The sequence below is a fragment of the Stenotrophomonas sp. YJH_SMC_91 genome, assembly GCF_059368495.1.
The window spans coordinates 112,629-169,645 of record NZ_JCAFRT010000008.1 but is presented as its reverse complement, the minus strand read 5'-3'; the positions used below and the strand labels follow the sequence as shown (position 1 = coordinate 169,645).

Below are 57,017 nucleotides of genomic sequence, written 5' to 3'. Positions count from 1 at the left end.
TCATCCGTGGCCCGGAAGCCGCCGGTGCGCTGATCCGTACCGCCATGCCGCTGCCGGCACCGGTACTGAAGTCGTTGGTGCACCGGGCGATCGACGCCGGCACCAGCGTGGCGATACGCGCCTGCGGCTCGGAACAGGAACTGCTGGACGCCCTGCGCGTGGCCGACCACAGCCGCGGCGAGGTGACGCTGCTGGACCCGGGTGCGTGTGCAAACAGCCTGCGTCTTCAGCGCCTGCTGCCCTACCTGCACAACGCCTACGTGGAAGTACATGACGACGGCGCGGTGGCCGAGCCGTGCCTGCCGGCCGGTGTCGGCCAGCGCCTGGGCATCGCCGCCGGGTACGGTGCGCAGAGCTATGTGCTGGCGCTGGACATCGCGCTGGATCACCTGGGGCTGGCCGAACAAGCCAACCGGGTACACGTGGGGACGTGATGGCCGGGCTGTGCCCGGCACCCGGTAGTGCCGGCCGCTGGCCGGCAACCTCAACAGCAACAGCAACAGCCAAAGCCGGTTTCCTGGGGGATGGCGGGGTGGGTCCGGTTGCGGAGACGCTGCAAGTACGTCCCTGTAAGCTTGGCCGCGGCATCCATGCCGCGGACACCCCCGCAACCGGACCCACCCCGCCTTCGACAGATCTCCGCGAACTGTCGGAACAGCATGGCCTGCTTTTGGTAGGTGTCGACCTTGGTCGATACATGGATCCACGCCATGCGTGGATGAGCGGCAAACTGCGGAATCTGTCGATGGTATCGATTCAACGAAAAACGGCGGGGTTTCCCCCGCCGTTATTTCTTTCGTACTCCAGGTCGCGCTTATTTCAGCCCGCGGAACTTCAGCAGCGGTTCCACCGACGGGTCCTTGCCGCGGAAATCGCGGTACAGGGTCGACAGCTCCACGCTGTTGCCGCGCGAGAGGATCTTGTCGCGGAATTCCTGGCCATTGGCGGCGGTCAGGCCACCGTGTTCGGTGAACCACTGGTAGGCGTCATGGTCCAGCACTTCGGCCCAGAAGTAGGCGTAGTAGCCGGCCGAGTAACCGCCACCCCAGATGTGGTCGAAGTAGGTGGTGCGGTAGCGCGGCGGCACCTGCGGCAGGTCGACCTTGAACTTCTTCAGCGCGCTGGCTTCAAAGGCGCCGACGTCCTGCAGCGGCGCGTCGGCCTTCTGCGTGTGCCAGGCCAGGTCCAGCAGTGCGGCCGACAGGTACTCGGTGGTCGCATAGCCCTGGTTGAAGCTGCGTGCCTTGAGGATCTTGTCGACCAGCTCCTGCGGCATCGCCTCGCCGGTCTTGTAGTGCTTGGCGTAGTTGGCGAACACCTTCGGGTCCAGCGCCCAGTGCTCGTTGAACTGCGACGGGAACTCGACGAAGTCGCGCGAGGTGGCGGTGCCGGCAATCGACGGATACTTCACGTTCGAGAACATGCCATGCAGTGCATGGCCGAACTCATGGAACATGGTGGTGACGTCGTCGAAGCTGATCAGCGCAGGCTGGCCGGCGGCCGGCTTGGTGAAGTTGCAGACGTTGTAGACCACCGGCTTGGCGCCGGTCAGGCCGTCCTGCTCGACGAACACGTCCATCCAGGCGCCGCCAGACTTGCTGTCACGCTTGAAGTAGTCGGTGTAGAACAGGGCCAGCGAGGTGCCGTCCTTGTCGAACACTTCGTACACCTTCATGTCCGGGTTGTAGGTCGGAATGTCGGTACGCGGCTTGAAGGTGATGCCGTACAGCTGGGTGGCGGCGTAGAAGACGCCGTTCTGCAGCACGTTGTCCAGTTCGAAGTACGGCTTGATCTGCGACTCGTCCAGATCGTACTTGGCCTTGCGCACCTGCTCGGCGTAGAAATCCCAGTCCGAGGCGGCGACCTGGAAGCCGCCCTTCTGCGCGTCGATCACCTTCTGGATCTCGCCGGCTTCGGCGCGCGCCTTGGCGGTAGCGGCCGGCACGGTGTCGGTCAGCAGCTTCAGCGCGGCAGCCGGGGTCTTGGCCATCTGGTCGCCCAGCTGGTAGTCGGCGAAGGTGTCGAAGCCAAGCAGCTTGGCCTTCTGCGCACGCAGCTGGGCCAGGCGCTGCACGGTCTGCCGGGTGTCGTTGGCATCGCCACGCTCGGCGCGGGTTTCCGAAGCCTTCAGCACGGCGGCACGCTGGTCGCGGTCACTCAGCGAGCCGAGCACCGGCTGCTGGGTGGTGTTCTGCAGCGGCAGCAGGAACTTGCCATCCAGCTTGCGCTCCTTCGCTGCGTTGGCGGCGTTGTTGATCGCATCCTCGTCCAGGCCGGCCAGCTTGGCCTTGTCGTCAACGACAACGGCCGCAGCGGCGGTAGCGGCCACCAGGCGGGTGTGGAACTGGGTGGAAAGGGTGGTTTCTTCCACGTTGAGCTTGCGCAGCGATGCCTTGTCGGCGTCGGACAGCTGTGCGCCGGCGCGCACCAGGCCATCGTAGTAGTGCTCGACCAGGCGCTTCTGCACCGGATCCAGTTCAAGCGTGTCGCGCTGGTCATAGATCGACTTCACGCGCGCGAACAGCTTCGGGTCGAGGTTGATCTCGTCCTGGTGCGCAGCCAGCTTCGGCGCCACTTCTTCCTGGATCTTCTGGCGCGCATCGTTGGTATCGGCCTGGACCAGGCCGAAGAAGATGCGCGACACGCGGGTCAGGGTCTCGCCGCTGCGCTCCATCGCCACGATGGTGTTGTCGAAGGTGGCCGGCTCGCTGCTGTCGGCGATCTTGCGAACGTCGGCCAGGTGCTGGCGCATGCCTTCTTCGAAGGCCGGCAGGTAGTCGCTGTCCTTGATCTTGTCGAACTGCGGCGCCTGGAACGGCAGCGTGCTGGCGCTCAGCAGCGGATTGGTGGAGGCTTCGGCCGGCTGCTGGGCCGGGGCTTTCTGGGCATCGGACACGGGGGTGGACTCCTTGCCGGAACAGGCCGCCAGCGCCAGGCTGATGGCGGCGGCCAGGACTACGGTACGCGACATGTAAAACGCTCCTTGGGCAGACGGTATGGAATACCAGCCCTCCACCCTACTCCTGTCGCGCTCGCCCGGCATGTGCCGGACGTGGCGTCTATGCGACGGCCTGCGGCCGGCTCAGACCGTGCCGCGGGTCTTGCCGATCCACGGCCGGTAGAACTCGCGGATGGCGGCCATGTCGGCAGCATCGTCGCCGGTCGGCTGGAACAGCGGGCCGATGCCGATGGTCTTTTCCGGGTAATGGAAATAGGCGGCCAGGATCGGCACGTCGGCCATCCGGGCGATCTTCAGGAAGCCGGCCTTCCACTCCTTCACCGCCTTGCGGGTGCCCTCGGGGGTGATGGCGAACCACATCTTCTCGTTGTTGCGCAGCAGGTCCACCGCCTGGCCCACCGTGCCCTGCGGCGAGCTGCGGTCCAGCGGGATCACGCCCAGCTTGTGCAGCAGCGGCCCCAGCGGCCACCAGAACAGCGAGGCCTTGCCCAGCACCTTCACCTTCATGCCCAGCGCGATCTTGGCCGCCATGCCCCACAGGCCGTCCCAGTTGGACGAATGCGGCGCGATGATGAACACCAGGCGCGGGATGTCAGGCAGGGTGCCGGTCACCTTCCAGCCGCCCATGCGCAGGGTGCAGCGCGCCAGCCAGCGCAGGAAGGCATTGGGTTTGACCTGTGGCATCTGCGGCGGCACGGCCGGCAGCAGCGGAGTCGGGTTGTTCAAGCAATCACTCCCAGTCACGTGATGAGCGCCCGCGCTTGATCTGCGCGCGCCCGCGTTTGGCGTCCAGACGACGCAGTTTCGACCCGAGGGTCGGCTTGGTGGCCTTGCGCGGTTTGGGCACGCTCAGCCCGGCCTGGATGAAGGCCGCCAGCCGCTCGCGCGCATCCTCGCGATTGCGATCCTGGGTACGGAAACGTTGCGCGTCGATGACCAGCACGCCTTCGCCGGTCATGCGCCGGTCACGCCGCGCCAGCAGGCGCGTGCGCAACGGTTCGGGCAACGAGGGCGAGTTGGCCACGTCGAAACGCAGTTCCACCGCAGTGGAGACCTTGTTGACGTTCTGGCCACCGGCACCGCTGGCACGCACGAACCGCTCGACGATCTCGCCGTCGGGGATTTCAAGCTGCGCGTTGATGGTGACCGGTCCACTGCCCATCCGCGCATTGTAGCGGCAGCCACGTGTCGGAGTGCGCATCGCGCGCCGTATGCCGCCGATCAGGTACCGAACACGCCGCCTTCGCCTTGGCTGCGGGTATGCTGGCCGTCCCATGTACCGCAGGAAGCTTCGCATGACCCGCTCCGCACCCGCCCTGCCCTCCCTGCTGCGCCGCGCCGCCCTGCTGCTGGCGCTGGCCGTGGCCAGTGTCCCCGCCCTGGCCGCGCCGCCGACCGATGGCGACATCAACCGTCTGCTGTCCGCGTCACGTGCGCAGAGCATGATCGACACCATGCTGCCGCAGATCGAGGCGATGCAGCAGCAGCAGTTCCAGCAGGTGGCCGCACAGCGCCAGCTCAATGCCCAGCAGCAGGAGCAGCTGAAGCGGATCCAGGCACGGACCAGCCAGACCCTGCGCCAGGCACTGTCCTGGCAGCAGCTGCGGCCGATGTACGTGGACCTGTACAAGAAGACTTTCAGCAAGGAAGACGTGCTGGCGATGGCCGAGTTCTACGAGAGCGCGGCCGGCCAGAGCCTGCTGGACAAGACCCCGGCCCTGATGCAGAACGTGATGGTGGCGATCCAGGCGCGCATGCAGCCGCTGTTCGCGGACCTGCAGAAGGACCTGGAAGCGATCGTCAACGAGCCGGAAAAGAAGTGAGGTCGTGCCGGCCGCTGGCCGGCAACCTCGTACGGTTGGGATCAGGCAGATGCCGGCCAGCGGCCGGCACGACCGTCTATAGGTCCACCTGCCAGCCGAACAGGTCCAGCGCCTTCTGGAACTCACGATCCAGCGGCGCACTGACATCCACGTTGCCGCCCTCAGGATGCGGGAACCGCAGGCGCTCGGCGTGCAGCAGCATGCGGTGCACGCCCTGCATGCGGAAGATGCGGTTGTGGCGGCCATCACCATGGCTGGTGTCGCCGATCATGTGATGCGACAGGTGCTTGAGGTGCCGGCGGATCTGCCGGAAGCGCCCGGTCTGTGGCTGGCAGCGCAGCAACGCATAACGCGAGCTGGTGAATTCACCGACCGGCACCGACAACTCTCCGGTGGCCAGGCGCTGGAAGTCGGTGACCGCCGGCTTTTTCACCGGTTTGCCCGGGCCGCCGTCCAGATCATGATCGACCTGCCAGGCGAGTTCGGCCGGCCAGCCCCGGCAGACGGTCAGGTAGTCCTTCAGCACCTCGCCACCCATCAGCGCCTTGCCCAGCGCACTGGCGGTCTCGCGGTCAAAGGCCAGCAGCAGGCAGCCACTGGTGGCCCGGTCCAGGCGATGCACGAGGAAGATCGGGCGGCCCAGCTGCTCGCGCAGGCGGTCGGCCAGGAAGTCGTCTTCGCCACGGGCCAGCTTGCTGTCGTGGACCATCAGCCCGGCAGGCTTGTTGACCACGGCCAGGCGCTCATCCAGGTGCAGCAGCTGCAGGGGCGCGGTTTCAGTCTCGACCGCGGCGAGGGTGTCAGGTTCGGTGCTCACGGCGGGATTATCGAGGCTGGGCACTGAATGCGGTAGAGCCGGCCGCTGGCCGGCTGCCTGCGGATCGTCTGGCTGCTGGGCTTGCCGGCCAGCGGCCGGCACTACCAGATCAGGCGCGGCCGGCACTACCGGATCAGGCGCGGGCAGCACGGCGGTCAGGCGTTGCGTACGGCCAGCAGCTCGCCGTTGCCCACCGGCACCAGGCTGGTGCTGAAGTCCGGATCAGCGTCCAGCAGCGTCCGCAGCGGTTCCATCTCTCCCGCATGCGAGGTGGCGTTGTCCACCACCAGCAGGCCACCCGGACGCAGCACGCGGCGCAGCTGCGGCCACCAGCCGGCGTATTGCCCGCGGTCCGAATCGAGGAACAGCAGGTCAATGCTGGCATCGGCGGCCTCTGCCAGCCACGGCCCGGCATCGCCGTGGACCAGCGTGATGCGATCGGCCAGGCCACTGCGCGCGAAGGTGTCACGCGCCATCGCCGCCTTGTCCTCGGCGTATTCCAGCGTGGTCACGTGGCCGTCGATGGCGGCGGCGGCCTCGGCCAGCCACAGCGTCGAATAGCCGTTGGAGGTGCCGATCTCCAGTACGCGGCGCGCAGTGCCGAAGCGCACCAGCACCGCGAGGAATTCGCCCGTATCTGGCGTGATGTTGAGCATGCGGCGGCCGCGTTCGACTTCACGGGCGTCGTTTTCGGCACCGAAGTGGGCCAGTTCGTTCTTCAGTTCCGACAGTTCCAGGGCCATTTTCCGCTGAGCTCGCCATGACGCAGCGTCCATTCTTACCCGAATCCCGGAATTTCGTATGAATCCTAGAGCTGCTGCATTTTCACGCTGAGATAGTTTCCGCCTCCTTCGCGCGGGGACAGCATGCCTGGCCGCCGCGCACCCGGCTTCCGCTAGGACACGGCCATGACATTGAACATTCTGGCAATCGGTGCCCATCCAGATGACATCGAACTCGGTTGCGGTGGCAGCCTGGCAAAGCTCGCTCGCGCCGGCTCACGCATCCATGCACTGGTACTCAGCCGCGGCGGCCGGGGCTGCCACGCCGGCATCGATCGCAGCGATGAATCGCATCGCGCCCTGCGCCGGCTCGGGGTGGCCGAGGTGATCCAGCAGGATTTCCCGGACACGCGATTCCCCGCCTGCCGCAACGACATCATTGCGTCGATCGAACAGGTCTGCACGCTGATCGAACCAGGCCGCATCTACACGATGTGTGGTGAGGATCATCACCAGGACCATCGCACCGTTCACGAAGCGTCGATCATCGCCTGCCGCCACATTCCGCAGATCCTCTGTTATGAGAGCCCCAGCACCCTGCCGCAGTTCGCGCCGCAGGTGTTCGAGGACATCAGCGCGCAGCTGGAGCTGAAGATCCACGCGCTGCGCGAGCATGCCAGCCAGGGCGATCGCCACTACATGCAGGAAAGCCACCTCCGCTGCCATGCGCAGTTCCGTGGCCAGCAGATCGGCATCGGTCCCAGCGAGGGCTTCCTGCCCTACCGTCTGGTGCTTTGATGAAGACGCTGTTGTTCCTGGCCATGTGCGCTTTCATCCTGGTACGAATCTGCGTGCAGGCCTCGCGCCGGCCCAGCACCCGCCTGTACAGCATCGACGCGATCGTGCCGGCCTACAACGAAGCCCCATGCCTGGAGCGCTCGCTGGCCAGCCTGCTGGAAAACCCGTACGTGGCGCGGGTGATCTGTGTCAACGATGGTTCCACCGACAACACGGCTCAGGTGCTTGATGCGCTGCAGGCGCGCTGGCCCGGGCGCCTGGTGGCCGTGCACCAGGCCAACACCGGCAAGGGCGGTGCGCTGATGCACGGGCTGCAGCACGCAACCGCCGAGCAGGTGTTCCTGACCGATGCAGATACCCATATCGATCCGCGCAGCCATGGCCTGGGTTATCTGCTGGCCGAGATCGAGCGCGGCGCCGATGCGGTTGGCGGGGTCCCCTCGTCCAGCCTGCAGGGCGCCGGCTTCCTCCCCCATGTGCGCGCCAGCCTGAAACTGCCGATGATCGTGATCAAGCGCAGCTTCCAGCAATGGCTGGGCGGCGCACCGTTCATCGTTTCCGGCTCGTGTGGCCTGTTCCGTACTTCGGTGCTGCGCAAGGTCGGATTTTCCGATCGCACCCGCGTGGAAGACCTCGACATGTCCTGGTCGCTGGTTGCGCAGGGCTATCGGGTTCGCCAGAGCATCCGCTGCGTGGTCTACCCGCAGGAATGCAACACGCTGGTGGAAGAATGGCGGCGCTGGCGACGCTGGATCGTCGGCTATGCGGTATGCATGCGCCTGCATCGCCACCTGCTGCTGACACGCTTCGGCATTTTCAGCATCCTGCCGATGATGCTGCTCGCCCTGGCCGGCATCATGCTGTCGCTGCAGGTATGGTTCGGCGCGGCCCGGCTGCACGGACCGGGTGGCCTTGCCCTGTCGGTGATGCCGCTGTTCTGGACCGGCATCGTCATGCTGCTGGCAGTGATCAGTGCCATCCACCACCGACGTGCGTGGCTGGTGCCGGCGGCGGCCTTCTCGATGCTGTATGTACTGCTCGCCTATGCGATCTGGCTGTTTCATGGCCTGGCGGGGCTGTTCACCGGCCGCGAACCCGTGCGCGACAAGCCGACGAGGTACCCGCATGTGGTGGAATGACCTCGCCGCGATGGCCGAGGCACTGTCGACACTTGCGCCCCACACTGATCCCGACGCAAGGGTCTCGCCACGGGCCACCCTGCAGGGCGCCGTACGGATCGGTGCCGGCAGTCGCATCTGCGACGGCGCCCATGTCCAGGGTCCGGTGTCGATCGGCCGCGACTGCCTGATCGGCAACAACGCACTGCTGCGCGGCCCGCTGTGCATCGGTGACGGCACGCGTATCTGCTTTGCCAGCGAACTGAAGAACGCACGGTTGGGCAACCAGGTCAGCATCGGCCCGCAGTGCTTCATCGCCGACAGCCGCATCGATGACCGGGTCTATCTCGGCGCCCTGGTGCGTACCAGCAACCATCGCCTGGATGGGGCAATGGTCACCGTCCACATCGGCGACACCGTCATCGACAGCCAGCGCGACAAGCTCGGCGCCTGGATCGGCGAAGGTGCCGCGCTGGGCGTCGCCGTGATCATCCTGCCCGGCCGCATCGTCGCGCCGGGAAGCCAGTTCGGGCCGCGCATCACCGTGGAACGAAACCTGCCGCCCGGCCGCTACCGGCTGCTGCAGTCATTGCATTCCCAACCCCTGGAGTAACCCCATGCGATTGATCATCCGTGGCGCACTGCCATGCGCCCTGCTGCTGGCTGTCTGCAGCGCCCACGCCGGCGTCGACCGTGTCACGGTGCAGCTGGACCATGCCGACTACAGCGATGGCTTCGGCAAGCGCGACGTACAGACCGTGGACGTGGCCGGCCGCAGTGGCGGCAGCCGCTGGCACCTGGGGTTGGCCCATGGCGAGCGTGACTACGGCAGCAGGCGATTCAGCGGCAACCGCATGCAGGGCTCGCTGCACCATCGCTGGAGCCCGCGCCTGTCCACCCGCACCGCTGTCACGGCATCCAACGATGATCCGGTGTTCGTCAACCGCCAGGTCAACCAGGACATCCAGTGGAAAGTGACACCGCAGACCGTACTGAGCGTGGGCGGCAAATACGCCCAGTACCATGCCGGCGCCCATGTGAGCGGCTGGTCGGTGGGTGCCTCGCATTACTTTCCGCGCGTGACTGCCTCACTGCGCCACGAGCGGCACCGCCAGTCCAATGGACCGGATGGGCATGGCACCACACTGTCGCTGCGGCTGAAGGATGGGCAAGGCCGTGGCTCGACCCAGCTGTGGCTGGGCAGCGGCACGTCCGGCTATACCGCCGAGTCCGATCCGCTGCTGCTGCGCGAGCACGATGCACGGCGTGCCTTCCTGCGCCGCAGCCAGCCATTGGGTGAGCATCTGGTGCTGGACGTGGGTATCGGCAAGACCTGGCACAGGACGCGCCTGGACAGCTTCCAGAGTGTGCAATCGCACCTGGGCCTGGGCTACCACTGGTGAGCCTGTAATTGATCGGCGGCGTACCGTGCCGCCGATCTTCAATCTGCCGGGGTCAGCGCCACCACGCGCGCGCCAGCGCCACCACGCCGACCGCACCGGACAGCCAGCTCCACGCCGGCACGTCGCCCCAGTACCAGCCCGGCGGCTGCAGCACATACATCAGTGCAGCGATGGCGAGCAGGCCCACACCGGTGATCGCGCCCACGGCGCGCTTCTGCAGGCGCTGCAGGCTGGCATCGAGCGCGACCAGATCGCGCGAACGCATCGCCAGTTCGTGGCGGCCTTCCACCTGCTGGGTCAGCCAGGCGTGCACCAGCCGCGGCATGTCCGGCGCATGGGTCATGATTTCCGGCAGGCGCTTGCCCAGCTCGCGCACCACCCGGCGCGGGCTGTAGCGCTCGCGCAGGATCTTCGCCAGCACCGGCTTGGCCACCGCCCAGATGTCGATCTGCGGGTCCAGCTGGCGGCCGACGCCCTCGATGTTCAGCAGGGTCTTCTGCAGCAGGATCAGCTGCGGCTGCAGCGTCAGCTGGTAGCGCTGCGCCACCCGGAACAGCTTCATCAGCACTTCGGCCAGCGAGATCTGCGACAGCGGACGGGTGAAGTACGGCTCGCACACTGAACGCACGGCCGCTTCCAGATCGTCGATGCGTACGTGGTCGGGCATCCAGCGTGCCTGCACGTGCAGTTCGGCGATGCGGCGGTAATCGCGGTTGAAGATGGCCATGAAGTTCTCGGCCAGGTAGTACTGATCTTCCTGCGAGAGCTGGCCCATGATGCCGAAGTCCAGCGCGATGAAGCGCGGATTGGCACGGCGCGCCGGATCGGTGTCGACCCAGATGTTGCCGGCGTGCGCATCGGCGTGGAAGAAGTTGTCGCGGAACACCTGGGTATAGAACACCCGCACGCCCTTGGCGGCCAGCGCCTTGCGGTCGATGCCGGCCTTGTCCAGTGCAGCGATGTCATCGGACGGAATGCCCCAAACGCGCTCCAGGGTCAGCGCGCGCTCGGCGGTATGGCTCCAGATCACTTCCGGCACGTACAGGTCGTCGCTGTTTTCCCAGAAGCGGCGCAGCACGCTGGCATTGGCGCCTTCGCGCTGCAGGTCCAGCTCGGCGGCCAGGGTGTTCTCGACCTCGGCCACCACTTCGCGCGGCCGGATCTTGTCGGCGCGCGGATGGGTGCGCTCGACCAGGGCGGCCAGCGAATTGAGCAGGGCGATGTCGGCGTCGATCTGCTTCTCGATGCCCGGGCGAAGTACCTTGACCACCACCTGGCGGCCATCGGCCAGCGTGGCCGCATGCACCTGCGCGATCGAGGCCGAGGCCAGCGGTTCGGTGTCGAAGCTGGCGAAGGCCTCGCTGACCGGCAGGCCGAGCGCGTCCTCGACGATGCGGCGCGCGGTCTCGCCATCGAACGGCTTGACCCGGTCCTGCAGCAGGGTCAGCTCGTTGGCCACGTCCGGCGGCACCAGGTCGCGGCGGGTGGACAGGATCTGGCCGAACTTGACGAAGATCGGGCCGAGGTCCTGCAGCGCCAGGCGCAGGCGCGCACCGCGCGACTGCGAGGCGATGCTGGCCGAGGCGCGCGGCACGAACGGCTTGGCCAGGCGCAGCCAGCGCTCGGCCGGCGTGCCCTGCAGCAGGTCGTCGAGGCGGTAACGCAGGATCACCCGGCCAATGCGGCTGGCCCGCAGCACGGCCTTCATGCGGCACCCCGCAGGCGCTGCACGCGTGCACCAAGGCGCTCCACGTCATCGCGCAGCACATCCACGTCGTCGTGGAAGGCATCCAGCTCGGCGCGCGGCACCACATCGCGCGACTCCTCGGTGATGAACTCAGCGGCGCTGTGGGCCAGATCGATCGCCCCCTGGCGCGCGTGCTGCAGGGCGCTGCGCAGGGTGTTGGCGACCTGCACGCCCAGTACTTCGCCGAATACGCTGACGAAAGGCTGCTGCCAGTCCGGATCGAAGCCCTTGGCCAGCTGCTGCAGGCGGCGCGCCAGCTCGGCATCGCCGGCCACGCGCACACGGCCCTTGCCGTTGTTGTCGCCGCGCCGCGCGTTGGCCAGCAGCGGCAGCTGCGCCAGCACGCCGGCCAGGCTGCTGCGCACGGCCAGGTCGGCTTCCTGTGCATCCACCGGGCCGACCCGCAGCTGGTCGCCGTCGACGCTGATGCGCATCGCCAGCGACGGCGCTTCCAGGGTCAGGTCGATATGCCGGCCGTCGAGGCTGGCCAATGCATGGCGGGTATCCGGATCCAGCGCCAGCGCGCGGTTCAGGGCGATCTGCAGGGCGCGGCCAGCGACCGGCTTGAGGGACTTGAGCAGGGAGAGAGCCATGTGTGCATTCTACCTGCGTGGGTGGGGAGCTTGGGCCGGGCTGCCGGGCTGCCGGGCTGCCGCCCGGCACCCGTGGTAGTGCCGGCCGCTGGCCGGCAAGATCAACATCAAAAGCTGGCTATCCGTGGGATGGCGGGGTGGGTCCGGTTGCGGGGGACGCTGCAAGTACGTCCATGTAAGCTCGGTCGCCGCATCCATGCGGCTCACGCCCCCACAACCGGACCCACCCCGCCTTCGACAGTTTCCTGTCGTCCGTGGGGTCGGATCCCGTTGTAGCGCAACGGGCTCCGACCCCTGTTGATGGGCCATGAGGACGGTAGATCCACGCCATGCGTGGATGGATTTCTGGTTCATCTGTGCCTCACGCGGAGGGCCGATGAAGGTTCATGCTATGGGGCCACGCAACGCACAGGACATCGCATTCCCCATGGCACGGACCCGGGTTGGCATCATTTTCGGGGGCAAGTCTTCCGAGCACGAAGTTTCGCTGCAGTCGGCGAAGAACATCCTCGATGCGCTTGATCGCGAGCGCTTCGAGCCGGTGCTGGTCGGCATCGACAAGCAGGGCCAGTGGCATCTGAGCCAGCCGGATACCTTCCTGATCAATGCCGATGATCCATCGCGCATCGCGCTGCATCGCTCGGGCCAGTCGCTGGCGGTGCGCCCGGGCGCCGAGCAGGCGCAGCTGCAGCCGTCCGATACGGCCAGTGCGCTGGGCCAGATCGATGTGGTGCTTCCGATCGTGCACGGGCCACTGGGCGAGGACGGTGCGCTGCAGGGCCTGCTGCGCATGGCGAACCTGCCCTTCGTCGGTTCGCCGGTACTGGGCTCGGCGGTGGCGATGGACAAGGACGTGACCAAGCGCCTGCTGCGCGACGCGGGGCTGCAGGTGGCGCCGTGGCTGTGCATCCGTCGCCATCAGGCCGCGGAGGTCGATGCCGATGCGGTGATCGCCCAGCTCGGCCTGCCGCTGTTCGTGAAGCCGGCCAACCAGGGTTCGTCGGTGGGTGTGAGCAAGGTCAAGGATGCGGCGGGCTTTGCCGAGGCACTGGCATTGGCGCTGCGCTACGACCACAAGGTGCTGGTGGAATCGGCGGTGGTCGGCCGCGAGATCGAATGCGCGGTGCTGGGCAACGAGCACCCGCAGGCCAGCGTATGCGGCGAGGTGGTGGTGCACGACGAGTTCTACGCCTACGACACCAAGTACATCAATGCCAATGGCGCTGACGTGGTGGTGCCGGCCGACATCGACGCCGCCACCCAGGCGCGCATCCAGCAGATCGCGCGGCAGGCCTACCAGGCGCTGGAGTGTGCGGGCATGGCGCGCGTGGATGTGTTCCTCACCGCAGACGGCGAGATCGTCATCAACGAGGTCAACACGCTGCCGGGCTTCACCCTCATCAGCATGTACCCGAAGCTGTGGGGCGCCAGCGGTGTTGACTACACCACGCTGATCACGCGCCTGATCGAACTGGCGCTGGAACGCCATGAGGCCGATCGCGGGCTGCAGAGCGCTGTGTAACGTGGTGATCGCCCGCAGAGTCGAGCATGGCTCGACTCTGCGGAAAGCGATGCCGGCCAGCGGCCGGCACTACCGGCTAGCCTCGCTTGCGGAACATCGAGATCACCGCAAGGATCAGGAACACCACGAACAGGATCCAGGCGATGTTCGTTGCGGCGCCGGCGATACCGGAGAAACCCAGAACGGCGGCGATGATGGCGATGACAAAGAAAATGATGGCGTAATGCAGCATGGCGCTCCTCGCGGGTGGTCGAGCCTTGGATGGCGTGGGTCCATCCTCCCGATCCTGCGGTGTGCAACCAGTGATGGCGATCTATGCAGCAGATGAAGCCTTCAGCCTGCGCAGCCCTTCTTCGATGCTGACCTGCGGCACATAGCCGAAGTCACGGCGGGCCGGCTCCATGCTGTACCAGTGCGGCGTGCACAGCTGTTCGGCCAGGAACCGGGTCAACGGCGGTTCGCCGCGCAGGCGCAGCAGCGGCCACAGCCGCTCGCAGATGGCGCCGATACGGTACGCGATCTTGAAGCTGATCGCCTTGTCCACGGTCGGTGCACCCACCGCCTGCAGCAGCTTGTTGACCAGCTCGCGCATCGGCAGCGGTTCGCCGTTGGAAATGAAGTAGGCCTTGCCTGCACATGCGGCACCGGGCGCCAGTGCCTCGAAGGCGAGGAAGTGGGCAAGCGCGGCGTTGTCGATGTAGGTGGTATCGACCTTGTTGCTGCCATCGCCCACCAGGCGCAGGCGGCCCTGTCGTGCACGTTCGGCCAGGCGCGGTACCAGCTGCTGGTCGCCAGGGCCCCAGATCAGGCGCGGACGCAGCGCCACCGTCGCCAGCGACGCGTCATTGGCCGCCAGCACGCGCTGTTCGGCAATCGCCTTGGTGGCCGCATAGGGCGCCTGGAAATCTTCGCCGTACGGCACTTCGTCGGCGCCGAGGCCTTCCACCGGGTGGGTGGCCCGGTGCGTCACGCTGGGCGTGGAGGTGTAGACCAGCCGGCCGATACCGTGCGCACGGCAGGCGGCGATGACGTTGTCGGTGCCGACCACATTGGCCTGGTGGTAGCTGTCATAGCTGCCCCACGCACCGGCCTTGGCACCGTTGTGGAATACCGCATCGACGCCGGCCACCGCATGCAGGACCGCCTGCGGGTCGGCCAGGTCGCCACGGATCTGGCCCACGCCCATCACCTGCAGCTCCGGGTAATGGCTGCGGTTGAACGCCAGTACCTGGTGGCCACGTTCGACCAGCCCGCGGCACAGCGCCTGGCCAAGGAACCCGCCACCACCGGTGACCAGGATCTTCATGCGCGCTTCTCCAGTTCGGCGCTGGCCCAGACGGCGAGCTTCTCGCGGCCGATCTTGGCGTTGTGACGGATATCGACGGGGAACGCCGGATGCACCAGGAAGTGCTGCAGGCCGGCCTCAGGCGTGCGCGCTGCGGCATGCGCACGCAGCGCTTCCTGCAGCGCCGGGCTGTCGGACTGGCCGCGCAGCAGTTCCACGCACAGCACCGGCACCTGCGCACCGGCGGCGCCGACACCGACCAGCGCGGTGCGCGCCACGCCTGCGACGGTGTTGAACACCGGCTCGACCTGTTCGGTGTACAGCGGCCCGCGCGCGGTTTCCACGCGCTGCGTCTTGCGCCCGCAGAACCACAGGCGACCCTGCGCATCGAAGTAACCGACGTCGCCCATGCGATGCACCACGCGGGTGCTGCCATCGGCCAGCCTCTCGCGGATCTTCGCTGCAGCCGTGGCCTGCGGGCGGTTGAAGTAGCTGTCGGTGGCGGTCGGGCCAGCCACCGTGATTTCTCCCACTTCGCCAACCGCCAGCACGCGCGCCTGCGACCAGTCGGCCAGCGGCGCGTCATCGATGGCGATGATGCGCACTTCGTTCGGCGCCACCACGCTGCCCACGCAGGTGCCGGCGCCGGCCTCGGTGGCGGCGCGCGTGCGTTCCAGCTCGCGGCCTTCGACCACCGCCACCGGCAGGCACTCGGTGGCGCCATACGGCGTCCAGAACTGCGCGTCGGCCGGCAGCAGGCTGCGGATGGTGGCGACCACGTCCGGCGGCACCGGCGCACCCGCCGAGGTCACCCGGGTCACCGTCGGCAGCGGCCGGCCATGCTTCGCCAGCACCCGCATCAGCGCCGGCGAGCCGAACAGCTGGGTCACGCCGAAGCGCTGGATGGCGTCATGCAGGCGGGCCGGGTCGGCCTGTGCCGGCCGGGTCGGGTCCATGTCCGGGATGACCGAGGTCAGGCCCAGCGCAGGATCGAACAGGGCGAACGGCGGGAAGGTCGGCAGGTCCACCCCGCCCGCTTCCATGCCGAAGGCGCTGCCCAGCAGCTGGATCTGGCCGACGAAGTGGCGGTGGCGGTAGACCACGCCCTTGGGCACGCCGGTGGAGCCGCTGGTGAACAGGATCGCGGCCATGTCCTCGCCGTCGGTGGCGGCCAGCATCGGCCCACCCTTGGCGCCGGCGCGCTCCAGCGCGGCCAGCGTGGTCCCGCCCCAGCCGAGGCGGCGGCCCACGGTCACCAGGCGCGCCGCCGAGGGGGCCCAGCGCAGCACCAGCCGCGCCACGTGCGCCAGCGGAATGCCGATGAAGGCCTCCGGCTGCGCCTCGTCCAGGCACTGCTTCAGCGCGCGCCTATCGATGCCCGGGTCGACCAGCACCGGCACCGCGCCCAGCTTGAACAGGGCAAACATCAGCAGGAAGAACTCCGGCGACGGCCGCACCATCACCACCGTGCGCACTCCACGGCCGATCCCGTAGCCGGCCAGGCCGGCCGCCATGGCGTCGCTGCGGGCGTCCAGCTGGCGGTAATCCAGGGTCACGTCGTAGGCGGCCATGCCGTTGCCGGCGCCACGGCGGCCAGGGCAGCGGATGGCGATCTGATCAGGCCGTTCACGCGCCAGTTCAGGCAAGCGGGCGGCAATATTGCAGGGTCGGTTCATCCGTTCATTGTCGCCGCTTACGGAATTTCTTGCGCGGCGGCCCACTTCGTGGAAAATCCGCACCCTCGTTCCTGATTCCGACTGCCGCCCGAGGCGGCTTGCCCATGCAACATCCCTGCATGACCTGCGGCGCCTGCTGCACCCAGTACCGCGTGGCCTTCCACTGGATGGAATCAGACGAGGTCACCCCCGGCGGCGTGCCGCACCAGCTCACCGAGGTGCTGGACCCGCACCGCCTGTGCATGCGCGGCACCCATTCCAAGCCGGTGCGCTGCGTGGCGCTGGATGCGCAGATCGGCGTGTATTCACGCTGCACCATCCATCCCAACCGGCCCAGCGTGTGCCGCGAGGTGGATGCATCGTGGGAGTATGGCAAGGCCAGCCCGCAGTGCGACAAGGCGCGCATCGCCTATGGCCTGGATCCGTTGACGCCGGCCGACTGGCGCTGGCGCGATGACGCCGACAACGACGACGACCATCCGGACGACAACGGCAACAGCCCTTCCTCGCCGCCGCAGGCGCCGGTCGCCGCGTAATGGTAGTGCCGGCCGCTGGCCGGCAACCTCATCAACCCTTCGGGTGTGCCGACCAACGGTCGGCACCCACCGGAAGAGGAAGGGGTGGATGCCGACCGTTGGTCGGCACACCGATCAGATCGGGTTCTTGTCCAGAAAGGCGCGGATCTCCGGCACCAGCACCTCGTGCTTGTCTTCCAGCACGTAATGCCCGGCATCCTCGAACGCATGTACCTGGGCCCGCGGCAGCGCGGCCTGGAAGCCCTTCAGGAAGTGGTGGTCGAACACGAAGTCGCGCAGGCCCCAGCCGAGGAAGGCCGGCCGGTCGGCGAACGACGGCAGCGCCTTGCCGGCACGCTCCAGCAGCGACCACGCCTTGTCGGCCGGCGACAGCGGGATGTCCTGCATGAAGCGGATGGTGCTGATGCGGTTGGCCCAGCTGTTGTACGGCGACACGTAGGCGCGGCGCACGTCGGCCGGCATCTTCCGCTCCACGCCCAGCCACGAGGCACCGGAGGAGAACGCGTTGAAGGTGCGGATGATCCACTCGCCGATCTTCCAGTGGCGGCCCAGCGCGATCTGCCACGGCATCTTCTTCGCCGCCGGCATCGGGAATGCAGCGGTATTGAGCACCACCAGGCGCTTGACCTGGTCGTGGTGCGACAGCGCCCAGCCGAAACCGATCATGCCGCCCCAGTCGTGCACCGCCAGGGTCACCGGGCCGGTGATGCCCAGATGCTTGAGCAGCGCATCGAGGTCGTCAACGCGCGACTGCAGCGTGTACTCGTAGCGGCTGTCATCGGGCTTGTCCGACAGGCCCATGCCGATGTGGTCCGGCACGATGCAGCGGTACGTGTCCGACAGGCCGGCGACCAGCCTGCGCCAGTAATAGCTCCACGACGGGTTGCCGTGCACCATCACCACCACTTCGCCGTCGCGCGGGCCTTCGTCGAGATAGTTCATCGACAGGCCGGGGCGTACCTCGAAGCGCTGCGGGTGGGCGGGGTAACCGGGAAGCTGGGACATCGGATCGCACCTGTAGAAAGGGCCGGTAAACCGGCCCTTGAACACTTGGAAAAATCATCGCTGCCCGTCGTGCAGCAGGTCAGCGGTGACTCTTTTACCAGACCACTTCAGCCATCGAGCAGTTCAGGCCCGAGCCGATACCCAGAAGCGCGATGCGATCGCCCTTCTTCAGCTTGCCCAGCTGCTTGAGCTTGCTCAGCACGATCGGCACCGAGGCCGGGCCGATGTTGCCGTGCTCGCCGAAGATGGTCATGACCTTCTTCGGGTCGATGCCGAAGTTCTTGATGAACGCGGCGGTGTGCGGCTGGCTGACCTGGTGGATCACGAACTGGTCCAGCTCTTCCACGGCCCAGCCCAGGGCGATCTTGGCGGCGCTGAAGGTCTTCTGGGCCAGCTTGATGCCTTCGATCAGCAGCAGTCGGGTGTCGGTGACCATGCGGTCCAGGTTGCCCAGGCACAGCTGGTTCCACTCGGTGGCCGAGCGCGTCACGCCGCCCTTGTAGCGCGGCGCGTCCGGCACCAGCTCCGAGCGCGCCATCACCATCGCCGCGGCACCCGAACCGGTGGTCAGGGCGGCCAGCTCGTTGCGGAAATCGTCAGCGGTGACGTCCGGGGCGGTCATGCGCTCCAGGGTCTTCTCGTACACCAGGTTGGCGGTCTCGCCGTCCACCACCAGCGCGTAGTCGATGTCGCCGCGCTCGATCATGCGCGCGGCGATATCCATGCCGTTGATGAAGGCCAGGCAGGCATTGGCGACGTCGAAGGTCATGCACTCGTCGCTGACGCCGAGGTTGCCCGAGACGATGGAAGCCGTGGACGGCTCCAGGTAGTCGCGACTGACCGAGGTGTTGACCAGCAGGCCAACCTGCGTCGCATTGATGCCTGCGTCTTCCAGTGCCTTGCGGCCTGCCATGGTGGCAGCGTCGGACGCCAGCACGCCGTTGTCCCACAGGCGGCGCGCGTGGATGCCGGCGATGTCGCCGAGCACGTCGGTGCGGATACCCAGGCGATCCAACGTCGGCTGCAGGCGTTCGTTGATTTCCTTGGTGGTCAGCGTATGCGGCGCGTCGACGTGTGCCAGGCCGGCGATCGAGACATTCTTGAAGAGCATCGAGGTTAGCGCCAAGGCTCAGGCAAAAGGGGGCGCTATTCTATAACCCCCGGGGCCTTCACCGCATCTTTACGAATTCAGCCTTGGCCGTATGGTGAAGCGTTCAGCGCGGCGGGCACTGGAATGCGGCGAAGCGCTGGCTGCCATCGGCCGGGGCCGCGGCGGCCTGCACGGCATTGGCGCCGGCGCTCGGGGCCTCGTTGCGGGCCAGGGTTTCCAGCTCTTCCTGCACGCGCAGCGGGTTGCGGTTGTAGAAGCCGACCTTGCTCTTCACGGTCACCACCACCTCGCCCTTGGCGATGCAGCCTGCGGGAACCGGGCCTGCCGGCAGCACGCGGGTCGCCTTGCCGGCCGGTTCGATCGGCACCCAGGTACAGGCGGTGACGGTGAGCAGCAGGGAGGAAAGCAGCAGAACGCGCATGGGCAGATCCTGGAAGGGTATGGAGGGATTCTGCCTGAACCGCCTGAATCGGGGGTAGCCGGTGGGGGGACGGATCCCCCGCAGGGGGTTGTGACCCCGCCTTCGGGTCACGGCGTTGCCGGCCAGCGGCCGGCACTACCACGGCAAGGTTGCCGGCCAGCGGCCGGCACTACCTGGGGAGGCCTGCCCGCGGGGGCGGGCAGGCGCATCCCTTATTTCTTGACCGGGTTGCCTTCGGCGTCGATCACCGTCACCTCGCCCAGGTTCAGCGCACGCACGGCCGCTTCGGTCTGCTTGAGATCACCCACCACCACCCAGGTCAGCGCCTGCGGCTTGATCTCGGCGGCGGCCTGCTGCACCTGCGCCGGGGTCATCGCCTCGATCTCGGCCTTGCGACGCAGCACGTAGTCGTCCGGACGCTTGAACTGCACGATCGAACCGATGGTCGAGGCGACCGCGCTGGCGGTCTCGTAGGCACCGGGCAGGCTGAGGGTCTGGATGTTGCGGATGCGGTTGACCTCGGCGGCGGTGGCCGGCTTGCTGCCATCGGCGAACGCGGCGATTTCCTTGCGCATTTCCGCCATCGCCGGGCCGGTCTTGTCGATCTGCACCGGCGCGCTGGCCATCCACGGGCGCTGGCCCACCGAGTTGATCGCGCTGCTGCGCGCACCGTATGACCAGTGCTTGTCCTCACGCAGGTTCATGTTCAGGCGCGAGGTGAAGTCGCCGCCGATCACGCCGTTGGCAATATCGAAGCGGGTCGAGCTGGTGGCGCTGGACGGCGCCACCACCTGCCCTGCGAACAGGTTGGCCTGCACCGCACCCGGCTGGTCGATCAGGAACACGCGCGGGCCCTTCGGCAATGCCACATCGGTGGCGGCCTTCACCTGCGGGGCGTCGCCCGCAGCCTTCCAGTCGCCCAGCTGCTTGTCCAGCAGCGGCACGATCTCGGCCAGGGTGGTGTCACCGACCACGATCAGGGTGCCGTTCTGCGGCCGCAGCCAGTCGTGGTGGAAGTCGACCAGGTCTTCGCGGGTCAGGCCGTTGATCGCTGCTTCGTCACCGCTGCCGGTGAACGGAATGGCATACGGGTGGCCCTTGCCGTACAGCAGCGGCGGCAGCACGCGCATCGCCACCGCACCCGGGTTGACCTTCTCCTGCTGGATGCCGGCAATCCAGCTCGCCTTGACCCGGTCGATCTCGCCCTGCTCGAAGCGCGGTTCGCGCAGCAGGTCCCGATACAGCGCCAGCGACGGTGCCAGGTTTTCCTTCAGCGCCGACAGGTCCACGCTCATGGAGTCCAGGCCGGCCGAGGCATCCAAGCTGGCGCCCAGTGCGTCTGCGGCATCGGCGAAGGCCAGCGAGCCGAGCTTGCCGGCGCCTTCGGTCATCAGGCTCATGGTGAAGTTGGCGGTGCCCGGCTTGCGGCCCTGGTCGGCGCTGAAGCCACCCGGGAACTGGTAGCTGAACTGCACCACCGGAATCTCGTGGCGCTCGGCCAGGATCACCTGGGTGCCGTTCTTCAGCGTGGCGCGCTGCAGCGCCGGGAACTTCAGCTGCGGGAACTCGCGGGTCTGCGGTACGCCGGCCTTGCGGTCCACCTGCTCGGGCAGCGTGCTGTACTTGGGGTCCACCGCCGGCACGTTGAACGGCTTCGGCGCCTGGCTCGGGTCTTCCTTCAGCGCCACGCGCTCACCCGGTGCAATCACCAGGGTGTGGCTGCCCTTGTCCAGCCACTGCGCGCCCAGACGGCTCAGATCAGCAGCACTGGCCTTCTCGATGTTGGCCAGCGAGGTGCGGAAGCAGCCCGGGTCGCCGGTGAACACCGCGCACTCGGCCAGTGCGTCGGCCTTGCCGCCGAAGCCGCCGATGCGTTCGATGCCGCGGATGAAACCGGCGCGGGCACCGGTCTTGGCGCGTTCCAGCTCGGCCGCGGTCGGGCCCTGCTTGATCAGCCGGTCCAGTTCCTCGTCGATGATCTTCTCGACCTTGGCAGGGTCCTGGCCCTGCTTGACCGTCGCCATGATCACGAAGTTCGAACCCAGCTGCGACGTCGACAGGCCTGCCGCGATGCTGTCCACCAGCTTGTCCTGGTGCTGCAGGCGCTGGCTCAGCCGCGAGGACTTGGCGCCGCCCAGTACCTGCGCGAACAGCTGCAGCTGATCGACCTCGGTGGTACCGACCTGCGGCACGTTCCAGGCGCGGTAGATACGCGCCTGCGGCACCTTGTCGGTCATCGTCTCGCGCGTATCGGTGCTGCGCTTGGCCACGTTCACCGCCGGCTGCGCCATGGTCGGGCCGGCCGGGATGCTGCCGAAGTACTTGCCAACCTTTTCCTTGGCGGTGGCCAGGTCGATGTCGCCAGCCAGCACCAGCACGGCGTTGTTCGGGCCGTACCAGGTGCGGAACCAGGTCTTCACGTCATCCAGCGACGCCGCGTTCAGATCGTTCATCGAACCGATCACGCCGTGGTGGTACGGGTGGCCAACTGGATACAGCGCCTTGTTGAGCTGGTCCCAGGCCTGGCCGTAGGGCTGGTTCTCGCCCTGGCGCTTCTCGTTCTGCACCACGCCACGCTGCTCGTCCAGCGCCGCCTGGTCGATCGCACCGACCAGATGGCCCATGCGGTCCGATTCCATCCACAGCGCCATGTCCAGCGCAGTGGTGGGCACGTTCTCGAAGTAGTTGGTGCGATCGGTATTGGTGGTGCCGTTCTGGTTGGTGGCGCCGACCTGCTTGAACGGCTCGAAGAATTCGCCGTCGTGGTTTTCGCTGCCCTGGAACATCAGGTGTTCGAACAGGTGCGCGAAGCCGGTGCGGCCGGCCGGTTCGTCCTTGCTGCCGACGTGATACCAGACGTTGACCGCGACGATCGGCGCCTTGCGATCGGTGTGCACGATCACGCGCAGGCCGTTGGGCAGGGTGAACTGCTCATACGGGATATCGACCTTGGCCGGTGCGGCCGGCTTTGCCGCCAACGCATGGGAAGGCACAAGCGTGCCCAGGGCGGTGCTGAGGGCAACGGCCAGCAGCGCAGTGCGCGGGCGAAGGGCGAGAGACATATCCGGATCCTTGGTCACATAGGTGAACCCCGATCCTAGCGTGCGCGCGCAACGGCAGGAATCGGTCGCCAGTCACTGGGGGTGTTTGCCCCTGTGCGCCATCCGCAGCGCCGATCTGCCCTGTCCGAGCCGTCACAAGCACCCGCCAGCAACGTCCGGACAGTGTCCGCAGCACATCGAATGGACAGGTGTCCGCCCGCCGGACACTTTTCGATGACCATAAAACCCTTGCAAATCAATAATTAAAAGTTGGCACGGGGATTGCTTGGTACTTCCTGCACCAGGAAGGGCTTCAGACAAAAGCTGACTGAAGACTGAACAAACGCAGGAAATCGAAAATTTTCCTTGCAAGCCCAGAATTGGTGTACTACCTTACTACCACACCACTGATCACCAACACTAAACAGGCCCCGTCATGAACGCCAAGACCATTGCCATCGCCATCGCCCTGATCGCCGGCACCGCGGTTGTTTCGTCGGTGCAGGCCTCCGAATCCATCAAGACTCTGTCCACCGTGCAGGTTCGCCCGGCCGCCGACCAGCTGGCCCAGCAGGCCTGGGAACAGGCCAGCGGCATCCCGACCCTGGCCACCGTGGAAGTGCGCCCAAGTGCCGACCAGCTGGCCGAGCGCAGCGGCTACGTCGCCGCCCCGGTCGCCGCCGCGATGCCGATCACCACCCTGGCCTCGGTGGAAGTGCGCCCGAGCCTGGAACAGCGCGTCGCCCTGGCCGCCGAACTGGAAGCCCAGCGCTACGCCGCGACCCTGGCTGCCGCCGCCACCAGCGTCGCCAACCAGGTGATCGTCAACCTGCCGGCCCTGCAGGTGCGTCCGAGCGCCGCCGACCTGCAGGCCCTGGCCACCGAAACCGCCCAGGTCCTGCTGCGCCCGTAAGCGGTGCCGCCCTGCCTCGCGCAGGGCGTGCGCCGTAAAGGCGGCGGTCGTCGCAGGTACACTGCGCCGATGAATGCCGCGCCCCAGTTCCACGTGATCCTGTTCCAACCGGAAATCCCGCCCAACACGGGCAATGTGATCCGGCTCTGCGCCAACACCGGCGCGCAGCTGCACCTGGTCGAGCCGCTCGGCTTCGCACTGGAAGACAAGCAGCTCAAGCGCGCCGGCCTGGACTACCACGAGTATTCGCGCCTGCAGGTGCACCCCGACCTGGACACCGCGCTGGCGCGGATCGCACCGAAGCGGTTGTTCGCCCTCAGTACGCGTGCCAGCGTCCGCTATGACAGCGTGGCGTTCGAAGACGGTGATGCCTTCCTGTTCGGCCCGGAAAGCCGCGGCCTGCCGCAGGACGTGCTCGATGCCTTGCCCGATGGCCGCCGCCTGCGCCTGCCGATGCGGCCGGACAACCGCAGCCTCAATCTTTCCAACACCGTTGCCGTGGTGATGTACGAAGCGTGGCGGCAGCACGGGTTTGCCGGCGGGGCGTAACGCCACGCGTCTCTCTTCTGCCTGGTCGTTGCTGTGGCGGGCGCATGCGTTCATGGGCGTTACTTTTCTTTCCGCGCGGAAAGAAAAGTAACCAAAAGAAACGCGCCGCCATCCGCGAGCCGGTGCTGCGCACCGGTGCCCTGCGCTCCTCGGCCCGCCGGGGGACGGCGCGGAACTCGCTGCGCTCAGACACCCGCGCCTCTTCGCCCCCGCCGGACCTGCGGTGCTCGGCTCGCTTCAAGGCGGACCCAACAGCCGCGCGGTACAGGCTGTCCTTGAACCCATCTCGGTACGGTGCGCGGTTCGGTACACCGATCGCTCGCCTGCGAATACGCTACTGGGCAATGCCGGCCAGCGGCCGGCACTACCAACTCAATGCCGGCCAGCGGCCGGCACTACCGGTGCACTCAGAACGCGTTGATGCCGGTCAGTTCGCGGCCGATCACCAGCTGGTGCACGGTCTCGGTGCCTTCATAGGTGATCACCGATTCGAGGTTCAGCGCGTGCCGGATCGCCACGTGTTCGGTGGTGATGCCGGCGCCACCCAGCAGGTCACGGCATTCGCGGGCGATGTCGATCGCCATGCGGCAGTTGTTCCACTTGGCCAGGCTGACCTGCTGCGGCTGCAGCTGGCCAGCTTCCTTCAGGCGGCCCAGCTGCAGGGCCAGCAGCTGCGCGGTGGTGATGCGGCGGGCCATCTCGGCCAGCTTGATCTGCGCGCTCTGCGTGGCCGCCAGCGGGCGACCGAACAGCACGCGCTCCTTGGCATAACCCAGTGCTTCATCCAGGCAGGCAATCGCCGCACCGATCGGGCCCCAGCTGATGCCATAGCGGGCCTGGGTCAGGCAGCCCAGCGGCCCCTTCAGGCCCTTCACGTTCGGCAGCCGGTGGCTGTCAGGCACGCGCACGTCATCGAAGAACAGCGCCCCGGTCAGCGATGCGCGCAGGCTCATCTTGTGCTTGATCTCCTGCGTGGTGAAGCCGGCCATGCCCTTTTCCAGCACGAAACCCTGGATGCCGTCCTCGGTCTGCGCCCAGACGATGGCCAGGTCGGCCACCGGGCCGCTGGTGATCCACATCTTGCTGCCGCTGATGCGCCAGTCGCTGCCGTCGCGCACCGCGCGGGTCTTCATGCTGGCCGGATCGGAACCCCCATGCGCCTCGGTCAGGCCGAAGCAGCCGATCAGTTCGCCGCGCGCCATCGCCGGCAGCCACTGCTGGCGCTGTTCCTCGCTGCCATAGGCGTAGATCGGGTACATGCACAGCGAGCTCTGCACCGAGACGAAGCTGCGCAGGCCCGAATCGCCGCGCTCCAGCTCCTGGCAGATCAGGCCGTAGCTGACCGCGCCGAGGCCACCACCGCCGTACTCGGTCGGCAGGGTCGCACCGAGCAGGCCCAGTGACGCGATCTCCGGCACCAGTTCATCGGGGAAGCGGGCCTGGTCGAAGGCATCGCCGATGATCGGCAGCACGCGCTCGTTGGTGAAACGGGCGACGCTCTCCTGCACCGCGCGCTCTTCCTCGTTGAGCAGGGAACGGACATCGAACAGATCGTACGGATGCAAAGCCATGGCACTCACGCGCAGTCAGGACCGGGCCATTGTCGGTCATCCGCAAGCATCGCGTCTGGTAGGTGTGGACCTTGGTCCACACGGATGCAGGTCCGGGCGGTGAAACAATGTGCCAACCAAGGTTGGCACCTACCCGGCCACGAGCATCACGCTGCACCGCAGCAATCATGACGTGAACATCGGCGATCTAGCTCGATCACGCGCGTCCCGGTACCCTGACACATTCAAACAACCGTTTCGCCCGTGGCCGCACGCGCGATTCCCAGGCACCGCCGGTGGCCCCGATGCCGGCCCTACCCACGAGTCATGCAATCGATGAGCGCTGAAGCCAACGCCCTGCCCCCGCGTGAAGTAATGGAATTCGACGTGGTGATCGTCGGCGCCGGCCCCGCCGGCCTGGCCACCGCGATCCGCCTGCGCCAGCGCGCGATCGAAGCCGGCCGCGAGTTGTCGGTGTGCGTGCTGGAGAAGGGGTCCGAACCAGGCGCGCACGTGCTGTCCGGCGCGGTGATGGATCCGCGCGCGCTGACCGAACTGTTCCCGGACTGGGCCGAGCGTGGCGCACCGCTGAAGCAGAAGGTCACCCGCGACGAATTCCTGTTCCTCAGCGAAACCGGCGCACGCAGCACGCCCAACGCGCTGCTGCCGGAGTGCTTCCACAACGAAGGCAACTACATCATCAGCCTGGGCGAAGTGACCCGCTGGCTGGCGCAGCAGGCCGAGGCGCTGGAAGTGGCGATCTTCCCGGGCTTTGCCGCCGCCGAAGTGCTGTATGGCGACAACGGTGAAGTGATCGGCGTGGCGACCGGCGACATGGGCATCGAGAAGGACGGCAGCATCGGCCCGGCCTTCGAGCGCGGCATGGCGCTGCACGCCAGGTACACGATCTTCGCTGAAGGCGCACGCGGCCACCTGGGCCGCCAGCTGATCGCCCGCTACAAACTTGACGAAGGCAAGGACCCGCAGGCCTACGGCATCGGCATCAAGGAACTGTGGCAGATCGACCCGGCCAAGCATGAGCCGGGCCTGGTGGTGCATGCCGCCGGCTGGCCGCTGGACAGCGACACCTACGGCGGCGCGTTCCTGTACCACGCCGACGGCGGCAAGGTCGCCATCGGCTACGTGGTCGGCCTGGACTACAGGAACCCGTGGCTGAGCCCGTTTGAAGAGTTCCAGCGTTTCAAGACCCATCCGTCCATCCGCAAGCACCTGGAGGGTGGCACCCGCATCGGTTACGGCGCGCGTGCGATCACCGCCGGTGGCCTGCTGTCGCTGCCGAAGACCGTGTTCCCCGGTGGCGCGCTGGTCGGCTGCGAGGCCGGCTACCTCAACGCCAGCCGCATCAAGGGCAGCCACGCCGCGATCAAGACCGGCATGCTGTGCGCCGACGCCGCGTTCGATGCACTGGCCGCCGACCGCCAGCACGATGAACTGAGTGCCTACCCGACGGCGTTCGAAGCCAGCTGGCTGTTCACCGAACTGCAGCAGGCCAAGAACTTCAAGCAGTGGTTCAAGAAGGGCCAGACCGTGGCCACGCTGATGACCGGCGTGGAGCAGTGGCTGCTTCCCAAGCTGGGCGTGCGCAACCCGCCGTGGACCCTGCACCGCACCCAGCCCGACCACGCCTGCCTGGAACCGGCGGCCAAGCACACCCGCATCGCCTACCCGAAGCCGGATGGCGTGCTGACTTTCGACCGGCTCAGCTCGGTGTTCCTGAGCAGCACCAACCACGACGAGAACCAGCCCAGCCACCTGACGCTGAAGGACCCGAGCATTCCGGTGAAGGTGAACCTGGCCGAGTACGCAGGCCCGGAAGCGCGCTACTGCCCGGCCGGCGTGTACGAGTTCGTCGGCGAAGCCGACAGCGCGCGCCTGCAGATCAACGCGCAGAACTGCGTGCACTGCAAGACCTGCGACATCAAGGACCCCACCCAGAACATCGTGTGGGTGACCCCGCAGGGCGGCGGCGGCCCGAACTACTCGGGCATGTGAACGCCACAGGCTGCGACCGAGCGTCGCAGCCCGTCGCTTGCCACACACCGCTATCCTGCCCGCCCATGCGTGCATCATTCCTGCTCATCGCTGTTGCCGTGGCCCTGGCCGCCACGGCCTGCCAGCGCCCGCCTGCAGCGCCCGCCCCGCCGGAACAGGCGCAGCAGCAGGCCATGCAACGCGCGTTCGAGTTGTGTGCCGGCTGCCACACCGTGCAGCCTGGCGGCATCCACCGCTTCGGCCCGAACCTGCACGGCGTGATCGGCCGTCGCGCCGGCAGCCTGCCCGACTACGGCTATTCCGACGGCATGCGCCGCGCCGACATCACCTGGTCCGCGCAGACCCTGGATGCGTTCCTGCAGTCACCCACCCATGTTGTACCGGGCACACGCATGTACAACGCCTTCCCCAGCGCCGAACGCCGTGCGCTGGTGATCGCCTACCTGCAGCAGCAGTCGGCTCAGTGAGCCAGGCGCTGCAACTGCTGTTGCAGCCGCGCCACGAATGCCGCCACCGCGGTGAACAACGGCACCGGATCGGTCTCGGCCGCATCCTGCAGGCGCTCGACCAGGGCATTGGCCTGCGCAGCCAGCACCGTCGCTCCCACCGCGCCCAAGCCACCGGCCTGGCGATGCAGGTGCAGCGCGGCAGCCTCACGGTCGCCGGCCTCCAGCGCGCGCTGCACAGCGGCCAGGTCACCTGCACTGGCCTGCAGCAGGCTGTCGCGCAACTGCTCGGCGACCGCGCGTGAGCCGAAGCGCCGCTGCAGGCTGTCCAGATCGGGCAGCGTCCTGTCATCGACGGCAGCGGACTCGGCCAGCGGCTCCTCGAACCGTTGCCCCTGCGCCTGCGGCAACCAGCGCAGCAGTGCCGCGCGCAGTGTCGCCAATGACAATGGCTTGGCCAGCACCTCATCCATCCCGGCTTCACGGCAACGACGTGCATCGTCGTCCAGCACGCTGGCGGTCAGCGCCAGTACGGTCAGCCGCGGCTGGCCGTTGCGGCCTTCGCGTTCGCGCAGCAGGCGGGTGAAGGCGAAACCATCCAGTACCGGCATCCGGCAATCGGTAATGACCAGATCAAAGTGCTCCGATGCCAGGCGATCCAGCCCCTGCTGGCCATCGCCGACCAGCACATGCGGTACACCCAGCTGCTGCAGCCGCCAGGCCATCATCGCCTGGTTGGTCGGATGATCTTCGATCACCAGCACGCGTGCCTGGCGCAGCGCCGGCGGCAGCAGCGCCGCCTGTTCCTGCTCGGCGACCAGCGCTTCAACATCACTGCTGCCGGCTTCCACCAGCGACAGCCGCACCTCGGCGCGGGTGCCCTCGCCCAGCGTGCTGTGCAGTTCCAGCTCGCCGTCCATCATCTGCACCAAGCGCTGGCAGATGCTCAGGCCCAGGCCGGTTCCACCATGGTCGCGCTGGATGTACGCACCGGCCTGGGTAAACGGCGCAAACAGGTGCTGCAGCTGTTCCGGTGCGATGCCGATGCCGGTATCGGTGACGCTCAGGCACAGCGGCTGGCTGCCGTCTTCGGCGGTCGGCCCCAGCACTTCCAGCTGCAGCCGCACTTCGCCGCGCACGGTGAACTTGATGGCGTTGCTGAGCAGGTTGAACACGATCTGGCGCAGGCGCACGCCATCCACTTCGTGCGCGGCTGCCAGCTGCGGATCAATCTGCACGTGCAGGTCCAGCCCACGTGCACTGGCCTGCGCCGACAACAACCGGCACACGCTTTCCAGCAACGGCCGCAGCGGCTGCGGTACCGGCTCCAGCCGCAATGCGTTGGCCTCCAGCCGCGAGTAGTCAAGGATGTCGTCAAGGATCTGCCGGAGCATCTGCGCCGAATCCTCGATCACGCCAAGGATGCGTTTCTGTTCTGCATCCAGCGGTGAGTGCGCCAGCACTTCCAGCATCCCCAGCACGCCACTCATCGGCGTGCGGATCTCATGGCTCATGGTGGCCAGGAAGCGGGATTTCGCCTCGGCCGCCTGCTCGGCCTCGGCCTTGGCTGCGGTCAGGGCATCCGCTTGTGCACGAGCCTCGCTGGCATCCACCCAGTAGCCACTCCAGGTCACCACACCGGCTTCGGCGGCATAGGGTTGCGCCTGGGTGCGCACCCAACGCGGGCCTGCTCCATTGCCCCGCAGGCGGAATTCCAGCATGAGCGGTGCGAACTGGTGCGCGGCCTGTTCGACCGCCTGCAGGATGCGCGCGCGATCGTCCTCTTCGACGCGCTCCAGCAACATCGTGGCGTCCTGCTCAGCCTGCTGTCGGGTGATCCCGAACAGCGCCTGGAGGTCACCGGCAATGAACGGGAAGCGGAGCGTGCCATCAACCTCGCGACGGGCCTGGTAGACCACGGCAGGCAGGTTGTCGGTCACTTCGGCCAGGCGCTGCTCCAGCTGGCGGCGCCCGGCCACCTCGCGGCGCAGGCGCCAGTAGCCGATGCCATGCACCAGCAGCGCGGTCAGCAGCACCAGCAGCAGCGGTACACCCCAGCGCAGCGTGCTTCGCCAGTCGATGCCGTTGTGGTACTCCACCGCCAGCCAGTCGCCGCGCAGCGCTTCGCGCTCGCGTGGCGTCATCTGCAGCAGCAAGCGATCGAAGGTCGTGGCGAGCGCCGCATGCCGGCGCTCCACGGCCAGTGCCAGCTGGTCGTTGAAGCCCGCGGGCGCGGCAACCTGCAGGCGCCCCGGGAAACGCGTGCGCAGCAGGTGGTCGACCAGGGCCAGATTGCCCACGTAGGCGTCGGCCTCGCCATCGATCAGGCGTTGCATGGCCTGTTCGGCGCTGCGCGCGGCGACGATCCTGGCCTGCGGCGCCTGCTGCAGCACGTAACCGCGTACGCGCTCCGGATCCGACAGCAGTACGCGCTTGTCCTGGAGGTCGGACAGGCCCAGCAGCGCCGGGCTGTCGTGGCGGCTGACGATCACGTTCGGCACGCTGATGAAGGGTTGGCTGTACACCCAGTCCGGGCCCAGATAGTGCGAATCGACCGGAATGCCCATCACCGCCTGCAGCTCGCCGCGGCGCGCCTTCTCGCGCACCTCGTACCAGTCATGGCTGTTCTGCGCCTGCAGGTTGGCACCGGCCTGCATCAGCCGCGCCAGGTACTCGCTGGCCAGGCCGCTGGGCCTGCCATACTCGTCGGCGAACGACAGTGGGGCGGCGTTTGGCGCGAAGCCGATCTTCAACGGCTGTTGCAGAACCCGCTTCTCGGCCTGGCTGAGCGCCAGCTGCGCCGATGCCGACCACTGCGGCAGGGGCAGCCAGCGTTGTGCCAGTGCATCGCGCTGGGCCTGGCTGGTCGCGGCCAGCGCCAGGTCCAGCGCTTCGGCCAGCGGTTGCTTGCTGTTGGGAACGCCGAAGTGCATCCGTTCGGGAGGCAGGTCGCTCGGACGCAGCAGGACGACACCCTGCAGGCGCAGGCGTGCGATCAGTTCGGTGGCAACGTAGGCATTGCCTATGTAGACATCAGCTTTGTCGTCTCTGACCATCTGCAGCGCAGCCAACGAGCTGTTTGCGACAAGCTGCACCGCACGCGGGAAACGTGCCCGCACCTGCGGTCCGGTCAGGAAATCCTGCTCGATGACCACCCGCAATCCGTCCAGGTCGGGCATGTTCGAAGCACGCAGATCGCCCGGCCTCCCCACCAGCGCCAACGGCGCCTCGCCATAGGCAGCGGTATAGACCATGCACTGGGTGCGGTCGGCACTGAGACCGACATTCATTACCACGTCGATCTCGCCACGACAGGCCGCATCCAGCACGGATGTCCAGTCGGAATAACGCCTCGCCTCGACCTTCACACCCAGCTGACGGGCGAGAAGCGACAGATAATCCGGCCCCAGGCCAACCTGCTGGCCATCACGGAGGGACTCGAACGGCGGCCAGCCGCTGTCATACTGGCCCACGACGATGCTTGGATGGGCGGCGAGGTACTCGCGCTGCAGGGGACTGAGCGGCAACAGCCCGGGCACTGCCTGTGCCAGCGCCACGGGCAGCACCAGCACGGCCAGCAGCAGGACCAGCCCGCGAACAGCCCAGCTACGCATCGGCGTCGATCTCCTAGAATCCTGACAGGGCCGCGATGGTCGCGGCCCGGCTTGCCCGGTGGCCATACTAGAGCAATGAGCTTGCGCATCATCATCGCAGACGACCACCCTGTGGTCCGTATCGGTACCCGCGCCGTCATCGAATCGAGCGGGGTCGGCCGCGTGGTCGGCGAGGCTGACAGCGCGCAGGCGCTGATGGCCCTGCTCGGCAGCCAACCCTGCGACCTGCTGGTGACCGACTATTCCATGCCGGGCAGCCCACAGGCCGACGGCTTCGCCATGATCGGCATGATCCGCCGCCGCTTCCCCGACCTGCCGGTGCTGATGCTCAGCGTCTCCAACAACCTGGCGATCCTGCGCATGGTGCTCGACAGCGGCGTGCTCGGCCTGGTCGACAAGAGCTCGTCGATGGACGAACTGCCGCAGGCCATCCAGGCGGTCTATCGGGGCCAGCCCTACATCAGCCGGAGCCTGCGTGAGCGGGTCGAGGCTGCGGGCAGCTGGCGCATGCGCGAGGGCGACGGCAAGCCGTTGTCGCCACGCGAGGTGGAAGTGCTGCGGCTGCTCGGCACCGGCATGACGGTGAAGGAGATCTCGCTGCAGCTGCACAAGAGCGTCAGCACCATCAGCCGGCAGAAAGGCGACGCCATGCTCAAACTGGGCCTGAAGGGCGACGCCGAATTGTTCGACTACCTGCGCGACGGCAAGATCTGAGAACCAGATCACACTGTAAGGGCATCTGTCACCGCCCTCTTTGACCGGCCGCCGTTCTGTGCCAAGATGACCCGGCATGGGTTTTCAATGCGAGGTCGAAGGAATCGACCGGCTCATGTCCTCGCTCCCGTCCCAGGTGGATGGGGTGCGGTTTCCTGCCGGCCGTCTGGCCCGGCAACGCTGACCATGGAGAGGCGCATGCATCACCCCCCCGAGCCATGTTGGACCCTGCCGTTGCGGCCCCTGCGCGCATTCGCGGCGTGCCTGCTCGTCTCTCTTTCCGCTGCGGCCTGCAGCGCCGCCGATCCGGCCCCCTCGTCCTCCCAGCCTGGCGCCCCCGTGCAGGCTGCCGATGCGCCCCGACAGGATGTTGCCCCGATGCAGAACACCTCTCCCGACACCGCCGTCACCCCGCCCGACGCGCCGACCGTGATGTATTTCACCTACCAGGTGGACGGTGATGGCGCGACCTCCTACGAGGTCCAGAACGGCAGCGTGGCGACCTTCTGGTTCGGCCACACCTTCACCCTCGATGGCACCACGTATTACACGGGTTTCTCCTGGGATACCCGCGAGCACTACGGCAAGCCGGGCGAGCAGTCGCCGGCTGGCCCGGATGATCGCGCCAACCTCGCCGAGGCCACTTTCGTGCTGGCCGGCGCCGACGCCAAGAAGCCATGGAAGTTCCGTGGCCAGGAATGGACCATCGGCGCGCTGGGCGCGTACGACAAGGCCGACGATGTCGATACCCGGCGCAAGCCGCTTGAACATCGCACCGCCGACGGTCGCCTGCTGCTGGCGGTGCCGACCAGCAGCTTCGACCGCGGCATCAGCAGCACCGGCTATGCACTGCTGCTGTTCAACCCCAAGCGCAGCGAAGACGACGTGGACAGCAAGGTCTGGCGCTATGTCGGCTCGGTGCGTACGGGCGAGGACAACAGCGCCGCCTGCGACGAAGGCAACGTGATGCCCTGCACCGACAGCGATGGCGAACTGGCCTTCGCTGCCGACGGCAACGGCCTGCCGCGACTGACCGTGACCTTCAAGGGCACCACCATCGAAGGCCCCGGCAAGCCCCGTGCGCTGGGTGCCGGCGACGCCGTGCACTACACCTTCGACAGCGCGACCCAGCAGTACGTCGCGCCCTGATAGCACCCGCCCACGCGCGGGTTTCCTGTTGACCGACATGTTCTTGACTCACGGATGAGTCCGGTTGGCGATTCGCGGCATGCGCCGCTCCATCAACCCCGAGGAAAACGTCATGGCACAGCATGACTACAGCAGAAAGGAAGTCCTGGACATCGTCGAGCAGGTCGCCCGGCAGAAAGGCCTTCCGGTCGATGACTTCATGCGCTTCGCGCACATCGAGACCGGCGGCACCTTCAACGAGCGCGCCCACAATACCTCGTCCGGCGCCAAGGGCCTGTTCCAGTTCGTGCCCGGCTCCGCGCGCCAGTACCACCTGACCGGCCACGAGTTCGACCCGACCCGCAACACCGAAGCGGCCGCAAAGATGTACCAGGACAACCTGGACTCGATGGCACGCCGCAACGAGCGCACCGGCCACCCGTACCTGTCCGGAGGCCGTACGCCGACCGGCCTGGACCTGTACCTGGCCCACCAGCAGGGCAGCGCCGGCTATGGCTCGGTGCAGACCGCGATTGCCACCGGCACCTTCGGCGTGGTCCGCAACGGCCACGGCGAAGAGATCAACATGCGCCGCAACGTGCTGAACCAGATCGGTTCCGACGCGAAGGCGCTGACCGGCCACACCCTGGCCGAGATGCGCGGCATGAACGATGGCGACCTGGCGCGGACGTTCTCCAGCTACTACATCCACAAGTACGCGGCGATCAGCATTCCGGAAAAGAACATCGAACCGCAGGCGGTGGCGCCGGGCCAAAGCCAGGCCCCGGCCGCGCCTGCACAGGCCAGCGCAGCCGTGGCGGCGGGTGCAGCCACGCTGGCGGCAACCGCAACGGCGGCTGCCACACCGAAACCGGGCATCGAACTGCAGGCCGCCTACGAGGCCGGCGTGAAGTACGACCACGTGAAGTACGCGATCAACATTCCGGGTCACGCGCTGTACGTACCGGGCAAGACCGGCAAGAACGTGGAGCAGGGTTACATCGACTGTTCCGGCTGGGTCGGCACGCTGCAGAACCGCACCATGGACGAGATCAACCAGAAGGCCGGGCATGCGGTCTTCAGCAAGGCCGATCGCATCGACCTGGGCAACCTGGGTTCCGGCGGCATCGTGCGCAAGGCATTCGACCAGTCCGGCGTGCTGCTGGACCGCGACGCGATCCTCAAGCCCGGTGCGCTGAAGGAAGGCATGATCATCGGCCTGGATACGGCCAGGACCCGCCACGAGCACTGGAACGGCATCGACCACATCGTGATGGTAGTGCGCGACCCCACCACCGACAAGCTGCTGATCAGCCAGTCCTCCGGCAGCAAGGGCGTGCACACCATGCCGGTCGAGGACTACCTCAAGCAGGTGAAGGACCACCCGAACTGGAAGCTGTACGCCTCCGATCCACTGTCCAAGGCGCGCGACCTGCTGGAAAACCGCACCCCGTCGCACGAGCAGGCCCAGGGCAAGCCTGCCGCCGAGCACAAGGCCGCTGCCACGCCGCACGCCGAACTGTACAAGCAGGGCGCGCACAGCGAAGGCGTGCGCAAAGTGCAGGAACAGCTGGGCCACCTGGGCTACGTCGGTGCCGACGGCAAGCCGCTGGTCGAGGATGGCCGCTTCGGCCGCAACACCGACGCGGCGGTGCGCCAGCTGCAGAAGGACAACGGCCTGGTGGCCGACGGCATTGTCGGGGCGAAGACGCTGGAGGCCATCAAGGAAGCCCGCGAGCGCCCGCTGCTGAACGACGAACGGCACCCGCGCAATCCGCTCTTCATCCAGGCCAGCAAGGGTCTGGAACTGTTGCCGGCCGGCACCTTCAAGGATCGCCACGCGCTGGAAAGCGCCGCCGCGGCCCTGACCAAGGAGGCGCATGCCGCCGGCCTGCAGCGCATCGACTCGGTGGTGCCCAGCCCGAACGGTGAACGCCTGTTTGCCGTGCAGGGCACGATCGGTGACCCGGCGGCCAGCCGCGTGGCGGTGGAGGCCCGAGCCGCCAGCGAGCAGAGCATCGCGCTCAGCAGCGGTGCCGTGCAGGGCGCGCCTAACGTGCTGCACCAGCAGCAGGACGCCCAGCAGGAACAGGCCCGGCAGGCACAGAAGGCGATGGGCGTCTAAGCCCGCAACGCCTTGGCAGAGAAGGGAGGGCCACGTCCGCGTGGCCTTTTCCCTTTCTGCCAGCTGAGCGGCCGAGGCCGCTTTCAGCCTTGCTTCATGCCGCCTGCCGCTAGATGAATGCGCAAGCCGCACGGTGGACGAGGCAATGTTCCGGCAATGTTGGAACGCCAGCGTGGACACCACGGCAGCCGGGGCGCCCCGCGCCCTCCCTGCCCAGCGTGGCATGCACCTCACAGGAGAACGAACATGCTCAGTACTTCCACACTCAGCTTCCGTGGTCTGGCGATGGCCCTGGCACTGGTGGCCGGTGTCGCCGTGGTCAGCGATGCCAGCGCGATGTCGAGGAAGGACAAGCGCACCCTGGTCGGCGCCGTGGTCGGTGGCGTGGCCGGCAACCTGCTCTCCAACGGTGATCCCGCTGCCACCGTCGGCGGCGCCGTGGCCGGCGGCGCGATCGGCAACCTGACCACCTCCGACCGCCGCGACCGTCGTTACTACGACAATCGCCGTTACGACGATCGCTACGATCGCCGTTACGACCGTGGCTACTACCGCAGCGGCTACTACGACCGCGGTGATGACCGTCGCTGGCAGCGCGAGCGCTACTACGACAACCGCTACTACCACGACCGCGGTCGCCATCGCGGCTGGTAAGCAGCGCGGCATCTCCCATGCCGATGCACGGACGGGCGGGTCGATGACCCGCCCGTTTGCGTTGGCCGCGTGCATGGCGTTGAATGCGCAGCCTTGGATGTGACTTTCCCCACTGGGGCTGCGGCATGACTTCTTCCTCCCACCGCGTGCAGGGCCTCAACAACGACGAGGTCGCTGCCGACTGGCCACCGATCAGCGCGGCGGACATCGCGTGGCTGCGCCAGCACTACCCGCAGCTGGACGAGCGCAGCCAACCGCACTGGCACAGCCCGCGGCCGCTGTCGGCTGCCGCCATCGTCAACGGCGCGAACGGCGCGGTGTTCGTCAAGCGCCATCACCACAGCGTGCGCAGTGCGGCCTGCCTGGAAGAAGAGCACCACTTCATCGCCCATCTCGCCGCAGCGGGCGTACCGGTGGTGAAGGTGCTGCCAGCGGCCGATGGCCACACGGCGGCCGAACATGGCGAATGGACGTTCGAGCTGCATGCGATCGGCGTCGGCGAGGACCTGTACCGCGACGCCGTGTCGTGGTCGCTGCTGACCGATGTCGCGCAGGCCCGCGAAGCCGGGCGCACACTCGCGCAGCTGCACCGGGCCGCCGCCAGCTACCACGCGCCCCAACGCAGCACCCATGTGCTGGTCGCGCGCGACGATCTGATCCGTGCCGACGATCCGATCGCGGCCATCAAGGCAGGGCTGCACGAGCGTCCCGGGCTGGCCCGCTATCTCGCGCGCATTCCATGGGAAGCGCAGCTGCAGCGCGATGTGCTGCCGTGGCATGCCGGCCTGGCCGAGCGCCTGCGCGATGAGCCACGATTGTGGGCGCACAACGACTGGCACGTTTCCAACCTGCTGTGGCGCGATGGGCAGATCAGTACCGTGCTGGATTTCGGCCTGGCCTCGCCCACCAGTGCGCTGTTCGACCTCGCCACGGCGATCGAGCGCAACGCGGTGGCGTGGCTGGAACTGGAGCGCGGCATGGAGGCGGTGCGCATCGATATCGCGCTGGCCCTGCTCGACGGCTACCGCCAGGTGCTGCCGCTGTCGGCGGCACGCGTGCACCTGCTGGCCGACCTGCTGCCGATGGTCCATTTCGACTTCGCACTGTCCGAAGTGGAGTACTTCGAAGGCGTCACCGGCTCGACCGCCAATGCCGACGTCGCGTGGCAGCCCTTCATGCTGGGGCATCCGGCGTGGTTCCACAGCGCGCCGGGACAGGCACTGCTGCAGGCGCTGCACGCGGCGGCGTGACCCGGTTGGCGCACCATTGGGGTCAGATCCCTTTCCTGCGGAAAGGGATCTGACCCCGCAGCCTGGACCCCGCAGCCTGAAGGACGCCGGCTCGCAAATCCGTACCATTTGTAGTGAAATGGTCACCTGAAGCGGGGGTGCCTGGATCTGCCAGGCTGAGAGAGTCCCTTGGAACCTGATCCGGTTTGCACCGGCGTAGGGAGCTTTGAGCCGCAGCCACACCCCCATCATGGGCCGGTGCACCTGCGCGCCGTCGCTTCGTCTCCCTTGTTGTCCGAAGACGAACCGAATGAACCGCTGCCTGCGCCCCACCCTGCTCTCCCTCGCCCTCTGCGCTGCGCTGCCACTGCACGCCAGCGAGGCCGATGCGTCCCCTGATGCGGCTACCACCGGCGCCGAGCGCTCGCCCACCGAACTGGCGGCGGTACGCGTGCAGGCCGGCAAACCGAAGGCCGATACCTCACGCGTGAACGCCTTCGGTGGCGGCAGCTGGAAGGACACGCCGGCCTCGGTGAACGTGCTTGAGCGCGATTACCTGGACCGTCGCCAGGTGCGTTCGCTGTCCGAGCTGGCCAGCAACGATGCCTCGCTGGGTGATGCGTATGCGCCGGTGGGTTACTACCAGAACGTCGCCATCCGTGGCTTTGCCCTGGACGCCGCCACCGGCTACCGCTTCAACGGCCTGTCCATCGCCGGCGAACAGCGCCTGGCGCTGGAGAACGTGCAGTCGGTGGAGATCCTCAAGGGTGAAGCCGGCCTGGCCGCAGGCGTGATGGCGCCCGGCGGCATCATCAACTACATCGGCAAGCGCCCGGCCGAAGTGCGCACTGCCACGCTCGGTACCGATTCGGAAGGCTCGCGCTACGTCGCCGTCGATGTCGGCCACTGGATCACCCCGCGTTTCGGCCTGCGCCTGAATGCCGCATGGGATTCCAGCAACTCCTATATCGAGCACGCCGACGGTCGCCGCAACTTCTACTCGCTGGCCGCCGACTGGCTCATTGGCGAGCGCGGCAAGCTGGAAGTGGATGCCAATTACCAGACCAGCTCGCAGCGTTCGGTGTCCGGCTACCAACTGCTGGGCGCACGCGACCTGCCGCGTGGCGTCGACCGCGAACACCTGCTGGGTTACCAGCCGTGGCAGCGCCCGGTGGATATCGCCAGCACCAACATCACCGCGCTGCATACCTACGACTTCAACGAGGCCTGGCAGTCGCGCATCTCGGTCGGCCACAGCCGTTCGGTGATCGATGACAACGTCGCCTTCGCCTACGGCTGCTACTACGCCGTGCTGTGCGCCGATGGCAGCGTGCCGGGCAACTACTTCGCGCCCAACGGCGACTATGACGTCTACGACTACCGCAGCCCGGACGACACCCGTCGCAACCAGCAGGCCCGTGCCGAGCTGCGTGGCCGCTTCGAGACCGGCAGCGTCGGCCATGAGCTGACCGTCGGTGCCGACTACTTCCGGCGCACCGTGGACAAGCGCCCGAGCGTCAACGAGTACGTCGGCACCACCAACATCCACGAAGCACCGGTGCCGGTATTCGCGCCGTCGCCGAAGATGCCGGGACCGTCCGCACGGCGCCTGGACAGCCGCCAGACCGCGTTCTTCGCGCTGGACCGGATCAGCTTCGGCGATGACTGGCAGTGGCTGGCCGGTGGCCGCTTCGTGCGCCTCGATGAGCGCGCCTACGACAAGCGTGGCACCCCGCAGCGGCACAGCCGCCTGTCGCGCTTCCTGCCGCAGACTGCGGTGGTGTGGAAGGCCACCGACCAGCTCAATGCCTATGCCAGCTACGTGCGCGGCATTTCGCTGGGCCAGGAAGCGCCGTTCTGGACCAGCAACGCCGACACCTTCCTGCCGTCGGTGCAGTCGCGGCAGCTGGAAGTGGGCGTGAAGTACGTGCCGGTCGAAGCGCTGACCCTGGGCGCGGCCGTGTTCCGCATTTCGCAGCCGTACCAGTACGCCAAGCCCGACAGCAGCGACGTCGGCTACACCTTCGTCGAGGAAGGCACGCAGACCCACACCGGCCTGGAGCTGACCGCCAACGGCCAGCTGACCGACGCACTGCAGATCGTGGCCAGCGCCAGCGTGCTGCAGGCGCGCGCGCGCGACACCGGCACCCCGGCCTATGAAGGCCATCAGCTGGTGAACGTGCCGAAGGTGCGCGCCAGCGTGCACCTGGCCTATGCGCTCCCGTTCGTGCAGGGCCTGGATGTGACCGGCGGCTGGCGCTATGCCGGTGCCAACGTGGCCCGCGCCGACGGCGGCGTACGCGCACCGGACCACTCGGTGTTCGATGCCGGCCTGCGTTTCCAGCATCGCCTGCACGAACGCGCGGTGACCTGGAACCTGTCGGTGGACAACGTGTTCAACCGCTTCTACTGGCGCGATACCGGCAGCAGCGGCGGTGACTACTACCTGTTCCCCGGCGCACCGCGACAGGCCCGCCTGTCGGTGACGTTCGCGCTGTGAGCGGCGTGATGCTCGAGTGGACCGCCGCACTGTGCAGCATCCTCGGCGTCTGGCTGATGGCCCGGCGCCGGCTGGCGGCGTGGCCGGTGGGCCTGCTGTCGGTGGCGCTGTATGGCCTGGTGTTCGCCGAGGCCAAGCTGTACTCGGACACCCTGCTGCAGATCGCCTTCGGTGGTTTCCTGGTCTATGGCTGGCTCAACTGGCGACAGCATGCCGCCGATGAGGGCAGCATCCGCATCGTGCCGCTGGCACGCGGCACGCTGCTGCGCGACCTGGCCATCGGCCTGTGCGGTGGCGTGGCGCTGGGTGCAGCCATGCACAGCTTCACCGACGCTGCCCTGCCGTGGTTGGATGCGCTGCTGACCGGTCTGAGCCTGGTCGGGCAATGGTGGCAGGCCCGCCGCCACGTGGCCTGCTGGTGGGTGTGGATCGCAGTGGACGTGGTCTATGTGGGTGCGTACCTGTTCAAGTCGCTGCACGTGACCGCCGCGCTGTACGTGTTCTTCCTCGGCCTGGCCGTGTTCGGCCTGCGCGCATGGAGCGCCGCCGCTCGCGAGCCACAGGTGGCAACGCAGTAGAGCCACGCCATGCGTGGCTGGGCTACCGGTAGTCGCCAACCTTGGTTGGCGTGCGTGCCGACCAAGGTCGGCATCTACCCAGAACATCCACGCATGGCGTGGATCTACTGGGTAAGCACCAAACCCAGCCGCAGCGGCTGGCGCATGTCGGCCGGTGGCGCGGCCTGCAGGGGTGCACTCTGCAGGGTCGCGCGCAGGTCGGCGTCGACCTGGGCATCGCCCAGGCTGTCGAATTCCAGCTTCGAGATGCGGCCATCCGCCGCGATCCACACGCTCACCGGTAGCGGCGTCGGTGCGTCCGGATGTGCCTGCAGCCATTCCAGCACGCGCTGCGCCTGCGGGTCCTGCTCCTGCTGCAGGCGCTGCTGCAGCTGCCCCCCCACGGCGGCGGCATAGGCCATCCAGTGTGCAGGAGCTTCCTGCGCGGAAACGCTGGCACTCCCCAGTGCCAACGCGCCGAACAACGCGGCCAGTGGCCGCCACCAGCGGCGTGCACCGGTTGTGTTCCTTGCCATCGCCATCGCCCGCCCCTGCGCTCTCATCCAACGGCTGATGGTCGGCGCGGTAGATGACAGGCAGATGGCGGCACAGTAGAGCCACGCCATGCGTGGCGTGGATCTACTGGAACAGAGCGGCCAGTAGCATGCGCAAGGACGAGAGCCGCGATCAGTCGCCCAGGTCGGCCAGCACCTTGCGCGAGGGCGCGAAGAAGGTCACGCCGGTGGTGGCGGTGGAGAAATCAAGGATGCGGTCATGCAGCGGTGCGGGATTGCCGATGAACATGCGCTCGAGCATCTTCTCGATCACCCACAGGCGGCGCGTGTAGCCGATGAAGTAGGTGCCGTACTCGCCGCGACCCGGGTTGGCGAACGGCATGTTGTCGCGCAGGATCTCGTGCTCGCCGTCGGCATCCTCGATGGTGCACAGCGTCTTGTGCGACTTCTGCGCATCGGCCGGCGCATCGTCCAGCTCGATGTTGTCGTGCTTGGTACGACCGATGATTGCTTCCTGCGCCTCGGTCTTCTGCGCGCGCCAGGCATCGAGGTTGTGCAGGTACTTCTGCACCACCACGTAACTGCCGCCGGCATGTTCCGGATCCTCTTCACCCACGATGGTGGCTTCCGGCAGTGACAGCCCTTCCGGGTTGGCGGTGCCGTCGACGAAATCGAGCAGGTCGCGGCCATCGAAATAGCGGAAGCCGGCCACGTCATCGACCGTCTCCACCGCATCGCCAAAGGCCATCAGCAGGTTGCGCTCGAACGCCACGATCAGATCCATCGTGCGTGCACGGATGTGGTACAGCAGGTCGCCCGGCGTGGACACGGCCGTGTGGGTCGCGCCCTTGATCTCGCGGAACGGCTGCAGCTCACGCGGTGGCGTGGTGCCCACCAGCGGCTTCCACACGCGGTGGCCGATGGCCACGTTGCAGGTGAAGGTGCGTTCGATCTCGCGGATGGCGGTGTTCTTGATCAGGTCGTCGGTGCTGGCCAGCACCTCGCGTGCCTTGGCGATCGACGCCTCGTCATCCTTCACCTTCAGCACCAGGAACGCCGCCGAATGGGTCAGTGGCGCGGTGATCTGCTGCGGCTCGTTGTCGAGCGTGTGATTGACGGCGGTGATCGGTGCGGGCTGGGAGTTCACGGCGGTTCCTGCTGGCTTGAGGCGGACGCATCGCGTGTGGCGATGTGCGGGCGATCATAGCGGAACCGCCTGACCGGGGACGGAGCGGTTCTCGTTCCGTCCACCGACGAAGCTACGAAGGCCTCAGTCCACATCACTCCAGACCGCCAGTTCGTAGCCATCCAGATCGCGGAAGTGGAAGCGGCGACCACCGGGGAAGGCGAACACCGCCTGCACCACCTCGCCACCGGCGGCCACTACGCGTTGCTGCGCATCGGCCAGGTCCGCGCAGTAGAGGATCACCAGCGGTCCTCCCTGGGCGCGCAACGGCGCGTCAGACACGAAGCCACCTTTCAGGCGGCCATCGTCGAACTCGGTGTAGGCCGGTCCATAGTCGGTGAAGCGCCAACCGAACACCTCGCCGTAGAAGCGCTTGCTGCGGGCGACGTCGGCGACGTTGAATTCGATGTTGTCGATGCGGCGTTCGGCATCGTGGGGTGCGGCAGGATTCATGGCGTGGCTCCGTGGTGGGAGCCCAGCATCGATCAATGCAGCACCGTGGTCTTGAACAAAACGGCCATCATTGCCCCCACTCCAGGCGCAGCTCGCTGGCGGTCATGCCCGCCAGTTCGCGCGCCTCGCGGCTGAGATGGGCCTGGTCGGCATAGCCGGCATCAGCAGCCAGCATCGCCAACGAATGCTGTGGCAGCGCGCGGCTCTGGCGCAGGAAACGTTGCAGCCGCAGGATCCGCTCCAGCGTCTTGGCGCCGTAGCCGAACTGCGACTGGCTGAAACGCCGCAGGCTGCGCGGGCTCAGGCCCAGGTGCGCCGCCAGCGTATCCAGCGTGGCGTGACCCGCGGCGAGCGCCTGGAACAGGACATGGGCGCGCTGCGCCGGCGTACCCAGCGCGGCCGCACCCATGTGCTGTTGCAGGCAGTGCGCCATTCGCTGCAGGCGCTGTGCAGGCGCGGTGTCGCCGATGGAGGCCGCCGCCTTGTTCGCCCACGCGCCCTTCAGGTCGGCCAGTGGCACGGCCTGGCCGATGATCCCGGCCAAGGGCAGGCCGAGCGCGGCCAATGCCTGGCCGGGACGGAAGCGTGTGCCCAGCACCTGCGCACCGGGTGCCAGCGCCGGGTGCGCGGCCACGCGGTCCGGGCCGACGACGAACAGCGCACCGTCGCGCCAGAGGATATCCACGCAGCCATCGGGCAATACGGTGATGTGCCCATCGGCATCGGCAGGAAGCTGGCTCTGCCACAGCTGGCCAAAGTGGCCGCGCAGCGGCGCAGGCGCCAGATGCTCCTGGTAGGTCGTGCCGGTGCCTGCAAGAGAGGAAGGGTCGCCCATGCCGCATTGTGGCGCCACGGGGCCCATAAAAGTGAAGCCCGGCGCGAGGCCGGGCTTCGGTTGGCGTGTGGGAGAGAGAGAGTCACACGCCAGCACAACACGCACTAACGACAGGCGTTTGTTACCAGGTGAAGCGCGGGCCCACGAACCACTCGCGGTCGCCGGCCTTGGCCAGCTTCACTTCGCCACTCAGGCCCCAGTTCTGGTTGAACTTGGCGGTGGCGCCGACACGGCCATAGAACTCGCCGTCCGGGTTGATGCCGTGCTTCTTGGTGTAGTCCTCGTAGCCGGCCATCACGTAGCCTTCCACGTACGGGTTGAACGCGGTGCGCACGCCAACTTCGGTCGAGTAGCCGTTGAAGTCCAGGCCATGCTTCATGTCGAACTTCTGGTACGCAACGCGAGCCACCAGGTCGGTGTTCGGTGCGATGCCGTAGTTGTAGCCGGCGCCGATGCGCCACTGGTCGACGTCATTCTTGAACTTGTCGGTCTCCTGCGCGCTGTAGTCGCCGAAGATGTGGAAGTTCGGGTGCACCGCCACGGAACCCTTCACCTTCCAGCCGTCGGCGTCGCCGCCCTTGGCATCGGTGTTCACGTAGCCGCCTTCAACGTAGTTGTACGACAGGCCATCGGTTGCCGATGCAGCGAACGGCAGAGCAGCCAGAAGACCCAGGGCAAGCAGCGAATTCTTGTTCATCGGGACACACCTTTAATTATTTTGGTTTCGTCGGCCGCCTCCCGGGAGGGGGAGAGAGAGGAGGCGGTCGACAGGTGTGAATTATCCGTTAGGGGGTCTAATCGACCCTGAATATTGAACTGACTGGTGTATAAATAAGGCTGGCGTTCAGGGAACTCCGCATTGCTGTGAAATGACCGTGCTCGCATGCACTCGCATCGGCGACCAGCCTCTCCACCCGCCGAGTAGACGCCAATCAACCAGACTTGCTCCAGCAAAGGAAATTGGGCGAATCGAAAGCACAACTGCTATGCAATTCATGGATCCAGCTCGCTCCCCTTGCGCCGGTAGGCACTGGATCTGTTCCTCGATGAGAGCCAATCTTCATGCCTCTCCTCGCATTTGGGACAACCTCTACGCCGGTAAAGCTCGGCCCAGGGTCCTCCGGCAGATCAGTACTCAGAAGTCCCAGACAGGGAAGCGCCCTAGAACCTGCGACAGCCCTTGAACTGCCTTCACCGGCAGACCCTGCCAATTCTCTACGTGTGGTCCCCGTCGGATAGAATCGCTATAGGCCCACAGGGGGGCCGTCCAGGGGATGGAGAATGGCCGAACCACAACGCTCCAATTTTGCGCATCTAGCTCGAGTTCAGGCAGATCTGGCTCAACTTGGCGGCCGAGCGGAGCGCTTTTTCAGCGAGGACCCTAATACCTGCCTGCTCAAACTGCGCCAGTTCGCTGAACTGCTGGCCCAGCAGGTTGCCGCTCGCGCTGGGCTTTATGTCCCGGAGGAAGACAATCAGGCAACCCTGCTTAGCCGTCTTCGGCAGAGGGGCTGGCTACCGCGCGAAGTGGCGGATCTGTTTCACTGGATTCGCAAAGCCGGCAACCAAGCCAACCACCAATTGAACGGTAGTCACGCCGAAGCCCTGCAGGGTCTCAAGATGGCGACCCAATTGGCCGTCTGGTTCCAACGCAGCTTTCATGACTCGGCTTTCAGAGGCAGCGCTTTCATCCCCCCTCCTGCGCCGGCGGAGGATGCTGCAGAACTCCACAAGCAGATGGCCGAACTGGAGATCAAACTCCGGCAATCCGATGCCGCGCTCAGGACCGAGGCGGAAAAATCGGAAGCCGTGGCCCGACAACTGGTACAGGCCAAAGCCGACGCCAAACTCTGGGAGGAGCTCGCCCAGTCCTTCACCAATGAAGCGGATGCCAGCAAGGCACAGCTAGCCGAACTCAGGGCGCTGCAGTCCCAGGCGGCCGGCCAGTCGGCCGCATTCATGACCCAACTGCAGCAGGTTGCCAATCAGGCGGCAAGCCGGCTCGACCTTGACGAAGCGGCCACCCGGGTGCTCATCGACCAGCAACTACGCGACGCTGGTTGGGAAACCGATTCCGAGGCGCTCAACTACCGCAGCCACCGCACCGTACCCGAATCGGGCCGGAACATGGCCATTGCCGAATGGCCTTGCGAGGGTGGTGACCGTGCTGACTACGCCTTGTTTATCGGCACGCGACTGGTCGCCGTGGTCGAGGCCAAGCGTGCCAGCAAGAATGTTTATGGCGACATCGAGCAAGCCAAGCGCTATGCCCGTGGCATCATCGGCGACGGCGGTGAGTGGCTCGATACTCAATGGCAGGGTAAGTACAAGCTGCCGTTCGTCTACGCCACCAATGGCCGCCCGTTCCAGCGCCAGTATCAGATGGCCAGCGGGGTGTGGTTCTGCGACCTGCGTCGGGTACAGAACACCAGTAAGCCGCTGGAAGGTTGGCATACGCCCACCGGTCTGACCGAGCTGCTCAAGCAGGACATCGACGCCGCGGCTGCAAAACTTGAAGCGACCCCGGTGGAATTCGAGTTCCCGCTTCGTCGCTACCAACGCGATGCCATCTTGGCCGTCGAGGCCGCGATAAAGGCTGGCCAGCAAGAACTGCTTGTGGCGATGGCTACCGGCACTGGCAAGACCAAGACCTGCATTGCGCTGGTGTACCGACTGCTCAAGGCGCAGCGGTTCCGCCGAATCCTTTTCCTGGTTGACCGCAGCGCCTTGGGCGAGCAGGCCGCCGACAGTTTCAAAGACACCCGCATTGAGAACTTGCAGTCCTTTGCCGACATCTTTGGCATCAAGGAAATTGACGAAGCACGGCCGGAGGCGGAAACGATGGTCCACATCTCCACCGTGCAGGGCATGGTCAAACGGGCTCTCAATAGTGAGAACGGCGGGATCCCAATCGACGCCTACGATTGCATCGTGGTTGACGAGTGCCACCGCGGTTATCTTCTCGACCGCGAGATGTCGCAGGCGGAGTCTGACTTCCGCGACCAGTCTGATTACATCTCCATGTACCGCCGCGTGCTGGACCATTTCGATGCGGTGAAGATTGGTTTGACGGCCACACCTGCTCTGCACACTACCGAGATCTTCGGCAAGCCGGTATTTGTGTATTCCTACCGGGAAGCAGTGCTGGATGGCTGGCTGATCGACCATGACCCCGCCACGGTCATCAAGACCGAGCTGAGCGACAGCGGCATCCATTACGCCAAAGGAGACGAGGTGCTGGTGCTCAACGCCCAGACCAAGGCGGTGGACAGCTACAGAACGCCCGACACTCTGAATTTCGACGTGAGCCAGTTCAATAAGAAGGTGCTGACAGAGTCCTTCAACCAGGTTGTGTGCGCGGAACTGACCCGGCATATCGACCCTTATGGGCCGGCCAAGACCCTGGTGTTCTGCGCGACCGATGAGCATGCCGATCTGCTTGTACGTCTGCTCAAGCAGGCTTACCAGGATGCCGGTTTCGATGAGGTTGGCGACGACACCATCGTGAAGATCACCGGCGCCTCGGACAAGCCGCTGTCGCTGATCAAGCACTATAAGAACGAGAATAATCCGACCATTGCCGTAACCGTGGACCTGCTGACCACCGGCATCGACGTGCCGGCCATCTGCAACTTGGTATTTCTGCGGCGGGTAAACAGCCGCATCCTGTACGAACAGATGCTGGGCCGTGCAACCCGCCGCTGCGATGACATCGGCAAGGACGTGTTCCGCATCTTCGACGCGGTGAACCTGTACAAGACCCTTGAACCCGTCAACAGCATGAAACCGGTGGTGGTGAACCCCGGCATTGACTTTACCCAGTTGATTGGCGAAGTCTCAGAGCATGCTGGCGAGGACATCGCCACTCAGGCCCGTGACCAAATGTTGGCCAAGTGGCAGCGCAAGAAGCGTCACCTGACCGAGGTGCAGGTGGCAGCGCTGGAATCCACTGGCACCAAGGTCGATGAATTCGGCAACTTCCTCAAGAGCAGCGACATCCATGCATTGGCCCAGTGGTTCAAGCACCATCCGGGGCTGGGCGAATTGCTGGACAAGGCACGGGAGTACCCGAGGGACCCGGTGGTGGTTTCTCAACACCCTGATCGGATTGCCGAGGTCAGCCCGGCGTACGGCAAGCCGGAAGACTATCTGGAGCGTTTTGCCCAGTTCATCAAGGAGAACGGCAACATGCTCCCGGCTTTGGTGGCCGTGGTGCAGCGCCCGCGTGACCTGACTCGCAAGGACTTGAAAGAGCTCGTCGCCGCACTGGAAGGCAACAACTTCGACGAAAAATCCCTTACCCACGCTTGGGCACAAGCCAAGAACCATGAGATTGCCGCCCGCGTGCTTGGCTTCGTGCGGCAGGCGGCACTGGGCGAGGCCCTGGTGCCTTGGGAACAGCGTGTGGACAATGCGGTGCAATCGCTGATCGCAAAGCGTGGCCTCAACCCAAACCAGCAGAACTGGCTGAAGAAGATCGCCGCGCAGATCAAGGCCAACATCGTGCTCGACGAGCAATCCATCAACGAGGGCCCGCTGCGCGAACAGGGTGGGTTCCGCCGCCTCAACCAACTATTCGAAGGCCAGCTCAACGAGCTACTGGCCGATATGAGTGAAGCCATATGGCTGCACGCAGCCAATCAGTAACCGAGAGAATTCAGAGCAATGGACAAGATGACCTCCGATATCGTCGGAAAGCTGTGGAACCTGTGCAACGTTCTCCGTGACGACGGTGTCACCTACCATCAGTACGTTAGTGAGCTGACCTGGTTGCTATTCCTGAAAATGGCCAAGGAAACAGGTGCCGAAAGCGAATTACCCGCCGGCCACCGTTGGGATGATCTGGAGCGCACATCCGCTCCTGATCGCTTGGAGTTCTACAAGACGACACTAATTCACTTGGGCTCGCATGGCAGCCGCCTGAACCGCGAGATCTTCGCCAACGCCAGCAGCTTCATCAAAAAGCCCGCCACGCTGACCGCACTGGTGAAGGCCATTGATGCCATCGACTGGTACAGCGCCAAGACTGAAGGCCTGGGGGACCTCTACGAAGGCCTGCTGGAAAAGAACGCCAACGAGAAGAAGTCCGGCGCGGGCCAGTACTTCACTCCGCGGGTACTGATCGACAGCATGGTGGCGCTGATGCAACCGCAATTGGGTGAATGCATCCAAGATCCGGCCGCCGGCACCGGGGGCTTCTTAATTGCGGCTAACCACCACATCCGCGAGCACAACGACATGTATGCGCTGGATGAGAAGGCCTACAAACGCTTCCGCCGACAATTCCACGGCATGGAGCTTGTGCAGGATACCCATCGTCTAGGCCTGATGAACCTGATGCTGCACGAGCTGGATTCAGATGAGGACGCGGGTCTGCGTTTCGGCGACACGCTGTCCAGGGAAGGTCAGCAGTTGCCGAAGGCCGATCTGATCCTGACCAACCCACCGTTCGGCACGAAGAAAGGCGGCGGCTTGCCGACTCGCGACGACTTCACCTATCCCACTAGTAACAAGCAGTTGGCGTTTCTGCAGCACATTTATCGCTGGCTCAAGCCCGGCGGTCGCGCGGCAGTGGTTCTGCCGGACAATGTGCTGTTCGAGGCCAACGTTGGTGCGGATGTCCGTCGCGATCTGATGGAAAAGTGCAACCTGCACACCATTCTGCGCCTACCCACCGGCATCTTCTACGCGCAGGGGGTAAAGACCAATGTGCTGTTCTTCACTCGCGGCAAGACCGACAGGGGCAATACCAAAGACGTGTGGGTGTACGACCTGCGCGCCAACATGCCGCAGTTTGGCAAGCGCACGCCGCTGACGCGAGAGCATTTCGTCGCATTTGAAGATGCCTTTGGCGACCAACCGGATGGATCGGCCAAGCGCAGTGACACCGGCGTGGAGGGGCGCTTCCGCAAGTTCAGCCGTGGCGAGATCAAGGCGCGCGGTGATTCGCTGGATATCGCGTGGCTGAAGGATGAGAGTGGCGCAGCGGCTGGCGAGCTACTGCCACCGGAGGACTTGGCGCAGCTGGCCATTGCCGAGCTGGAAGGGGCCATGGATGAGTTGCGCGCCATCCTTGCTGAGTTTGGAATTGAGGAAGAAGACGCATGAACGCGCTACCCAAGAGCTGGACTGAGACCACTCTCGGCGCGGTGATTGATTACGGCAAGGCCGAAAAGGTGGAGCCTGACGCCATCGCGGACGACGCGTGGATTCTTGAGTTGGAAGACATCGAGAAAGACACTTCGAAGATCATCAGTCGGGCAAGCTTCGGCGAGCGCAAATCGAAAAGCACAAAGAATCGCTTTTACAAAGGCGACGTTCTCTACGGCAAGCTACGTCCGTACTTGAACAAAGTAGTCGTAGCCGATGCCGATGGGTACTGCACCACCGAGATCGTTCCGATCACACCGACTGAAGTCACGGACAGTCGCTACGTTTTCTATTGGCTCAAGCATCCGCGCTTCCTCAGTTACGTCACAGAGGTGAGCCATGGGTTGAACATGCCACGCCTCGGCACCGACACCGGCAAGGCCGCACCATTCGTACTAGCGCCACTGTCTGAACAAACCCGTATCGCCGACAAGCTCGACGCCCTGCTGGCCCACGTAGATGCGGCGCGCGGACGACTTGATTGCGTGCCTGTGCTCCTCAAGCGGTTTCGCCAATCAGTGCTGACCGCAGCCACCAGCGGCGAACTGACGAAGGAGTGGCGTGACGGGAAGAAAGCGGAGTGGCGCGAGACTGATCTTCAGTTTGTCGCGCAAGTCGGCACTGGCTCCACGCCGCTGCGAGCCAACAAGTCATTTTACGCTGAGCAAGGAACACCCTGGATCACGAGTGCCGCGACTTCGGAACGATTTGTGATCAGCGCGGAAGAGTTTGTGACTGCAGATGCCATTAAGGCACACCGTTTGAAGGTGTATCCAGCCGGGACGCTTCTAGTTGCTATGTATGGAGAAGGAAAGACACGTGGCCAAGTTACCGAACTTGCGATTCCAGCGACCATCAATCAGGCCTGTGCCGCAGTACAGGTCGATGAAGGAAGAGCAGATCGACGATATGTTCGGTTTGTTCTAGAAGCGAACTACTACGCAATGCGTGAGTTGGCAGAGGGCGGAAATCAACCCAATCTCAATCTTACAAAGGTGAAAGAATTCCCAATCTTGATTCCTCCACTTGATGAGCAAGCTGAGATCATCCGCCGCGCCGAAGCACTGTTAGCCCAAGCCGATAAGGTGCACGTCCAGTACGAAGCCGCCCGCTCCCGGGTGAGCAAGCTCACTTCCGCGCTACTGACCAAGGCCTTCCGCGGCGAACTGGTGCCACAGGATCCGCAAGATGAACCTGCTAGTGCGCTGCTTGAGCGCCTCCAGGCCGCCAAGGCTAGCGCGCAAAAGGCGATGAAGCAGCGGCGCAAATGATCATCCACCCTTCGGTAGGGAAGGAACGCAGCCGATGAGTTCCGCCAATTTCACATGGATTCCCGTCTTCCGGGCAGTGGCCGACTGGCTGAGCGGTTTTGAAACCCGACAGCCCGAGTTGATCCAGGTTCTCAAAGAGGTCGGCATCGATGCCGGCCTTGAGGACAGGGATGAGAACGCAAAGACGATACCACTGCAGTCCATCGATCCGTTCACTTTCTTCTGCATGTTCATGAAGTACGGGGTCGAAAGGCGTAAGCAATTGTTTGCTCGATTGATTGAGGTCGCGGGGCTGAACGTAGCAGCACCGACCGATTTCGATGGCGTGCCCAGTGCCAATGCTATGAAAGTCTGGTTGTTCCCGTATCAGCGCAAGCGGGAAGATTGGATGATTCCCACGCTATGGACGCTGTTCAAGGAGGCCAGGGCCGGCCTAGACGCAGACACATTTGCGCGAGCACTGAAGATTCCCAGCACGGGTTTCACCAAGCTGACGCAAACCTTGTTCTACGTAGCGCCAGACTTGTACTTTCCTATCGACAGGCAGACTCGTCCGTGGCTGCTGACCATCGGTGTTCCCCGCCCGGAACGCACGCTTCCGGCTTACCTAGCGGTGCTGGATGCTGTGCGAAAGCACTCAAGCCAACCGTTTGCGGAGCTCTCCCACGGCGCTTGGGAGAATAGCCAAAGTGCGCCATTCGACGCGCAGGTCGCTATGGACTACCTGGACGAGCGCTATCCGGACAGCTACAGCGGCACTTCGCACATTGCTGCCTTTAGGACGCAGGCAGACCGGCAATTGGCTTTTGATCCCGGCGCTAATCCTGCCAAGAAAGTCGCCCTGCAGATCTTCGTCGATGCGCGACCTGCGCAGATCCAGGAAGAGCGGATAGGCGATTACCCGGCGGAGAAGAGCCGAAATCACCATCTGAGCAGCCATGCGCCGCGTCTGGCTGCCGGCCAGCAGGCCTACACGGTGCGGGTGTCCTCAATGGATGAGCTCGTCGAACTCTGCAACTGGTACGAGTCCAAGCAGCTCCCTCCCCTAATCTCCGCTTTGCCGACTTCAGGGCCCAACGTGACTACTCAGCCTCTGAACCAGATCCTCTTTGGACCGCCGGGCACCGGCAAGACCTTTGCTACCGTCGACAAAGCGTTGGCAATCATTGAGCCCAGCTTCACTGGCAGCCGTGAGGAGATGAAGCAGAAGTTTGATGCATACGTTGCGGCCGAGCAGATCAAGTTCGTTACCTTCCATCAAAGCTTCAGCTACGAAGACTTTGTGGAAGGAATTCGCGCAGGTACCAACGAAGCCACCCACCAGATCGAGTATGCGACCGAGGATGGCGTGTTCAAGCAGCTGTGCAATGCAGCCCGCCGCCGGGTGGTTCAATCGACCGGCAAGCCAATCGACCTGAAGGGCCGCCGGATCTGGAAGATCTCCCTGGGCGAGGCCGGCATCGAGGAGGGTGTCTACGAGGACTGCATCAAGCAAGGTTTGGCCCTGATTGGCTTCGGCACCGATGCAGACTACAGCGGCGTCAAGACGCGCAACGACATCGCCCACAGGTACCAGAAGGCCACCCCAGAGCGGGACGCTTCCGATTACCCAGTCACGGCGCTCAATATCTTCATCCGCCAGGTCAAAGCCGGCGACCTGTTTGTGGTCACCCAGGGAAACCTGCGTTTCCGCGCTATTGGCGAGGTCACCAGCGAGTACCTGCACGTCCCGCGTGAAAACGACAGCTACTCGCAGGGCCGCAAGGTCAACTGGTTGCGCGTGTATGACACCGGCCTGCCATACGCCGAGTTGATGGAGAACCGCTTCAGTCAGATGACCATTTACGAGTTGCGCCCCGGTTCGATAAATATGGACAAGCTAGCCAAACTGCTTGCACCCGCTGAGGAGACGCAGGACAAGGCGCCGCGGGTATTGGTCATCGACGAGATCAACCGCGGAAACATTTCCCGGATCTTCGGCGAGCTCATCACCTTGATCGAGGAATCCAAGCGAGCCGGTAAACCGGAAGCACTCGAAGCAACCTTGCCCTACTCGCAGGACAAGTTCAGCGTGCCGGACAATGTGTACCTGATCGGCACCATGAATACCGCCGACCGCTCGTTGGCCGGGTTGGATGTGGCCCTGCGCCGCCGCTTTGTGTTCGAAGAGATGCCGCCCAGGCCCGACTTGCTAGGCAATGTGGCCGGTATCGACCTGCAGCAACTGCTTATCGTCATGAACAATCGTATCGAGGTGCTGCTGGGTCGTGACCATCTGCTGGGCCACGCCTATTTCATTGGCATCCAGTCGTTGGAAGAGCTGAAGGGCGTATTCCGGAGGCAAATTCTGCCACTGTTGCAGGAGTACTTCTTCGACGATTGGGAAAGGATCGCACTGGTACTGAATGATCCGCGCAAGGCCAAAGCGCACCAGTTCCTCAGCCAGCCCACCTACGATGAGCTCGCCTTGTTTGGCAAAGCTGGATTCGCCAATGGCGGTCATTGGCAGATCAATGCTGGGGCTTTCGAAGACCCCGAAAGCTACCTGAGCATCTATAAGCTGACCGAAGCAAACCAGTGAGCGTGCTGATCACCGTCCGAGAGCATGCGCGCCTGACCACGGCCAATGTGCCCGCGTCGGAGATGCTGGCGCAGATTTCACAGACTGCGTTTGACTGGTTACTGGCCGAGAGCTCACGCTTGCGGGGCTCTGGCAGCGTCGCCCGGCTGGTTGAGCTGGAAGACCGGCGCGAACTGCGCTTGGACAGCTATGTCGGTGTGCTGGAATCACCCTGTGGCACTCGCATCGAGATCCTGCCCAAAGCCATGGAGCAGAGTGAGAACATCGAAGCCGGGCGTAATCTGCTGCAGAAGATGCTGGCGCGCTGCCTGAACCTGACGCCGCGCCAGTCCAGCCCTACGGCACTACGTACCTTTGATGCCCCGCTGACCGAATGGGTGGCGCGGGAGTTCTTACAGCGCGTGGACTATCTGGTCAAGCGCGGCCTACGCTTTGACTACCACCCGGTGCAGGAAGAGCTGCGCTATCTGAGTGGTCGGCTGTTGATGGCCCGGCAAGTTCGCCAGCCTGCGGGGCGAGCCCACGTCTTCCAAGTGGAGCATGACGTGTTCGACGCTGATCGCGCCGAGAACCGACTCATCCGCTCGGCACTGGAGGTGGTTCGCAAGCACACCCGTGAACCAGGCAATTGGCGCTTGGCAAACGAGCTTGCCCACCATCTGCATGAGATCCCCGTCAGCAACAACGCGGCTGCTGACTTCCAGCAATGGCGAGATGATCGCCTGATGGCGCACTACGCACCTGTGCGGGGTTGGTGCTCGCTGATCCTGCACGGGCAGATGCCCTTGACGGTGGTCGGCACCAGCAACGGCCAAAGTCTGCTGTTCCCGATGGAAAAGGTGTATGAGCAGTTCGTCGGACAGGGACTGCGCCAATGGCTACCGACAGGGACCAAATTCACACCGCAGGCAGCACGCCACTACTTAGCCAAACACCGCGATCAACACTGGTTCCAGCTGCGTCCCGACTTCTTGATTGAGCACGATGGCCGGCGCGTGGTCGCAGACGCCAAATGGAAGTTGCTCGATGCTGCTCTGGACAACGGCGAACAGAAGTACGGCCTGTCCCAAGCGGATTTCTACCAGCTGTATGCCTATGGCCAGAAGTACCTGGATGGCACGGGCATCATGTACCTTTTTTATCCCAAGACTTCGCGATTCAATGTGTCGCTACCACCGTTCCACTTCAACGAACAACTGCAACTTCTCGTCGTGCCGTTTGATCTGGAGCGTGAGCAGCCAGTTCCGGTTTGCAGGTTGTCGCTGAACTAGCTCGGTACTTTGACGCGTCCCAACAGTGGGTTGCCTCTCAAATTACTGGGGCCACAGGGGACTACCTCACCTTCGTTTTGGCCGAGAATGGACGGATGAGGTCCAAGCTCCATCCAGCGCCTCACCTTGCGCAAATATCCATTCCCGGCTTGCAGGCGTGCCAAAGCTACGCATTGTGACGCCCACTTCATACTGATGAATTGGCGATCTTGAGCAGGCGCAAGGCACTTCGCCGCCGCAGATCAGCCCGCCTTATCCCGCTTGTTAAGGTTTATTGACGGAGAGATTTCACAGCCCATCCACGTATTCAAATTCCAGCTGAAAGCGCTTGGTAGCGACGGGAACAAACGCCGCTATATTCCAGCTTCCCCAGACGAAGGAGGGAGTGCAATGAACCTGAACCCGCAACACATGAAGACGGCCCGCGCACTTGCTGTAGCGCTCATCGCCACCGTCAGCCTTGGCGCCTGCGCCTCTTACAAGAACGAGTTTGCAACCATCAACTCGCGTCTCGATCAGCTCGACGTCAAGGTGCAGGGTGCTGCGCAGAGTGCGGAATCCGCCAACCAGTCCGCACAGCAGGCCAACCAGCGTCTGGACCAGATCGAAGGCCGCGTGCAGCAGCTTGAAAGGGCACCGGCCGGCCGCAAGCCGCGCGGGTAATCGCTCCCTCACTGCTTGAATTGATCCATCTCTGTATCGGGAACCAGTGGCCTTCGCCGGCCACTGGCGTCCTTCCACCCAAGACTGCATTGCAAGGAGCCGTCTCATTCGTACCTACTCCTCCCCTGCACGCCGCGCCCTCCATGCCGCACTGGCCATGGCACTGGTCGTTGCGTGCAGCGGCGTAGCCAACGCCAGGGACAAGGACGCACCTGCATCACCGGTAGCCGCCGTTGATGAACTTCCGGCTGACCAGAGCGTGTCCGAAACGGTGATCGAGCTGGCCGGCTGGGTCGTCGCCAGCAAGGACAACCAGGGCTATCCGTTCGCAGTCATGGACAAGGCGGCGGCGCAGGTTCTGATCTTCAGCGGTGACGGCAAGCTGCGTGGCGCGGCACCGGCGCTGTTCGGTTCGGCTATCGGCGATCATTCCGCACCCGGCGTCGCCAAGCTGGCACTGAGCGCGATTCCCGGCCACGACCGCACCACGCCGGCCGGCCGCTTCATCGGTGGCTACGGCCCCTCCGACGATGCCGGGCGCGTGCTGTGGGTGGATTACGATTCCGCGGTTTCAATGCACCCGCTGCCGCCGGGCAGCCCGAAGGAAAAGCGTGCCGAACGACTGGCATCGCCCACGCCGGACGACAACCGCGTCACCCACGGTTGCATCAATGTCTCGCCCGCGTTCTACGGGCAGATCGTGCAGCCCATGTTCGAGAAGGGCGGCGTGTTCTACATCCTGCCGGACAAGGATTCGATCGCGAAGACCTTCCCGGAGTTCGCGCAGAGCCGCGGGGATGCGAAGGACGAAGACGAGAAGGGCGCGCGGCGCGCAAGCAAGTAATACGCTCGTCGGCAGATTGGAATTCAGGAAGCCGCAGCCCCTGCGGCCCGCGCCATTACCGCGGCATGCGCGTCGCCCTTCCGCTCGCTGTAGCGGTCCACCAGGTAGTCCGACCGCCCTCGCGTCAGCAGCGTGAACTTCACAAGCTCCTCCATCACATCCACCACGCGGTCGTAGTACGGCGAGGGCTTCATGCGCCCATCGTCATCGAATTCCTGCCAGGCCTTGGCCACCGATGACTGGTTGGGGATGGTCAACATGCGCATCCACCGGCCGAGCACGCGTAGCGTATTGACGGTGTTGAACGACTGCGAGCCGCCGCTCACCTGCATCACCGCCAGCGTCCTGCCCTGCGTGGGCCGCACGCTGCCATCTTCCAGCGGCAACCAGTCGATCTGGTTCTTGAACACGCCGGTGACCGTGCCATGCCGCTCGGGGCTGACCCAGACCTGGCCTTCCGACCACTGCGACCAAGCACGCAAGCGCTGCACTTCGGGGTGGCTCATGTCCACGCTGTCCAGCATGGGCAGCGCATGCGGATCGAACACGCGGGTTTCGCACCCCAGGTGGCGCAGCAATCGCTCGGCTTCCAGTGCCAGCTTGCGGCTGAACGACTGCGGCCGAAGCGAGCCGTAGAGCAGGAGGATGCGTGGTGGCCCCAGATCTGCCGCGGCGAGCT

The 57,017-nt window shown here is 65.5% G+C and carries 48 protein-coding genes and 1 riboswitch (2 of these 49 cut by a window edge); of the genes, 26 read left to right on the top strand and 22 right to left on the bottom strand.

The annotated features are described in order from the left end of the window. A protein-coding gene (locus AC5P5X_RS12185) for a 3-dehydroquinate dehydratase (protein WP_004153636.1) crosses the window boundary here: on the top strand, positions 1 to 434 show its 3' portion. 13 nt of this gene lie to the left of the window's left edge; the window shows 434 of its 447 coding nt (coding positions 14–447); its start codon lies off the left edge, out of view; it ends in the stop codon at positions 432 to 434. 380 nt (positions 435 to 814) lie between these two features. Here the strand turns inward: AC5P5X_RS12185 and dcp are convergent, their stop codons facing one another. The 3 genes from dcp to arfB form a co-directional block, all read right to left on the bottom strand. After that, complete coding sequence (gene dcp, locus AC5P5X_RS12180; RefSeq protein WP_012478784.1) at positions 815 to 2,971, bottom strand: peptidyl-dipeptidase Dcp; 2,157 nt, start codon at positions 2,969 to 2,971, stop codon at positions 815 to 817. A 111-nt stretch (positions 2,972 to 3,082) separates the two neighbouring features. Beyond that, entirely contained in the window at positions 3,083 to 3,685 is a 603-nt protein-coding gene (locus tag AC5P5X_RS12175) for a lysophospholipid acyltransferase family protein (RefSeq protein ID WP_005407645.1), read from the bottom strand. 4 nt (positions 3,686 to 3,689) lie between these two features. Continuing rightward, complete coding sequence (gene arfB / locus AC5P5X_RS12170; protein ID WP_005407644.1) at positions 3,690 to 4,121, bottom strand: alternative ribosome rescue aminoacyl-tRNA hydrolase ArfB; 432 nt, start codon at positions 4,119 to 4,121, stop codon at positions 3,690 to 3,692. A gap of 133 nt (positions 4,122 to 4,254) precedes the next feature. On the opposite strand from arfB, the gene AC5P5X_RS12165 reads away from it, so the two are divergent. Beyond that, positions 4,255 to 4,782 carry a DUF2059 domain-containing protein gene (locus AC5P5X_RS12165; protein ID WP_005407643.1) on the top strand — a complete coding sequence of 176 codons (528 nt, stop codon included), beginning with the start codon at positions 4,255 to 4,257 and terminating at the stop codon, positions 4,780 to 4,782. 76 nt (positions 4,783 to 4,858) lie between these two features. Here the strand turns inward: AC5P5X_RS12165 and AC5P5X_RS12160 are convergent, their stop codons facing one another. Together AC5P5X_RS12160 and AC5P5X_RS12155 are read right to left on the bottom strand one after the other, a co-directional pair. Next, positions 4,859 to 5,599, bottom strand: a complete 741-nt coding sequence (locus tag AC5P5X_RS12160; RefSeq protein ID WP_005411909.1) for a pseudouridine synthase — start codon at positions 5,597 to 5,599, stop codon at positions 4,859 to 4,861. Positions 5,600 to 5,754: 155 nt separating this feature from the next. Further along, positions 5,755 to 6,342 (bottom strand): O-methyltransferase, encoded by a 588-nt coding sequence (locus AC5P5X_RS12155; RefSeq protein WP_111117644.1) that lies wholly within the window; start codon positions 6,340 to 6,342, stop codon positions 5,755 to 5,757. 165 nt (positions 6,343 to 6,507) lie between these two features. Here AC5P5X_RS12155 and AC5P5X_RS12150 point away from each other — a divergent pair, with 165 nt between their 5' ends. The 4 genes from AC5P5X_RS12150 to AC5P5X_RS12135 are packed head-to-tail and all read left to right on the top strand — an operon-like array spanning position 6,508 to position 9,640. Continuing rightward, positions 6,508 to 7,119 (top strand): PIG-L deacetylase family protein, encoded by a 612-nt coding sequence (locus AC5P5X_RS12150; protein ID WP_043035697.1) that lies wholly within the window; start codon positions 6,508 to 6,510, stop codon positions 7,117 to 7,119. Then, positions 7,119 to 8,258: a glycosyltransferase family 2 protein gene (locus AC5P5X_RS12145; RefSeq protein WP_043035696.1), complete on the top strand. Its 1,140-nt coding sequence runs from the start codon at positions 7,119 to 7,121 to the stop codon at positions 8,256 to 8,258. The genes AC5P5X_RS12150 and AC5P5X_RS12145 overlap by 1 nt, the downstream gene beginning before the upstream one ends. Beyond that, positions 8,245 to 8,850, top strand: a complete 606-nt coding sequence (locus tag AC5P5X_RS12140; RefSeq protein WP_495215989.1) for an LbetaH domain-containing protein — start codon at positions 8,245 to 8,247, stop codon at positions 8,848 to 8,850. The genes AC5P5X_RS12145 and AC5P5X_RS12140 overlap by 14 nt, the downstream gene beginning before the upstream one ends. A 4-nt stretch (positions 8,851 to 8,854) precedes the next feature. Then, positions 8,855 to 9,640, top strand: coding sequence for a YaiO family outer membrane beta-barrel protein (locus AC5P5X_RS12135; protein WP_012478775.1), 786 nt, complete (start codon positions 8,855 to 8,857; stop codon positions 9,638 to 9,640). Positions 9,641 to 9,692: 52 nt separating this feature from the next. Here the strand turns inward: AC5P5X_RS12135 and ubiB are convergent, their stop codons facing one another. After that, on the bottom strand, positions 9,693 to 11,348 hold the full coding sequence (gene ubiB / locus AC5P5X_RS12130) for a ubiquinone biosynthesis regulatory protein kinase UbiB (protein ID WP_012478774.1): 1,656 nt from the start codon (positions 11,346 to 11,348) through the stop codon (positions 9,693 to 9,695). Beyond that, entirely contained in the window at positions 11,345 to 11,980 is a 636-nt protein-coding gene (locus AC5P5X_RS12125; RefSeq protein WP_005411902.1) for a ubiquinone biosynthesis accessory factor UbiJ, read from the bottom strand. The genes ubiB and AC5P5X_RS12125 overlap by 4 nt, the downstream gene beginning before the upstream one ends. Before the next feature lie 427 nt (positions 11,981 to 12,407). Between AC5P5X_RS12125 and ddlA the strand changes: the two genes are divergently transcribed. Continuing rightward, on the top strand, positions 12,408 to 13,502 hold the full coding sequence (gene ddlA, locus AC5P5X_RS12120) for a D-alanine--D-alanine ligase (protein WP_111189601.1): 1,095 nt from the start codon (positions 12,408 to 12,410) through the stop codon (positions 13,500 to 13,502). A 76-nt stretch (positions 13,503 to 13,578) separates the two neighbouring features. On the opposite strand, the gene AC5P5X_RS12115 is transcribed toward ddlA, so the two are convergent. The 3 genes from AC5P5X_RS12115 to oleC form a co-directional block, all read right to left on the bottom strand. Next, positions 13,579 to 13,734, bottom strand: a complete 156-nt coding sequence (locus tag AC5P5X_RS12115; RefSeq protein WP_005407633.1) for a DUF1328 domain-containing protein — start codon at positions 13,732 to 13,734, stop codon at positions 13,579 to 13,581. Between the two features lie 81 nt (positions 13,735 to 13,815). Then, positions 13,816 to 14,808, bottom strand: a complete 993-nt coding sequence (gene oleD, locus AC5P5X_RS12110; protein WP_043035693.1) for a 2-alkyl-3-oxoalkanoate reductase — start codon at positions 14,806 to 14,808, stop codon at positions 13,816 to 13,818. After that, on the bottom strand, positions 14,805 to 16,463 hold the full coding sequence (gene oleC, locus AC5P5X_RS12105; protein ID WP_005411899.1) for an olefin beta-lactone synthetase: 1,659 nt from the start codon (positions 16,461 to 16,463) through the stop codon (positions 14,805 to 14,807). Before oleC ends, oleD begins: the two co-directional genes overlap by 4 nt. 104 nt (positions 16,464 to 16,567) lie before the next feature. Between oleC and AC5P5X_RS12100 the strand changes: the two genes are divergently transcribed. Continuing rightward, the gene (locus AC5P5X_RS12100) at positions 16,568 to 16,999 is read left to right on the top strand and encodes a YkgJ family cysteine cluster protein (protein WP_005407630.1); all 432 of its coding nucleotides are present in this window, start codon (positions 16,568 to 16,570) and stop codon (positions 16,997 to 16,999) included. Positions 17,000 to 17,113: 114 nt separating this feature from the next. Here AC5P5X_RS12100 and AC5P5X_RS12095 read toward each other — a convergent pair whose 3' ends face one another. From AC5P5X_RS12095 to AC5P5X_RS12080, 4 genes are all read right to left on the bottom strand, one after another. Further along, a complete protein-coding gene (locus tag AC5P5X_RS12095; protein WP_111189600.1) occupies positions 17,114 to 18,004 on the bottom strand; it encodes an alpha/beta fold hydrolase in 891 nt (296 codons plus the stop codon). Between the two features lie 94 nt (positions 18,005 to 18,098). Next, on the bottom strand, positions 18,099 to 19,115 hold the full coding sequence (locus AC5P5X_RS12090) for a 3-oxoacyl-ACP synthase III (protein WP_049429808.1): 1,017 nt from the start codon (positions 19,113 to 19,115) through the stop codon (positions 18,099 to 18,101). Positions 19,116 to 19,218: 103 nt separating this feature from the next. Continuing rightward, complete coding sequence (locus AC5P5X_RS12085) at positions 19,219 to 19,536, bottom strand: DUF4156 domain-containing protein (RefSeq protein WP_005407628.1); 318 nt, start codon at positions 19,534 to 19,536, stop codon at positions 19,219 to 19,221. Positions 19,537 to 19,748: 212 nt separating this feature from the next. Beyond that, positions 19,749 to 22,598 carry a M16 family metallopeptidase gene (locus tag AC5P5X_RS12080; RefSeq protein WP_062606354.1) on the bottom strand — a complete coding sequence of 950 codons (2,850 nt, stop codon included), beginning with the start codon at positions 22,596 to 22,598 and terminating at the stop codon, positions 19,749 to 19,751. Between the two features lie 415 nt (positions 22,599 to 23,013). Between AC5P5X_RS12080 and AC5P5X_RS12075 the strand changes: the two genes are divergently transcribed. Beyond that, a complete protein-coding gene (locus tag AC5P5X_RS12075) occupies positions 23,014 to 23,490 on the top strand; it encodes an XAC0231 family protein (RefSeq protein ID WP_005407626.1) in 477 nt (158 codons plus the stop codon). 69 nt (positions 23,491 to 23,559) lie between these two features. Continuing rightward, on the top strand, positions 23,560 to 24,039 hold the full coding sequence (locus AC5P5X_RS12070; RefSeq protein ID WP_005407625.1) for a tRNA (cytidine(34)-2'-O)-methyltransferase: 480 nt from the start codon (positions 23,560 to 23,562) through the stop codon (positions 24,037 to 24,039). Between the two features lie 407 nt (positions 24,040 to 24,446). Here the strand turns inward: AC5P5X_RS12070 and AC5P5X_RS12065 are convergent, their stop codons facing one another. Then, positions 24,447 to 25,610, bottom strand: a complete 1,164-nt coding sequence (locus tag AC5P5X_RS12065) for an acyl-CoA dehydrogenase family protein (protein WP_024956299.1) — start codon at positions 25,608 to 25,610, stop codon at positions 24,447 to 24,449. A gap of 315 nt (positions 25,611 to 25,925) precedes the next feature. On the opposite strand from AC5P5X_RS12065, the gene AC5P5X_RS12060 reads away from it, so the two are divergent. Both AC5P5X_RS12060 and AC5P5X_RS12055 read left to right on the top strand, forming a co-directional pair. Further along, on the top strand, positions 25,926 to 27,602 hold the full coding sequence (locus AC5P5X_RS12060; RefSeq protein WP_005411892.1) for an electron transfer flavoprotein-ubiquinone oxidoreductase: 1,677 nt from the start codon (positions 25,926 to 25,928) through the stop codon (positions 27,600 to 27,602). Between the two features lie 65 nt (positions 27,603 to 27,667). Continuing rightward, positions 27,668 to 28,069 (top strand): c-type cytochrome, encoded by a 402-nt coding sequence (locus AC5P5X_RS12055; protein WP_012478764.1) that lies wholly within the window; start codon positions 27,668 to 27,670, stop codon positions 28,067 to 28,069. Here AC5P5X_RS12055 and AC5P5X_RS12050 read toward each other — a convergent pair. Next, the gene (locus AC5P5X_RS12050) at positions 28,063 to 31,662 is read right to left on the bottom strand and encodes an ATP-binding protein (protein WP_111189271.1); all 3,600 of its coding nucleotides are present in this window, start codon (positions 31,660 to 31,662) and stop codon (positions 28,063 to 28,065) included. The two genes, AC5P5X_RS12055 and AC5P5X_RS12050, sit on opposite strands and share 7 nt — an antisense overlap. 75 nt (positions 31,663 to 31,737) lie before the next feature. Between AC5P5X_RS12050 and AC5P5X_RS12045 the strand changes: the two genes are divergently transcribed. The 7 genes from AC5P5X_RS12045 (at position 31,738) to pnuC (ending at position 40,590) form a co-directional block, all read left to right on the top strand. Next, positions 31,738 to 32,376 carry a response regulator gene (locus AC5P5X_RS12045; protein ID WP_005407620.1) on the top strand — a complete coding sequence of 213 codons (639 nt, stop codon included), beginning with the start codon at positions 31,738 to 31,740 and terminating at the stop codon, positions 32,374 to 32,376. A 378-nt stretch (positions 32,377 to 32,754) separates the two neighbouring features. Beyond that, positions 32,755 to 33,525, top strand: coding sequence for a hypothetical protein (locus AC5P5X_RS12040; RefSeq protein WP_060380665.1), 771 nt, complete (start codon positions 32,755 to 32,757; stop codon positions 33,523 to 33,525). Between the two features lie 112 nt (positions 33,526 to 33,637). Continuing rightward, complete coding sequence (locus tag AC5P5X_RS12035; RefSeq protein WP_111189292.1) at positions 33,638 to 35,629, top strand: peptidoglycan-binding protein; 1,992 nt, start codon at positions 33,638 to 33,640, stop codon at positions 35,627 to 35,629. A 246-nt stretch (positions 35,630 to 35,875) separates the two neighbouring features. Further along, entirely contained in the window at positions 35,876 to 36,283 is a 408-nt protein-coding gene (locus tag AC5P5X_RS12030; RefSeq protein WP_014645533.1) for a glycine zipper 2TM domain-containing protein, read from the top strand. Between the two features lie 125 nt (positions 36,284 to 36,408). Next, positions 36,409 to 37,533 (top strand): phosphotransferase enzyme family protein, encoded by a 1,125-nt coding sequence (locus tag AC5P5X_RS12025; protein WP_111189272.1) that lies wholly within the window; start codon positions 36,409 to 36,411, stop codon positions 37,531 to 37,533. A gap of 123 nt (positions 37,534 to 37,656) precedes the next feature. After that, a riboswitch (TPP riboswitch) is annotated at positions 37,657 to 37,752 on the top strand. Positions 37,753 to 37,822: 70 nt separating this feature from the next. Then, positions 37,823 to 40,012 (top strand): TonB-dependent receptor, encoded by a 2,190-nt coding sequence (locus tag AC5P5X_RS12020; RefSeq protein ID WP_111189273.1) that lies wholly within the window; start codon positions 37,823 to 37,825, stop codon positions 40,010 to 40,012. A gap of 8 nt (positions 40,013 to 40,020) precedes the next feature. Next, positions 40,021 to 40,590, top strand: coding sequence for a nicotinamide riboside transporter PnuC (gene pnuC, locus AC5P5X_RS12015; RefSeq protein ID WP_005411885.1), 570 nt, complete (start codon positions 40,021 to 40,023; stop codon positions 40,588 to 40,590). A 104-nt stretch (positions 40,591 to 40,694) separates the two neighbouring features. Here the strand turns inward: pnuC and AC5P5X_RS12010 are convergent, their stop codons facing one another. The 5 genes from AC5P5X_RS12010 to AC5P5X_RS11990 form a co-directional block, all read right to left on the bottom strand. After that, the gene (locus AC5P5X_RS12010) at positions 40,695 to 41,111 is read right to left on the bottom strand and encodes a hypothetical protein (RefSeq protein WP_005407613.1); all 417 of its coding nucleotides are present in this window, start codon (positions 41,109 to 41,111) and stop codon (positions 40,695 to 40,697) included. Between the two features lie 145 nt (positions 41,112 to 41,256). Continuing rightward, the gene (locus tag AC5P5X_RS12005; protein ID WP_024957753.1) at positions 41,257 to 42,231 is read right to left on the bottom strand and encodes a Dyp-type peroxidase; all 975 of its coding nucleotides are present in this window, start codon (positions 42,229 to 42,231) and stop codon (positions 41,257 to 41,259) included. A 123-nt stretch (positions 42,232 to 42,354) separates the two neighbouring features. Continuing rightward, complete coding sequence (locus AC5P5X_RS12000) at positions 42,355 to 42,723, bottom strand: VOC family protein (RefSeq protein WP_099472756.1); 369 nt, start codon at positions 42,721 to 42,723, stop codon at positions 42,355 to 42,357. A 67-nt stretch (positions 42,724 to 42,790) separates the two neighbouring features. Then, positions 42,791 to 43,558, bottom strand: coding sequence for a helix-turn-helix transcriptional regulator (locus AC5P5X_RS11995; RefSeq protein ID WP_111189274.1), 768 nt, complete (start codon positions 43,556 to 43,558; stop codon positions 42,791 to 42,793). 121 nt (positions 43,559 to 43,679) lie between these two features. Next, entirely contained in the window at positions 43,680 to 44,255 is a 576-nt protein-coding gene (locus AC5P5X_RS11990; RefSeq protein ID WP_005411880.1) for an OmpO family porin, read from the bottom strand. Positions 44,256 to 44,839: 584 nt separating this feature from the next. Between AC5P5X_RS11990 and hsdR the strand changes: the two genes are divergently transcribed. From hsdR to AC5P5X_RS11955, 7 genes are all read left to right on the top strand, one after another. Next, positions 44,840 to 48,205, top strand: coding sequence for a type I restriction-modification system endonuclease (hsdR, locus tag AC5P5X_RS11985; RefSeq protein ID WP_043034954.1), 3,366 nt, complete (start codon positions 44,840 to 44,842; stop codon positions 48,203 to 48,205). Between the two features lie 18 nt (positions 48,206 to 48,223). Further along, positions 48,224 to 49,666, top strand: coding sequence for a class I SAM-dependent DNA methyltransferase (locus tag AC5P5X_RS11980; protein WP_043034952.1), 1,443 nt, complete (start codon positions 48,224 to 48,226; stop codon positions 49,664 to 49,666). After that, positions 49,663 to 50,979, top strand: a complete 1,317-nt coding sequence (locus tag AC5P5X_RS11975; protein ID WP_495215988.1) for a restriction endonuclease subunit S — start codon at positions 49,663 to 49,665, stop codon at positions 50,977 to 50,979. Before AC5P5X_RS11980 ends, AC5P5X_RS11975 begins: the two co-directional genes overlap by 4 nt. A 34-nt stretch (positions 50,980 to 51,013) precedes the next feature. Then, on the top strand, positions 51,014 to 53,560 hold the full coding sequence (locus AC5P5X_RS11970; RefSeq protein WP_111189275.1) for a DUF8426 domain-containing protein: 2,547 nt from the start codon (positions 51,014 to 51,016) through the stop codon (positions 53,558 to 53,560). Continuing rightward, complete coding sequence (locus AC5P5X_RS11965) at positions 53,557 to 54,831, top strand: McrC family protein (RefSeq protein ID WP_043034950.1); 1,275 nt, start codon at positions 53,557 to 53,559, stop codon at positions 54,829 to 54,831. Before AC5P5X_RS11970 ends, AC5P5X_RS11965 begins: the two co-directional genes overlap by 4 nt. 390 nt (positions 54,832 to 55,221) lie before the next feature. Then, entirely contained in the window at positions 55,222 to 55,494 is a 273-nt protein-coding gene (locus AC5P5X_RS11960) for a hypothetical protein (protein WP_010487149.1), read from the top strand. A 157-nt stretch (positions 55,495 to 55,651) separates the two neighbouring features. After that, on the top strand, positions 55,652 to 56,338 hold the full coding sequence (locus AC5P5X_RS11955) for a L,D-transpeptidase family protein (RefSeq protein WP_043034949.1): 687 nt from the start codon (positions 55,652 to 55,654) through the stop codon (positions 56,336 to 56,338). 23 nt (positions 56,339 to 56,361) lie between these two features. Here AC5P5X_RS11955 and arsH read toward each other — a convergent pair whose 3' ends face one another. Next, positions 56,362 to 57,017: the 3' portion of an arsenical resistance protein ArsH gene (gene arsH, locus AC5P5X_RS11950; RefSeq protein WP_111189276.1), read on the bottom strand. It continues 73 nt past the right edge of the window; only the last 656 of its 729 coding nucleotides appear in the window; the start codon falls outside the window, past its right edge; it ends in the stop codon at positions 56,362 to 56,364.

What these genes read in the sequence shown, in the direction of transcription:
- AC5P5X_RS11980 (WP_043034952.1), top strand. Translation starts at nt 48,224, where the DNA reads ATGGACAAGATGACCTCCGATATCGTCGGAAAGCTGTGGAACCTGTGC.
- AC5P5X_RS12090 (WP_049429808.1), bottom strand. Translation starts at nt 19,115, where the DNA reads ATGCTCTTCAAGAATGTCTCGATCGCCGGCCTGGCACACGTCGACGCG.
- AC5P5X_RS12155 (WP_111117644.1), bottom strand. Translation starts at nt 6,342, where the DNA reads ATGGCCCTGGAACTGTCGGAACTGAAGAACGAACTGGCCCACTTCGGT.
- AC5P5X_RS12165 (WP_005407643.1), top strand. Translation starts at nt 4,255, where the DNA reads ATGACCCGCTCCGCACCCGCCCTGCCCTCCCTGCTGCGCCGCGCCGCC.
- hsdR (WP_043034954.1), top strand. Translation starts at nt 44,840, where the DNA reads ATGGCCGAACCACAACGCTCCAATTTTGCGCATCTAGCTCGAGTTCAG.
- arfB (WP_005407644.1), bottom strand. Translation starts at nt 4,121, where the DNA reads ATGGGCAGTGGACCGGTCACCATCAACGCGCAGCTTGAAATCCCCGAC.
- dcp (WP_012478784.1), bottom strand. Translation starts at nt 2,971, where the DNA reads ATGTCGCGTACCGTAGTCCTGGCCGCCGCCATCAGCCTGGCGCTGGCG.
- AC5P5X_RS12145 (WP_043035696.1), top strand. Translation starts at nt 7,119, where the DNA reads ATGAAGACGCTGTTGTTCCTGGCCATGTGCGCTTTCATCCTGGTACGA.
- AC5P5X_RS12045 (WP_005407620.1), top strand. Translation starts at nt 31,738, where the DNA reads ATGAGCTTGCGCATCATCATCGCAGACGACCACCCTGTGGTCCGTATC.
- AC5P5X_RS12040 (WP_060380665.1), top strand. Translation starts at nt 32,755, where the DNA reads ATGCAGAACACCTCTCCCGACACCGCCGTCACCCCGCCCGACGCGCCG.
- AC5P5X_RS12075 (WP_005407626.1), top strand. Translation starts at nt 23,014, where the DNA reads ATGAACGCCAAGACCATTGCCATCGCCATCGCCCTGATCGCCGGCACC.
- AC5P5X_RS12135 (WP_012478775.1), top strand. Translation starts at nt 8,855, where the DNA reads ATGCGATTGATCATCCGTGGCGCACTGCCATGCGCCCTGCTGCTGGCT.
- AC5P5X_RS12095 (WP_111189600.1), bottom strand. Translation starts at nt 18,004, where the DNA reads ATGTCCCAGCTTCCCGGTTACCCCGCCCACCCGCAGCGCTTCGAGGTA.
- AC5P5X_RS11970 (WP_111189275.1), top strand. Translation starts at nt 51,014, where the DNA reads ATGAGTTCCGCCAATTTCACATGGATTCCCGTCTTCCGGGCAGTGGCC.
- AC5P5X_RS11955 (WP_043034949.1), top strand. Translation starts at nt 55,652, where the DNA reads ATGGCACTGGTCGTTGCGTGCAGCGGCGTAGCCAACGCCAGGGACAAG.
- AC5P5X_RS12150 (WP_043035697.1), top strand. Translation starts at nt 6,508, where the DNA reads ATGACATTGAACATTCTGGCAATCGGTGCCCATCCAGATGACATCGAA.
- AC5P5X_RS11990 (WP_005411880.1), bottom strand. Translation starts at nt 44,255, where the DNA reads ATGAACAAGAATTCGCTGCTTGCCCTGGGTCTTCTGGCTGCTCTGCCG.
- oleC (WP_005411899.1), bottom strand. Translation starts at nt 16,463, where the DNA reads ATGAACCGACCCTGCAATATTGCCGCCCGCTTGCCTGAACTGGCGCGT.
- AC5P5X_RS12025 (WP_111189272.1), top strand. Translation starts at nt 36,409, where the DNA reads ATGACTTCTTCCTCCCACCGCGTGCAGGGCCTCAACAACGACGAGGTC.
- AC5P5X_RS12060 (WP_005411892.1), top strand. Translation starts at nt 25,926, where the DNA reads ATGAGCGCTGAAGCCAACGCCCTGCCCCCGCGTGAAGTAATGGAATTC.
- AC5P5X_RS12055 (WP_012478764.1), top strand. Translation starts at nt 27,668, where the DNA reads ATGCGTGCATCATTCCTGCTCATCGCTGTTGCCGTGGCCCTGGCCGCC.
- ddlA (WP_111189601.1), top strand. Translation starts at nt 12,408, where the DNA reads ATGGCACGGACCCGGGTTGGCATCATTTTCGGGGGCAAGTCTTCCGAG.
- AC5P5X_RS12125 (WP_005411902.1), bottom strand. Translation starts at nt 11,980, where the DNA reads ATGGCTCTCTCCCTGCTCAAGTCCCTCAAGCCGGTCGCTGGCCGCGCC.
- AC5P5X_RS11975 (WP_495215988.1), top strand. Translation starts at nt 49,663, where the DNA reads ATGAACGCGCTACCCAAGAGCTGGACTGAGACCACTCTCGGCGCGGTG.
- ubiB (WP_012478774.1), bottom strand. Translation starts at nt 11,348, where the DNA reads ATGAAGGCCGTGCTGCGGGCCAGCCGCATTGGCCGGGTGATCCTGCGT.
- AC5P5X_RS12020 (WP_111189273.1), top strand. Translation starts at nt 37,823, where the DNA reads ATGAACCGCTGCCTGCGCCCCACCCTGCTCTCCCTCGCCCTCTGCGCT.
- AC5P5X_RS12115 (WP_005407633.1), bottom strand. Translation starts at nt 13,734, where the DNA reads ATGCTGCATTACGCCATCATTTTCTTTGTCATCGCCATCATCGCCGCC.
- AC5P5X_RS11960 (WP_010487149.1), top strand. Translation starts at nt 55,222, where the DNA reads ATGAACCTGAACCCGCAACACATGAAGACGGCCCGCGCACTTGCTGTA.
- AC5P5X_RS12000 (WP_099472756.1), bottom strand. Translation starts at nt 42,723, where the DNA reads ATGAATCCTGCCGCACCCCACGATGCCGAACGCCGCATCGACAACATC.
- AC5P5X_RS12140 (WP_495215989.1), top strand. Translation starts at nt 8,245, where the DNA reads ATGTGGTGGAATGACCTCGCCGCGATGGCCGAGGCACTGTCGACACTT.
- AC5P5X_RS12030 (WP_014645533.1), top strand. Translation starts at nt 35,876, where the DNA reads ATGCTCAGTACTTCCACACTCAGCTTCCGTGGTCTGGCGATGGCCCTG.
- oleD (WP_043035693.1), bottom strand. Translation starts at nt 14,808, where the DNA reads ATGAAGATCCTGGTCACCGGTGGTGGCGGGTTCCTTGGCCAGGCGCTG.
- AC5P5X_RS11995 (WP_111189274.1), bottom strand. Translation starts at nt 43,558, where the DNA reads ATGGGCGACCCTTCCTCTCTTGCAGGCACCGGCACGACCTACCAGGAG.
- AC5P5X_RS12065 (WP_024956299.1), bottom strand. Translation starts at nt 25,610, where the DNA reads ATGGCTTTGCATCCGTACGATCTGTTCGATGTCCGTTCCCTGCTCAAC.
- AC5P5X_RS12035 (WP_111189292.1), top strand. Translation starts at nt 33,638, where the DNA reads ATGGCACAGCATGACTACAGCAGAAAGGAAGTCCTGGACATCGTCGAG.
- AC5P5X_RS12050 (WP_111189271.1), bottom strand. Translation starts at nt 31,662, where the DNA reads ATGCGTAGCTGGGCTGTTCGCGGGCTGGTCCTGCTGCTGGCCGTGCTG.
- AC5P5X_RS12100 (WP_005407630.1), top strand. Translation starts at nt 16,568, where the DNA reads ATGCAACATCCCTGCATGACCTGCGGCGCCTGCTGCACCCAGTACCGC.
- AC5P5X_RS12070 (WP_005407625.1), top strand. Translation starts at nt 23,560, where the DNA reads ATGAATGCCGCGCCCCAGTTCCACGTGATCCTGTTCCAACCGGAAATC.
- AC5P5X_RS12080 (WP_062606354.1), bottom strand. Translation starts at nt 22,598, where the DNA reads ATGTCTCTCGCCCTTCGCCCGCGCACTGCGCTGCTGGCCGTTGCCCTC.
- pnuC (WP_005411885.1), top strand. Translation starts at nt 40,021, where the DNA reads ATGCTCGAGTGGACCGCCGCACTGTGCAGCATCCTCGGCGTCTGGCTG.
- AC5P5X_RS12010 (WP_005407613.1), bottom strand. Translation starts at nt 41,111, where the DNA reads ATGGCGATGGCAAGGAACACAACCGGTGCACGCCGCTGGTGGCGGCCA.
- AC5P5X_RS12085 (WP_005407628.1), bottom strand. Translation starts at nt 19,536, where the DNA reads ATGCGCGTTCTGCTGCTTTCCTCCCTGCTGCTCACCGTCACCGCCTGT.